At 55.8% G+C, this 56482-nt stretch carries 56 protein-coding genes, 2 tRNA genes, 1 rRNA gene and 1 pseudogene (1 of these 60 cut by a window edge); 40 read left to right on the forward strand and 20 right to left on the reverse strand.

Annotated elements, in window-relative coordinates; translation table 11 throughout:
• Positions 1–155: 155 nt before the first annotated feature.
• The 3 genes from rrf to dkgB all read left to right on the forward strand — a co-directional run bounded on the left by rrf (position 156) and on the right by dkgB (position 1423).
• A 5S ribosomal RNA gene (gene rrf, locus K5Y32_RS00005) occupies positions 156–271 on the forward strand.
• A 102-nt stretch (positions 272–373) separates the two neighbouring features.
• A tRNA-Asp gene (locus K5Y32_RS00010) sits at positions 374–450 on the forward strand.
• A 169-nt stretch (positions 451–619) separates the two neighbouring features.
• A complete protein-coding gene (gene dkgB, locus K5Y32_RS00015; RefSeq protein ID WP_222181468.1) occupies positions 620–1423 on the forward strand; it encodes a 2,5-didehydrogluconate reductase DkgB in 804 nt (267 codons plus the stop codon).
• Positions 1424–1438: 15 nt separating this feature from the next.
• Here dkgB and yafC read toward each other — a convergent pair whose 3' ends face one another.
• A complete protein-coding gene (gene yafC, locus K5Y32_RS00020) occupies positions 1439–2347 on the reverse strand; it encodes a DNA-binding transcriptional regulator YafC (RefSeq protein WP_222181469.1) in 909 nt (302 codons plus the stop codon).
• 100 nt (positions 2348–2447) lie between these two features.
• Between yafC and K5Y32_RS00025 the strand changes: the two genes are divergently transcribed.
• Positions 2448–3626 carry an MFS transporter gene (locus tag K5Y32_RS00025; protein WP_222181470.1) on the forward strand — a complete coding sequence of 393 codons (1179 nt, stop codon included), beginning with the start codon at positions 2448–2450 and terminating at the stop codon, positions 3624–3626.
• A 148-nt stretch (positions 3627–3774) separates the two neighbouring features.
• Entirely contained in the window at positions 3775–4578 is an 804-nt protein-coding gene (locus K5Y32_RS00030) for an endonuclease/exonuclease/phosphatase family protein (protein ID WP_008105211.1), read from the forward strand.
• A 152-nt stretch (positions 4579–4730) separates the two neighbouring features.
• On the opposite strand, the gene mltD is transcribed toward K5Y32_RS00030, so the two are convergent.
• Positions 4731–6104, reverse strand: coding sequence for a murein transglycosylase D (gene mltD / locus K5Y32_RS00035; RefSeq protein ID WP_036620368.1), 1374 nt, complete (start codon positions 6102–6104; stop codon positions 4731–4733).
• 71 nt (positions 6105–6175) lie between these two features.
• On the reverse strand, positions 6176–6931 hold the full coding sequence (gene gloB / locus K5Y32_RS00040; RefSeq protein ID WP_222181471.1) for a hydroxyacylglutathione hydrolase: 756 nt from the start codon (positions 6929–6931) through the stop codon (positions 6176–6178).
• A gap of 40 nt (positions 6932–6971) precedes the next feature.
• On the opposite strand from gloB, the gene K5Y32_RS00045 reads away from it, so the two are divergent.
• The gene (locus K5Y32_RS00045; protein ID WP_222181472.1) at positions 6972–7706 is read left to right on the forward strand and encodes a class I SAM-dependent methyltransferase; all 735 of its coding nucleotides are present in this window, start codon (positions 6972–6974) and stop codon (positions 7704–7706) included.
• Here K5Y32_RS00045 and rnhA read toward each other — a convergent pair.
• Positions 7691–8258 (reverse strand): annotated as a pseudogene (rnhA, locus tag K5Y32_RS00050) (ribonuclease HI). The gene K5Y32_RS00045 and the pseudogene rnhA sit on opposite strands and share 16 nt — an antisense overlap.
• Between rnhA and dnaQ the strand changes: the two are divergent.
• Both dnaQ and K5Y32_RS00060 read left to right on the forward strand, forming a co-directional pair.
• On the forward strand, positions 8212–8943 hold the full coding sequence (dnaQ, locus tag K5Y32_RS00055; RefSeq protein WP_222181473.1) for a DNA polymerase III subunit epsilon: 732 nt from the start codon (positions 8212–8214) through the stop codon (positions 8941–8943). The pseudogene rnhA and the gene dnaQ overlap by 47 nt on opposite strands.
• Positions 8944–9077: 134 nt before the next feature.
• Positions 9078–9154, forward strand: a tRNA-Asp gene (locus K5Y32_RS00060).
• Between the two features lie 101 nt (positions 9155–9255).
• Here K5Y32_RS00060 and K5Y32_RS00065 read toward each other — a convergent pair.
• The gene (locus tag K5Y32_RS00065; RefSeq protein ID WP_110867825.1) at positions 9256–10749 is read right to left on the reverse strand and encodes an NCS1 family nucleobase:cation symporter-1; all 1494 of its coding nucleotides are present in this window, start codon (positions 10747–10749) and stop codon (positions 9256–9258) included.
• Between the two features lie 145 nt (positions 10750–10894).
• On the opposite strand from K5Y32_RS00065, the gene K5Y32_RS00070 reads away from it, so the two are divergent.
• From K5Y32_RS00070 to puuE, 3 genes are read left to right on the forward strand one after another with little or no spacing between them, the layout of a single operon-like run.
• Positions 10895–11617 (forward strand): GntR family transcriptional regulator, encoded by a 723-nt coding sequence (locus K5Y32_RS00070; RefSeq protein ID WP_222181474.1) that lies wholly within the window; start codon positions 10895–10897, stop codon positions 11615–11617.
• Entirely contained in the window at positions 11614–12345 is a 732-nt protein-coding gene (gene hpxA, locus K5Y32_RS00075; RefSeq protein ID WP_222181475.1) for an allantoin racemase, read from the forward strand. Before K5Y32_RS00070 ends, hpxA begins: the two co-directional genes overlap by 4 nt.
• Before the next feature lie 29 nt (positions 12346–12374).
• The gene (gene puuE / locus K5Y32_RS00080) at positions 12375–13334 is read left to right on the forward strand and encodes an allantoinase PuuE (protein ID WP_222181476.1); all 960 of its coding nucleotides are present in this window, start codon (positions 12375–12377) and stop codon (positions 13332–13334) included.
• 47 nt (positions 13335–13381) lie between these two features.
• Here puuE and hpxZ read toward each other — a convergent pair whose 3' ends face one another.
• The 4 genes from hpxZ to K5Y32_RS00100 are packed head-to-tail and all read right to left on the reverse strand — an operon-like array spanning position 13382 to position 16943.
• Complete coding sequence (hpxZ, locus tag K5Y32_RS00085) at positions 13382–13765, reverse strand: oxalurate catabolism protein HpxZ (protein ID WP_222181477.1); 384 nt, start codon at positions 13763–13765, stop codon at positions 13382–13384.
• A 2-nt stretch (positions 13766–13767) separates the two neighbouring features.
• Positions 13768–15162 (reverse strand): AtzE family amidohydrolase, encoded by a 1395-nt coding sequence (locus K5Y32_RS00090; RefSeq protein WP_222181478.1) that lies wholly within the window; start codon positions 15160–15162, stop codon positions 13768–13770.
• The gene (gene hpxX / locus K5Y32_RS00095; protein ID WP_222181479.1) at positions 15159–15344 is read right to left on the reverse strand and encodes an oxalurate catabolism protein HpxX; all 186 of its coding nucleotides are present in this window, start codon (positions 15342–15344) and stop codon (positions 15159–15161) included. The genes K5Y32_RS00090 and hpxX overlap by 4 nt, the downstream gene beginning before the upstream one ends.
• 12 nt (positions 15345–15356) lie before the next feature.
• A complete protein-coding gene (locus K5Y32_RS00100; RefSeq protein ID WP_222181480.1) occupies positions 15357–16943 on the reverse strand; it encodes a gamma-glutamyltransferase family protein in 1587 nt (528 codons plus the stop codon).
• Positions 16944–17064: 121 nt separating this feature from the next.
• Here K5Y32_RS00100 and hpxU point away from each other — a divergent pair, with 121 nt between their 5' ends.
• The 10 genes from hpxU (at position 17065) to katG (ending at position 26608) form a co-directional block, all read left to right on the forward strand.
• On the forward strand, positions 17065–17904 hold the full coding sequence (gene hpxU, locus K5Y32_RS00105) for a MurR/RpiR family transcriptional regulator HpxU (protein ID WP_101762543.1): 840 nt from the start codon (positions 17065–17067) through the stop codon (positions 17902–17904).
• A 192-nt stretch (positions 17905–18096) separates the two neighbouring features.
• Complete coding sequence (locus tag K5Y32_RS00110) at positions 18097–18882, forward strand: transporter substrate-binding domain-containing protein (protein WP_097094836.1); 786 nt, start codon at positions 18097–18099, stop codon at positions 18880–18882.
• 3 nt (positions 18883–18885) lie between these two features.
• Entirely contained in the window at positions 18886–19551 is a 666-nt protein-coding gene (locus K5Y32_RS00115) for an amino acid ABC transporter permease (RefSeq protein ID WP_061717544.1), read from the forward strand.
• Entirely contained in the window at positions 19551–20207 is a 657-nt protein-coding gene (locus K5Y32_RS00120) for an amino acid ABC transporter permease (protein ID WP_097097590.1), read from the forward strand. The genes K5Y32_RS00115 and K5Y32_RS00120 overlap by 1 nt, the downstream gene beginning before the upstream one ends.
• Complete coding sequence (locus K5Y32_RS00125; RefSeq protein WP_101762541.1) at positions 20188–20919, forward strand: amino acid ABC transporter ATP-binding protein; 732 nt, start codon at positions 20188–20190, stop codon at positions 20917–20919. Before K5Y32_RS00120 ends, K5Y32_RS00125 begins: the two co-directional genes overlap by 20 nt.
• 21 nt (positions 20920–20940) lie before the next feature.
• Positions 20941–22176 (forward strand): alanine--glyoxylate aminotransferase family protein, encoded by a 1236-nt coding sequence (locus K5Y32_RS00130; RefSeq protein ID WP_222181481.1) that lies wholly within the window; start codon positions 20941–20943, stop codon positions 22174–22176.
• Positions 22173–23438, forward strand: coding sequence for an allantoate amidohydrolase (gene hpxK / locus K5Y32_RS00135; RefSeq protein ID WP_222181482.1), 1266 nt, complete (start codon positions 22173–22175; stop codon positions 23436–23438). The genes K5Y32_RS00130 and hpxK overlap by 4 nt, the downstream gene beginning before the upstream one ends.
• Positions 23439–23440: 2 nt before the next feature.
• A complete protein-coding gene (gene uraD / locus K5Y32_RS00140; protein WP_222181483.1) occupies positions 23441–23935 on the forward strand; it encodes a 2-oxo-4-hydroxy-4-carboxy-5-ureidoimidazoline decarboxylase in 495 nt (164 codons plus the stop codon).
• Positions 23932–24267 carry a hydroxyisourate hydrolase gene (uraH, locus tag K5Y32_RS00145; RefSeq protein ID WP_101762537.1) on the forward strand — a complete coding sequence of 112 codons (336 nt, stop codon included), beginning with the start codon at positions 23932–23934 and terminating at the stop codon, positions 24265–24267. Before uraD ends, uraH begins: the two co-directional genes overlap by 4 nt.
• Positions 24268–24409: 142 nt before the next feature.
• On the forward strand, positions 24410–26608 hold the full coding sequence (katG, locus tag K5Y32_RS00150) for a catalase/peroxidase HPI (protein ID WP_222181484.1): 2199 nt from the start codon (positions 24410–24412) through the stop codon (positions 26606–26608).
• A gap of 45 nt (positions 26609–26653) precedes the next feature.
• Here the strand turns inward: katG and K5Y32_RS00155 are convergent, their stop codons facing one another.
• Both K5Y32_RS00155 and K5Y32_RS00160 read right to left on the reverse strand, forming a co-directional pair.
• Entirely contained in the window at positions 26654–27424 is a 771-nt protein-coding gene (locus tag K5Y32_RS00155) for an amidohydrolase (protein ID WP_222181485.1), read from the reverse strand.
• Positions 27412–28572: a pyridoxal phosphate-dependent aminotransferase gene (locus K5Y32_RS00160; RefSeq protein ID WP_222181486.1), complete on the reverse strand. Its 1161-nt coding sequence runs from the start codon at positions 28570–28572 to the stop codon at positions 27412–27414. Before K5Y32_RS00160 ends, K5Y32_RS00155 begins: the two co-directional genes overlap by 13 nt.
• A gap of 131 nt (positions 28573–28703) precedes the next feature.
• Between K5Y32_RS00160 and K5Y32_RS00165 the strand changes: the two genes are divergently transcribed.
• Genes K5Y32_RS00165 through K5Y32_RS00175 form a run of 3 tightly spaced genes read left to right on the forward strand, consistent with a single transcriptional unit; the run spans position 28704 to position 30542 of the window.
• Entirely contained in the window at positions 28704–29318 is a 615-nt protein-coding gene (locus tag K5Y32_RS00165; protein WP_222181487.1) for a methylthioribulose 1-phosphate dehydratase, read from the forward strand.
• Positions 29315–29998: an acireductone synthase gene (gene mtnC, locus K5Y32_RS00170; RefSeq protein WP_222181488.1), complete on the forward strand. Its 684-nt coding sequence runs from the start codon at positions 29315–29317 to the stop codon at positions 29996–29998. Before K5Y32_RS00165 ends, mtnC begins: the two co-directional genes overlap by 4 nt.
• 1 nt (position 29999) lies before the next feature.
• Positions 30000–30542 carry an acireductone dioxygenase gene (locus K5Y32_RS00175; protein ID WP_222181489.1) on the forward strand — a complete coding sequence of 181 codons (543 nt, stop codon included), beginning with the start codon at positions 30000–30002 and terminating at the stop codon, positions 30540–30542.
• 54 nt (positions 30543–30596) lie between these two features.
• On the opposite strand, the gene mtnA is transcribed toward K5Y32_RS00175, so the two are convergent.
• Positions 30597–31616, reverse strand: a complete 1020-nt coding sequence (gene mtnA, locus K5Y32_RS00180) for an S-methyl-5-thioribose-1-phosphate isomerase (protein ID WP_222181490.1) — start codon at positions 31614–31616, stop codon at positions 30597–30599.
• A gap of 105 nt (positions 31617–31721) precedes the next feature.
• Here mtnA and mtnK point away from each other — a divergent pair, with 105 nt between their 5' ends.
• Positions 31722–32921: an S-methyl-5-thioribose kinase gene (mtnK, locus tag K5Y32_RS00185; protein WP_222181491.1), complete on the forward strand. Its 1200-nt coding sequence runs from the start codon at positions 31722–31724 to the stop codon at positions 32919–32921.
• Positions 32922–32970: 49 nt separating this feature from the next.
• Here the strand turns inward: mtnK and fadE are convergent, their stop codons facing one another.
• On the reverse strand, positions 32971–35415 hold the full coding sequence (fadE, locus tag K5Y32_RS00190) for an acyl-CoA dehydrogenase FadE (RefSeq protein WP_222181492.1): 2445 nt from the start codon (positions 35413–35415) through the stop codon (positions 32971–32973).
• Positions 35416–35658: 243 nt separating this feature from the next.
• Between fadE and lpcA the strand changes: the two genes are divergently transcribed.
• Complete coding sequence (gene lpcA, locus K5Y32_RS00195) at positions 35659–36240, forward strand: D-sedoheptulose 7-phosphate isomerase (RefSeq protein ID WP_064740353.1); 582 nt, start codon at positions 35659–35661, stop codon at positions 36238–36240.
• Positions 36241–36288: 48 nt separating this feature from the next.
• The gene (locus K5Y32_RS00200) at positions 36289–37056 is read left to right on the forward strand and encodes a class II glutamine amidotransferase (protein WP_008108933.1); all 768 of its coding nucleotides are present in this window, start codon (positions 36289–36291) and stop codon (positions 37054–37056) included.
• Here K5Y32_RS00200 and dpaA read toward each other — a convergent pair.
• On the reverse strand, positions 37027–37770 hold the full coding sequence (gene dpaA, locus K5Y32_RS00205) for a peptidoglycan meso-diaminopimelic acid protein amidase (RefSeq protein ID WP_222181493.1): 744 nt from the start codon (positions 37768–37770) through the stop codon (positions 37027–37029). The two genes, K5Y32_RS00200 and dpaA, sit on opposite strands and share 30 nt — an antisense overlap.
• Before the next feature lie 312 nt (positions 37771–38082).
• Here dpaA and K5Y32_RS00210 point away from each other — a divergent pair, with 312 nt between their 5' ends.
• Entirely contained in the window at positions 38083–38880 is a 798-nt protein-coding gene (locus K5Y32_RS00210) for an FkbM family methyltransferase (RefSeq protein ID WP_222181494.1), read from the forward strand.
• Between the two features lie 91 nt (positions 38881–38971).
• On the forward strand, positions 38972–40024 hold the full coding sequence (gene dinB / locus K5Y32_RS00215; RefSeq protein ID WP_370634181.1) for a DNA polymerase IV: 1053 nt from the start codon (positions 38972–38974) through the stop codon (positions 40022–40024).
• Between the two features lie 162 nt (positions 40025–40186).
• Here the strand turns inward: dinB and K5Y32_RS00220 are convergent, their stop codons facing one another.
• The 4 genes from K5Y32_RS00220 to pepD all read right to left on the reverse strand — a co-directional run bounded on the left by K5Y32_RS00220 (position 40187) and on the right by pepD (position 45599).
• Positions 40187–41251, reverse strand: coding sequence for a sugar ABC transporter substrate-binding protein (locus tag K5Y32_RS00220; protein WP_222181495.1), 1065 nt, complete (start codon positions 41249–41251; stop codon positions 40187–40189).
• 27 nt (positions 41252–41278) lie between these two features.
• The gene (locus K5Y32_RS00225; RefSeq protein WP_222181496.1) at positions 41279–42277 is read right to left on the reverse strand and encodes an ABC transporter permease; all 999 of its coding nucleotides are present in this window, start codon (positions 42275–42277) and stop codon (positions 41279–41281) included.
• Positions 42274–43779, reverse strand: coding sequence for a sugar ABC transporter ATP-binding protein (locus K5Y32_RS00230; RefSeq protein WP_222181497.1), 1506 nt, complete (start codon positions 43777–43779; stop codon positions 42274–42276). Before K5Y32_RS00230 ends, K5Y32_RS00225 begins: the two co-directional genes overlap by 4 nt.
• A gap of 359 nt (positions 43780–44138) precedes the next feature.
• Positions 44139–45599, reverse strand: a complete 1461-nt coding sequence (pepD, locus tag K5Y32_RS00235) for a beta-Ala-His dipeptidase (RefSeq protein WP_192415435.1) — start codon at positions 45597–45599, stop codon at positions 44139–44141.
• Between the two features lie 255 nt (positions 45600–45854).
• Between pepD and gpt the strand changes: the two genes are divergently transcribed.
• The 3 genes from gpt to crl all read left to right on the forward strand — a co-directional run bounded on the left by gpt (position 45855) and on the right by crl (position 48186).
• Positions 45855–46313, forward strand: a complete 459-nt coding sequence (gene gpt / locus K5Y32_RS00240; RefSeq protein WP_007887137.1) for a xanthine phosphoribosyltransferase — start codon at positions 45855–45857, stop codon at positions 46311–46313.
• Positions 46314–46434: 121 nt separating this feature from the next.
• Positions 46435–47682 carry an esterase FrsA gene (gene frsA, locus K5Y32_RS00245; RefSeq protein ID WP_222181498.1) on the forward strand — a complete coding sequence of 416 codons (1248 nt, stop codon included), beginning with the start codon at positions 46435–46437 and terminating at the stop codon, positions 47680–47682.
• Positions 47683–47784: 102 nt separating this feature from the next.
• Positions 47785–48186 (forward strand): sigma factor-binding protein Crl, encoded by a 402-nt coding sequence (gene crl, locus K5Y32_RS00250; protein WP_008108946.1) that lies wholly within the window; start codon positions 47785–47787, stop codon positions 48184–48186.
• An 81-nt stretch (positions 48187–48267) separates the two neighbouring features.
• Here crl and ompC read toward each other — a convergent pair whose 3' ends face one another.
• The gene (ompC, locus tag K5Y32_RS00255) at positions 48268–49359 is read right to left on the reverse strand and encodes a porin OmpC (protein ID WP_222181499.1); all 1092 of its coding nucleotides are present in this window, start codon (positions 49357–49359) and stop codon (positions 48268–48270) included.
• Between the two features lie 245 nt (positions 49360–49604).
• Here ompC and proB point away from each other — a divergent pair, with 245 nt between their 5' ends.
• The 7 genes from proB (at position 49605) to K5Y32_RS00290 (ending at position 55036) form a co-directional block, all read left to right on the forward strand.
• Positions 49605–50708 carry a glutamate 5-kinase gene (gene proB, locus K5Y32_RS00260; protein WP_101762515.1) on the forward strand — a complete coding sequence of 368 codons (1104 nt, stop codon included), beginning with the start codon at positions 49605–49607 and terminating at the stop codon, positions 50706–50708.
• A gap of 10 nt (positions 50709–50718) precedes the next feature.
• Positions 50719–51972, forward strand: a complete 1254-nt coding sequence (proA, locus tag K5Y32_RS00265; protein WP_222181500.1) for a glutamate-5-semialdehyde dehydrogenase — start codon at positions 50719–50721, stop codon at positions 51970–51972.
• A gap of 353 nt (positions 51973–52325) precedes the next feature.
• Positions 52326–53057: a S24 family peptidase gene (locus K5Y32_RS00270; RefSeq protein ID WP_101762513.1), complete on the forward strand. Its 732-nt coding sequence runs from the start codon at positions 52326–52328 to the stop codon at positions 53055–53057.
• 415 nt (positions 53058–53472) lie between these two features.
• On the forward strand, positions 53473–53748 hold the full coding sequence (locus K5Y32_RS00275) for a hypothetical protein (RefSeq protein ID WP_110867800.1): 276 nt from the start codon (positions 53473–53475) through the stop codon (positions 53746–53748).
• A gap of 183 nt (positions 53749–53931) precedes the next feature.
• Positions 53932–54399, forward strand: a complete 468-nt coding sequence (locus tag K5Y32_RS00280; protein WP_101762511.1) for a glycoside hydrolase family protein — start codon at positions 53932–53934, stop codon at positions 54397–54399.
• A complete protein-coding gene (locus tag K5Y32_RS00285) occupies positions 54396–54746 on the forward strand; it encodes a hypothetical protein (RefSeq protein ID WP_101762510.1) in 351 nt (116 codons plus the stop codon). Before K5Y32_RS00280 ends, K5Y32_RS00285 begins: the two co-directional genes overlap by 4 nt.
• Positions 54743–55036 carry a hypothetical protein gene (locus tag K5Y32_RS00290; protein WP_110867798.1) on the forward strand — a complete coding sequence of 98 codons (294 nt, stop codon included), beginning with the start codon at positions 54743–54745 and terminating at the stop codon, positions 55034–55036. The genes K5Y32_RS00285 and K5Y32_RS00290 overlap by 4 nt, the downstream gene beginning before the upstream one ends.
• Before the next feature lie 19 nt (positions 55037–55055).
• Here the strand turns inward: K5Y32_RS00290 and K5Y32_RS00295 are convergent, their stop codons facing one another.
• Positions 55056–55199 (reverse strand): hypothetical protein, encoded by a 144-nt coding sequence (locus tag K5Y32_RS00295; RefSeq protein ID WP_222181501.1) that lies wholly within the window; start codon positions 55197–55199, stop codon positions 55056–55058.
• 39 nt (positions 55200–55238) lie between these two features.
• On the opposite strand from K5Y32_RS00295, the gene K5Y32_RS00300 reads away from it, so the two are divergent.
• Positions 55239–56482, forward strand: partial view of a glycosyl hydrolase family 28-related protein gene (locus K5Y32_RS00300; protein WP_101762507.1) — the 5' portion only. Its footprint extends 502 nt past the window's final position; the window shows 1244 of its 1746 coding nt (coding positions 1–1244); it begins with the start codon at positions 55239–55241; its stop codon lies off the right edge, out of view.

Consider the following 56482-nt stretch of genomic DNA (forward strand, 5'->3'; position numbering starts at 1 on the left):
CAGCGATGCGTTGAGCTAACCGGTACTAATGACCCGTGAGGCTTAACCTTACAACGCCAGAGGCGTTTTGGTCTGAGAGACCGGATTTTCAGCTTGTTTTACGGATTAAAGATTTAGCGGAAGCGAAAGACATTCGTTTTTGCGCAAAGAATTTGCCTGGCGGCTTTAGCGCGGTGGTCCCACCTGACCCCATGCCGAACTCAGAAGTGAAACGCCGTAGCGCCGATGGTAGTGTGGGGCCTCCCCATGCGAGAGTAGGGAACTGCCAGGCATCAATTTAAGACCCGTTACCGGGTCGTGACCTTCCCCGTGACGCGGGAAGGGCGAAACACCTGAAATCAGAACGATTGTCTGATATCAGTACAGAATCGGTGGAGCGGTAGTTCAGTTGGTTAGAATACCTGCCTGTCACGCAGGGGGTCGCGGGTTCGAGCCCCGTCCGTTCCGCCACTTAATTGATAAGCCCTGACTGAAAAGTCAGGGCTTTTTCATGTCTGCAATTTAGTCATTATTGTTGATAAAAAATCAAAATTCTTCTGCTTATAAGCGGATTTTTCAGCAACAATAAACCTGCCAGAATAGTTCCCATCGAAACATAACGCTATACGATGAGGAAATCATGACAATCCCCGCCTTTGGTTTAGGTACTTTCCGTCTACATGACGACGTTGTAATCCATTCAGTTAAAACGGCTTTGGAACTTGGCTATCGCACAATTGATACTGCGCAAATCTATGAAAATGAAGCGGCTGTGGGTCAGGCGATCGTGGAGAGTGGCGTAGCACGTGGCGACTTGTTCGTTACCACTAAAATTTGGATCGAGAATCTTTCGGCTGAGAAGTTGATTCCCAGCTTGAAAGAGAGCCTGACAAAGCTGCGCACCGATTATGTCGATCTCACCTTGATCCACTGGCCTTCTCCGGGATCTGCAGTATCGGTGAAAGAGAGCATGTTGGCATTGATGACAGCCAAAGAAGCAGGCCTGACGCGTCAAATTGGTATCTCAAACTTTCCAATTGCCTTGATGCAAGAGGCGATTGACGCAGTTGGCGTGGAAAATATTGCGACTAACCAGATTGAGCTGCATCCTTTTCTGCAGAATCGTCAGGTGGTTGATTTCGCAGAGAAGAATGGTCTTCACATCACTTCTTACATGACGTTGGCTTATGGAGAAGCGCTGAAGGATGAGGTAATTAATACCATTGCACAGAAGCACAAAGCTACTCCGGCACAAGTTGTTCTGGCATGGGCGATGAAGTTAGGTTACGCGGTGATCCCGTCATCAACCAAACGTGAAAACCTGGCGAGCAACATGACAGCGGTTGAACTGCAGATAGACGATCAAGATATGGCAAATATTGCCGCGCTGGATCGTCAGCAGCGCTTAGTGAGTCCTGAAGGTCTGGCACCAGACTGGGATTAATCACTGCTTCCCTTTTCAGCCCTGCACTCGCCAGGGCTGATCTTTAACCCGTTCACTTAGAAAATCGATAAACGCCCTGACGCGTTGGCTAACTCCCAAGTCACTGTAATAAACTGCATTAAAAGGCATCTCAACTGGAACGCGCTGTTCAGCAAGCAGTTCAATAAAAGTGCCATCCGCTATCTCTTTATCCACCATAAAATCTGATAAACACGCGATACCTTGATCGCCTAGCACTAGCTGTTTGAGCGTTTCGCCGCTATTAGATGACATACCCGGCGTGATGTCATAAAGATCGCCACCTTCATCTGCAACAGGCCAGCGATTTAAGCGTGGCGTTTCAACGAAGCCAAGGCATTGATGCTGCGCTAAATCAGCTGCCGCTACTGGTACGCCATATTTCGCCAAATAAGCCGGTGTGGCGACTAATTTGCGATAGCTAATAAAGAGCAGACGAGCGCGCAACGTGGAATCCGTCAAATTGCCGGCGCGAATCGCCACATCGACTTTGCGTTCGATGAGGTTAATAAAGCTCTCCGACGAGATGAGCGATAGCGTGACATCTGGATAGCGCTCACGAAACGGTTTAATCATCGGCAGCAATAGATGCAGAATCACGGGTGTAGCAGCATCAATACGCAGTACGCCTTGAGGCGCCAGCTGACGCTCAATCAACTCGCTCTCGGCGGTTGACATCTCCTGCATCAACTTTTGCACGCGACGAAAGTAATGCTCGCCTTCATGAGTGAGCGCTAGCTGACGCGTAGTACGCGTTAAGAGCGCGACACCCAGCTTATTTTCCAGCTTTTTAACCGTGCGACTCACCGCTGAATTAGCCATCTGCAACTGTTCTGCAGCGCGACTAAAGCTGCCGCTCTCCACTACAGCGATAAACACCTTAAGTTCATCTGACGACGCCTTCATTATCCCTCCAAAAGCAAAAGTCTATTCTCACTTTACATCTTTTTGTCATTAAAGCATGCGGCAATACTAACGCCCATCAAAACCTTAATGGGAGTTAATCATGCCACTTGCACTTTGGGCGCTGACTATCAGCGCCTATGCCATCGGAACGACAGAATTTGTTATTGTCGGTCTGATCCCCACCATCGCTGAACAACTCAGTATTACGCTGCCTTCCGCTGGAATGCTGGTTTCTATTTATGCTCTGGGTGTTGCCGTTGGCGCACCGGTGTTAACTGCCTTGACCGGTAAGTTAGCGCGCAAGCAATTATTAATGGGATTGATGGTGCTCTTCACCGTTGGCAACCTGGTTGCCTGGCTGGCACCAAACTATGAAACGCTGGTCATTGCCCGGCTGCTTACCGGCCTGGCTCACGGTGTGTTCTTCTCTGTCGGCTCGACGATTGCGACCAGCCTGGTGAGTAAAGAGAAGGCGGCGAGTGCCATTGCCATTATGTTTGGTGGTTTAACCGTAGCATTGGTGACTGGCGTGCCGCTGGGCACGCTCATCGGGCAACACTTTGGCTGGCGTGAAAGTTTCCTGGCTGTGTCGTTGCTGGGTGTGATCGCTCTGGTAGCAAGCCAACTGCTTATTCCGCGTAACATTGCTCAACCACCGGCAACAACGCTGGCCCAGCAGGCACGGGTGATGATCAATCCACGTCTGCTGCTGATCTATGCGATTACTGCGCTGGGTTATGGAGGCGTATTTACTGCCTTCACCTTCCTTGCGCCAATGATGCAGTCGCTGGCTGGCTTTTCACCTACCGCAGTCAGCATGATTCTGCTGGGTTATGGTGCGTCGGTCGCCATCGGTAATATCTGGGGCGGCAAGCTGGCCGATCGCCGTGGCGCGGTCCCTGCTTTAACACTGATCTTTGTGGCGCTGGCCATTCTACTAATGGTGTTCCAGTTCACCGCCAGCATGCACTTTATGTCAGTGGCGACAGTATTAGTTATGGGCATCTTCGCCTTTGCCAACGTGCCGGGTTTGCAGGTTTACGTGGTGCAGAAAGCTGAACACTATGCGCCAGACGCAGTAGATGTTGCATCAGGCCTTAATATTGCGGCCTTCAATATCGGTATCGCACTGGGTTCAACGATAGGTGGTTATATTGTCGAGAATTATGGACTGGCGCAAACGCCGTGGGTCGGTGCGGTGATTGTGCTTGGCGCGCTGCTGCTGGTGCGATTGAGTGGTCAACTCGATAAACCTCAAACGGCGATAGCGATGGAATAACACGCCGAAAAGCCTGCCAACTGGCAGGCTTTTGCATTGGTATGCTGTGAGGCGAATTCCGACAATCAACAACACCAATTGAAACCCCGCGCTAAAATCCCTATAACAGTCAGGTGAAGTACGCGTCGTAAACCAGTCAGGCGGGAAAGTGCGGAAAAAAACTTATTCAATGCGTTATGTAGCAGGTCAGCCAGCAGAGCGGATATTTCCGCCGGGGGCAATGCTGCATCTTGGGCAGGCATTACCGCCTGGCGCACCTTTGCCAGCTGATCCCACACTGCGAGTTTTAGTTTGGAATATCTTCAAGCAACAGCGTGCAGACTGGATGTCGGTGCTCCAGGGTTTTGGCAAAGATGCCCACCTTGTTCTGCTGCAGGAGGCGCAGGCCACGCCTGAACTGGTCAAATTCGCCACCAGTAACTATCTCGCGGCCGATCAGGTGCCGGCCTTTGTCTTACCGCAACATCCTTCCGGCGTCATGACGTTGGCTTCTGCGCACCCTGTGTACTGTTGCCCACTACGGGAACGTGAGCCGCTGCTGCGTTTGGCCAAATCTGCGCTGGTCACGGCGTATCCATTACCCACGGGCGAAATGCTGATGGTGGTGAATATCCACGCGGTCAATTTCAGTCTCGGTGTCGATGTCTACAGCAAACAGTTGGGGCCGATTGGCGAACAGATTCAACATCATCGTGGGCCGGTGATCATGGCGGGGGATTTTAACGCCTGGAGCCGCCAGCGCATGAATGCGCTGTATCGCTTTGCGCGGGAGATGTCTTTGCGTGAGGTGAACTTCACCGATGACCATCGCCGAAAAGCCTTTGGGCGCCCTCTGGATTTCGTCTTCTACCGCGATATGAAGGTCAGTGAAGCTTCTGTGCTGGTGACGCGCGCATCAGACCACAATCCGCTGCTGGTTGAGTTCAACTCTCTTTACGGTATCGAGCGTTAAGCTAATACGCTCTAGCTCCCGCCTCGCAACCGTCACAACGTTCAGCTGAAAATAATAGTGCGAAGGGCAAGTCAGTGTCTGAACAGGCGATAGGCAGAATTTAATGCAAGCAGAAATGAAAAAGGCTGACAAAAGTCAGCCTTTTCGGGGCATTAGGTATCAGGTGTTGCGCTATTATTCACAAACAGCGTGAGCTTGTCGCCCGGCTGAATGTCTTTAGCGTCACTGTTCCAGCGCATAACGTCTTTGGTGTTCACACCGTGACGTTTAGCAATACTGGCAAAAGAATCACCCTTACGTACACGGTAGGTGATGCTGTTGCCGTTATCAGCCAATTGCGTGCTCGCTTTGCCGCTAACGGTCAGAGTCTGACCGGTACGAACTGAAGCGCTGCGCAGATTATTCTGCTGTTTCAGTGCACTGACACTTACGCCAAGCTTGCTGGCAATACCAGACAAGGTGTCGCCTTTGCGTACCGTGTAGCTGTTTCCTGCCGCACTGACTTTCGCCATCTCGGTAGGCTGCACGGAAGCGATATCACCGGAAGCCAGTGAATCGCGCAACTTAGCAACGTTGGACTTAGGCACCATAATGTAGTGCGGTCCATTTGGCGCAGTGGCGCCATTTTTATAACCGGCATTAAATGTCTTCAGCTTGCTGAGAGACATACCGGCCATATCGGCGGCCTGCGTCAGTTCAATCTGCTGTCCCACCTCTACGCGAGCTAAAGCACGGCTCTCGTTCGGGGTCGGCAGTTTGATACCGTAACGCTTGTTGTTCTTGAGAATCTCACTCAAGGCCAACATTTTAGGTACGTAAACCGTGGTCTCGCGGGGCAGCGATAAACTCCAGAAGTCAGTCGGCTTACCGCGTGCCTTATTCTGTTTCATCGCCTTCAGCACACGTCCTTCACCGCTATTATAGGCGGCGATTGTCAGTAACCAGTCACCGTCAAACATACCGTTCAGACGCTGCATCATGTCCAGCGCTACCTTGGTCGAGGCCACCACATCGCGGCGTCCGTCGTACCATTGGTTCTGTTTCAAACCATAGTTTTTGCCCGTTTGTGCAACAATCTGCCAGATGCCGGCGGCATTCGCAGAAGATGTTGCGTGTGGGTCAAAAGCGCTCTCCACTATGGGTAGCAGTACCAGTTCCATCGGCATTTTACGTTTCTGTATCTGCTCGACTATCCAGTACATGTACGGCTCTGCCCGTAATGTTACATCGTGGAGATAGCTCTTATTTTTTAAAAATTTTGTTTTTTGTTCGCGGATCCGGCTGTTTTCCGGAATCCCCATCTTCAACTCGTCACTAATGTGATTCCAGAGATCAGTATCTTCTGCGAGGCTTGTTCCATCATCCTGCCATCGCGGCGACAACAATCGATCTCCGTACTTTCCATTTTCACCTTGACCAGCTGAAGACAGACTCTGGGCATGCTGTACGGGGATATTGGCGTCATTCCTTGATGCCTGACATCCTACCAGCAAGACCGAGGCGAGTAAGATCGCTTTAGCCTTCATGTGTGTGTCAATAGTTCGCTTAAAAGACGAGCAACTATACGTGACGGTCCACCACAACACAACCTCAAAAATCAAAAGCGGTCTTTCTTCTCGCGTAGATCGGCGAAAGTTTGCCATAACGCTGACGATGACACATTAGTGCCTAAAGCCCGTTGTAAATCAGCATCTTGTGTGCGTAAAAATAAATTTATTTCACGCTCTAAGGCCAGTTTTGTAGGTAAAGTAATGCGGTTTTCTGCGCGTAAGTCCTTAATTTGCTGATACCTTGCCAAAATTTTAGGGTCATGGGGCAGAATAGCCGCAGCAAACTTCATATTGGATAAAGTGTACTCATGCGCGCAGCAAACGAGAGTCTCTTCAGGTAGCTGGTTAAGTTTTTGAAATGACTCGAACATTTGCTCTGCAGTGCCTTCAAATAAACGCCCGCAGCCGCCAGAAAACATCGTGTCACCACAGAAAAGATAAGGGGAGCTGAAATATGAGATATGTCCTAAAGTGTGACCGGGTGTTGCGATGACACGGAAATTTAGCCCAAGCAGAGTAAATTCATCACCTTCGGCCACAATACGCCTCGCCCCTTTATCTGCAGTTTCCTGTGGACCGAAAACCGCCAAATCGGGATAGTGCTGCAACAGTTCATCCACGCCGCCAACGTGGTCGTGATGATGATGCGTCAGCAAAATTGCCACGGGTTGCCAATGATTGGCCCTGATTTTATCCAGCACCGGCTGTGCTTCGCCGGGATCGACAATCAAACACCTATTGTCATCGTCCGTCAGTGTCCAGATGTAGTTATCCTGCAATGCGGGAATGCTGGTAAGATTCATAAACACCTCTCAGGTCGTAGAAAAAGGAAAATGGTAGAGCATGAAGCCGGCTAAAACACGCCAAATCCTGACTGCACCGCGCTCCTGGCGCGATATGCCAATGGGAGACTATTTTCGCGACGCACTCACTCAGCAACTGCAGCCTTATCTCGGCAAGCTGTATGGCTTTCATATGCTTAAAATTGGCAGCCTCAGCGCAGAAATCAGCACCAGCCAGTGTGCCATATCGCATCAGGTGAATGTGGGCATTGAGGGCGATGAGTTGCAGGTTATCGCCAATAACACACAATTACCCTTTGAATCTAAATCAGTTGATGCCTGTTTAATGGCGCACACGCTGGCGTGGAGTCAGGATCCGCACCGCGTGCTGCGCGAAGTGGATCGGGTATTGATCGATGATGGCTGGATGATCATCAGCGGCTTTAATCCTTTCAGTCTATTAGGGATTAGCAAAGGCATTCCGGGTTTGCACTCGCGCGCGCCGTGGAGTGGACGGATGTTCAGCCAGGTGCGGCTGCTCGACTGGCTGGGCCTGCTGAATTATGAAGTGGTTTACCGCACCCGTTTTCAGGTGGTGCCGTGGCATCGGCAGGGCGGCAGAGTGATCAGCGCGCATTTGCCGGCACTCGGTTGTTTGAACATTGTGGTGGCACGCAAACGTACGTTCCCGTTAACGCCCACCAAAATGAAGAAGAATCTGAGTCAAAGCCAGCTACGGCAAACGGTTAACGTTACGCGCCAGTTTCGTGAAGTGAAGGATCAGGATTCAACCTGATAACCGATATCATCCTGGGTAGGATTTCCCGCCGCGCTGCGCGCCAGTTCGTCGCAGCGTTCGTTCTCCGGATGCCCCGCGTGGCCTTTTACCCATTCCCACTTAATTTCATGGTTGCTGAGCGCCAGATCGAGGCGTTTCCACAGATCGACATTTTTCACCGGTTTTTTATCGGCGGTTTTCCAGCCGCGCTTCTTCCAGTTGTGGATCCAACTGGTGATGCCCTGACGCACATATTGGCTATCAGTACTGATCACCACGTCACACGGCTGTTTTAACGCTTCGAGCGCCACAATAGCCGCCATCATTTCCATGCGATTGTTGGTGGTAAGGCGATAACCTGTACTGAACTCTTTTTCATGCGCACCATAACGTAAAATGGCGCCATAACCGCCGGGACCGGGATTGCCCAGGCAAGATCCATCGGTGAATATTTCTACCTGTTTGCGCATCTCTGGTAGACTTCCTTCTGACAAAACGCCAAGTCTGACATAAAACGAGTCCTATGAGCACTGCAAATAACCGCCAGATCGTCCTCGATACTGAAACCACCGGCATGAACATGATCGGTGTGCATTATGAAGGACATCGCATCATTGAAATTGGTGCGGTTGAGGTGATCAACCGTCGCCTGACCGGCAACAACTTCCATATGTATCTTAAGCCCGATCGGCTGGTGGATCCGGAAGCGTTCGGCGTTCACGGTATCGCCGATGAATTCCTCGCCGATAAGCCGATGTTTGCGGATATCGCCGACGAATTCCTTGATTACATCCGAGGCGCAGAGCTGGTGATCCATAACGCATCGTTCGATATCGGCTTTATGGATTACGAGTTCGGCATGCTGAAGCGGGATATCGGCAAAACCGAAACCTTCTGCCAGATCACCGATAGCCTGGCGATGGCGCGTAAGATGTATCCCGGCAAGCGCAATAGCCTCGATGCGTTGTGCAACCGTTATGAAATAGACAACAGCAAGCGTACGCTGCACGGCGCACTGCTCGATGCCGAGATTCTGGCCGAAGTATTCCTGATGATGACCGGCGGTCAAACCTCGCTGGCATTTTCTCTGGACGGTGAGCAGAACAATCAGGGCGGCGGTGAGCATATTCAGCGCATTGTGCGTCCGAGTTCAGGCCTGCGCGTGGTCAGCGCCAGCGATGAAGAGATTGCTGCGCACGAAGGTCGTCTGGATTTGGTGCAGAAGAAGGGCGGCAGCTGCCTGTGGCGCGTGTAAAACGGCTGATTTCGCGTGCAAAATCGACGTTAAGCTGAAAAAAACGCCAAACGAAACATTTCCACAGAAAAAGCGTTGACGGGTGTGAAAGCTGCTATTAATATGCGCCTCGTTCTCGACGGGGAACAAAGCGCGGAGCGGTAGTTCAGTTGGTTAGAATACCTGCCTGTCACGCAGGGGGTCGCGGGTTCGAGCCCCGTCCGTTCCGCCAATCTATTTAAAGAAGCCGATGCAGAAATGCATCGGCTTTTTGCTTTTTCCAAATCCTACACATTTGCCGTAGGGTCGCCATTCATGGCGACCATTACCAGCTTAATCCTTCTGCACCGCCACCGTCGCGCGATACGCCGCCACCGACTCTTCGCGGTCAGCGCGCGCCAGCCAGCGATAGCAGCCCGCACCCAACGCCACGCCGATAAACCAGCTAAAGTTCGCCACCGCATGCAGTGAAGGAATAAAGCTGATCACCAGACAAATGCCCACCGACGGCAGCAGCGCGGCAATCGCTTTCGGGTTGAAGCCGCCGCGATACCAGTAACGCCCTTTCGGCGTGTCATCAAACAGGTCATCCACGTAGACTTTGCTGCGTTTGATCAGATAGAAATCGGCCACCAGGATGCCAAACAGCGGCCCAATAAACGAGCCCAGCACATCCAGCGTGTAGTGAATCAGTTCTGGCGACTGGAACAGGTTCCACGGCGTCAGTAACACTGAACCGACCGCAGCAATCATGCCACCGGTGCGGAAGCTGATTTTTTGCGGTGAGCAGTTAGAGAAGTCGAATGCCGGCGAGACAAAGTTCGCCACGATATTAATGCCGATGGTAGCGATAATCATGGTCAGCAGGCCAATCGCCACCGCCACGTCGTTACCCACCATGCTGACAGTTTCAATCGGATCGGTGATCATTCTGCCGAACAGCGATTGCGTACCGGAGACAATCACCACGGTGACAATCGAGAACAGCAGGAAGTTGAACGGTAAGCCCCAGCGGTTGCCGCGACGAATTTCGCCCATGCTTTTGCCGTAACGCGAGAAGTCACCAAAATTCAGCAGCGGACCGGAGAAGTAGGATACCACCAGCGCGGTGGCGGTAATCATCTGCCAGGTTTGCTCGCCGGTGCTCAACTGCTTGCTGGCCAGCGTGAAGGAGATGCCGTCGAAACCGGTTTTGTATACAATCCAGCCCGCCAGCGCCACCATCACCACGTACACCGCCGGACCGGCGACATCAATAAAGCGTTTAATCGCGCTCATCCCGTGCCAGAACACCATCGCCTGCAGTAACCACATCACACCGAAACAGCACCAGCCCAACTGAGATAAGCCGAGCCAGCTGCTTTGCGTCATGCTGCTCAGGGTTGGGAAGAACTTCAGCAGCACCAGCATTAGCGCGTTAGCCGCCAGATAAGTCTGGATGCCGTACCACGCAAAAGCGATCAGCCCGCGAATAATCGCCGGGATGTTAGCGCCGAACACGCCAAACGCCTGACGCGAAATCACCGCGTACGGTACGCCTGCCATCTGGCTCGGTTTGGCCACCAGATTGGCGCACAGCTGCACAATGCAGATGCCCACCAGCAAACACAGCAACACCTGCCAGCTCGCCAGCCCGAGGGTAAAGAAGCTGGCGGCCACCACGTAGCCGCCCATGCTGTGCACGTCCGACATCCAGAACGAAAAGATGTTGTACCACGACCAGTTCTGGTCGCGCGTCGGCGCCAGATCGTCATTACACAGACGTGGACTGTATTGTGCGTTGGCTTCAGAGGCCACCCGCGAGGTCACTTCAGAATGATTTGGCATGAAACCTGCTCCTCTCAACATCATGGAAAAATAATCACAGCGTGAAACGGTATTGCAGGATCCAGGCCAGAAATGATTTCTTGTATACAAAAAAATAATTTCACGTATACGATGTGCAGCACACAGTCACTTACCGGAGCAGGTAATGAAGAGTGAAACAGGCCAGAAAACGGCTGCCGATCTGAACGATCGCGATGAACCTATCTATCAGGCGCTGCTTACCGCCATCGTTGAGCATCAACTGCCGCCGGGCAGTAAATTGCCGGAAGAAGCCTTATCGGATGTCTTCGGCGTGAGCCGCACCGGCATTCGTAAGGTGCTGCAACGCCTCGCCGCGGTGCAAATGATCACTTTGTCGCCCAGGCGTGGTGCACAGGTGGCGACGCCGGGCGTGGATGAAGCCCGCGACATCTTTGCCACTCGCAGTTTATTAGAGTGCGCCAATCTACCGGCGGTGCTGAGCCACGTGCAGGCACCGCACTTAGTGGCACTCGGCGTGCTGATTGAAGAAGAGCAGCTGGCACATGACCAGCATGATGGTGCCGCCGCGATTCGTCTCTCCGCCGCCTTTCATATTCAGCTGCAGGCGATCTCCGGTAACGCAGTGCTCACCGATATGGTGACGCGCCTGACGCAGCGTTCGTCGCTGGTGATTGCCGCTTACGGTGCACCGTGGCAGCGCGGCTGCCGATGCGATCATCACGATCGGCTGGTGGAGCTGCTGCGGCAAAAAGATCTGCCGGGGTTAACGGCGGCGCTGCAGCATCACTTCGAACATATTGTTGCCAGCCTGCACTTTGAGCGCAGCGGCGAAACCTTGCCTGATTTCACCCGGTTATTTGCCGGTAACAAAGGAGCGGCATCATGAGCCTGATTCAGGTCATCAATCCCAACACCAGCTTAGCGATGACGGAAACCATGGGTACTGCCGCGCGAGCCGTCGCCGCGCCGGGCACCGAGATTCTGGCGGTGTGCCCGACTCACGGCGTCGAGTCGATTGAAGGTCATTTTGATGAAGCCATCGCGGCGATTGGCGTGCTGGAGCAGGTGAAACGCGGCAAAGCGCAAGGCGTGAGTGGCCATATCATTGCCTGCTTCGGCGATCCGGGCTTGCTGGCGGCGCGTGAACTGGCGAGCGGCCCGGTAATTGGCATTGCGGAAGCGGCCATGCACACCGCCACGCTGGTGGCGACGCGCTTTTCGATTGTCACTACCTTGCCGCGCACGCTGGTGATTGCGCGCCATCTGCTGCAGCAATATGGCTTCACACACCATTGTGCCGCGCTGCACGCCATCGATCTGCCGGTGCTGGCACTGGAAGACGGCAGCGGCGTGGCGCAGGAGAAAGTGCGTCAGCGCTGCATGCAGGCCAAACGCGAAGATGGCAGCGGCGCGATTGTGCTGGGCTGTGGCGGTATGGCTACGCTGGCGCAGGATCTCACCAAAGAACTGGGCATGCCGGTAATTGACGGGGTCAGCGCTGCGGTAAAAATGGTGGAGTCGCTGGTGGCGCTAGGCTTTGGTACCAGCAAGCACGGCGATCTCGATTATCCACTCGAAAAACCGCTCAGCGGAGCCTTTCAGCACCTAAACTAACCACTGGTTGAGCGACAGGAACTTACAGAATGAATGATGTATCTGGAAAGAAAGAGTACAGCTTCAACAAAAACTATCCCCGCGATCTAATCGGCTACGCTGGCAACCCGCCGCATGCGCAGTGGCCGGGCAAAGCGCGCGTCGCGGTGCAGTTTGTCCTTAATTACGAAGAGGGCGCCGAGAACAACGTGTTGCATGGCGACGCCGGTTCCGAGCAGTTTCTTTCCGATATCATCGGTGCGGCCAGCTACGCCGATCGCCATATGTCGATGGATTCGCTGTATGAATACGGATCGCGCGCCGGTTTCTGGCGCATCCACAATGAGTTTCAAAAGCGCGGTTTGCCGCTGACGGTGTTTGGCGTGGCGATGGCGCTGGCGCGTCATCCGGACATCGTTGAGGCGATCAAAGCGGCGGATTACGACGTGGTGAGCCACGGCTGGCGCTGGATTCACTACCAGGCGATGGATGCCAAGACCGAGCGCCAGCATATGCAGCAGGCGGTGGACGTGTTAACCGACCTGTTCGGCAAAGCGCCAACCGGCTGGTACACCGGCCGCGACAGCCCAAACACCCGACGCCTGGTGGTCGAGCAGGGCGGCTTTAGCTATGACAGCGACTATTACGGCGACGATTTACCGTTCTGGACGCAGGTCACCTGTCAGGACGGCACGGTTAAACCGCATCTGGTCATCCCTTACACGCTGGAGTGCAACGATATGCGCTTCGCCTCGCCGCAGGGCTTCAACACGGCGGAGCAGTTCTTTACCTATTTGCGCGACACCTTTGATGTGCTATACGAAGAGGGCGAAACGGCACCGAAGATGATGTCGATTGGCATGCACTGTCGTTTACTGGGACGTCCGGGGAAATTCCGTGGTTTGCAGCGCTTCCTTGATCACATTCAGCAGCATGAGGATGTGTGGGTGTGTACGCGGCAGCAAATCGCCGATCACTGGATCGCGACGCATCCGGCACCAACATCCTGAATTTGTAGGGTCGCCATTTATGGCGACCGATTTATCCCGGTAGCACCTTAACTCATCAAACTCACCTGCGCCGCGACAATCCGCCAGCCGCACGGCAATCGCACCCACGTCTGCTGCTGGCGTCCAGTCTTCTCCACGCCTTCACGCGTAAACTCCGTACTGCACACCGCATAGTCATCGCCAAAGGTGGTAATCACCGTATTACGTAACTCGCGGTCCAATCCTTTCGACGGCCGTGCAGCGCGAAAAGCGCGGATCTCATCAATGCCATACAAATTCTCACCCGCGCCCAAACGCACGGTGCGTATGTCGTGCCAGAACAGCTCATCCAGCACCTCCACATCATTGCTGATCAGCGCTTGCTCGTAGCGGTAAAAGGCGGCAGTGACTTCGGCGAGAATGGCCGGACGATCAATATGTTCAGGTGTCATCTTCAGGCATCCATTAAGGTAGTTTGTGGCAGCGTCAGCCCTTGCTGTTGCAGCGCCCAGGCGGCGCGCAGTGCCAGATGTTCTTTAAACGGTGCGGCGATCAGCTGCAAGCCTATCGGCAAGCCGCTGGCGGTTTGCAGCGGCACGGTGCAGACCGGCAAGCCGAGGAACGAAATCGGCTGGGTTAGCATGCCCATGCTGGCGCGCGTCGGCAAATCCTGGCCGTTGATGTGAATGGTTTCCTGGCCGATGGTGGTGGCGGTGCAGGGCGTGGCGGGCGCAATCAGCACGTCGAACTGCTCAAACAGCGGCAGCACCTGCTGCTGGAAGTGACGGCGGAAACGCTGGGCCTGCACGTACCACGCCGAGGGCAGCATCGCACCGGCCAGCAGGCGCTCACGCGAGTTGGGCTCAAACTGCTCCGGCTGCGTGCGCAGCACCGGCAAATAGTGATTGCCGCCTTCTGCGGCGGTCATGATAAAGGCCGCCGAGCGTGCGATCTCCGCATTCGGCAAAGTCACTTCGTCTAGCGCCTGCAGCGCTTTAGCTACCACCGCCACGGCGGCGCGCGCTTCATCGCTGCACCAGGTTGAGAAGAACCCGCCGAGTACCGCGCTGCGCACGCCTTCTGCGCCCTTGCTGAGCCCTGCGCTAGCTGGCGAGGCGGGCTGCGCGGCCTGGAAGGCATCGCTGGCATCGGCACCTTGCAAGGTGTCGTACACCAGGCTCAAATCTTCAACCGAACGGGCAAACGGGCCGATGTGATCGAGGCTGGCGACAAACGGATGGCTGCCGCTGCGCGACAGACGGCCAAAGGTCGGTTTCAGGCCAAAGATGCCGCACAGTGAAGCGGGCACGCGGATCGAGCCGTTAGTGTCGGTACCGAGCGAGAAGTGCACCAAACCCGCCGCCACCGCCGCCGCTGAACCGCCGGACGATCCGCCCGCCACGCGGGTTAAATCGCGCGGGTTGCGCGTTGCACCGTAATGGGTGTTTTCCGTGGTAAAACCATAAGCATAGGCATCCATATTCAGCATGCCGGAGAGCAGCGCGCCAGACTGGCGCAGTTTGCTCACCGCCCACGCATCCTCGCGTGCCGCCGCGCGTTCGCTGAACAGGCTGGCACCGGCTAAGGTGCTGTGTCCGGCGACATCAAACAGGTTTTTCACCGCGTAAGGAATGCCGGCTAACGGCGGCAAAGCTTCACCGCGCTGGCGCTGCAGATCGATCTGATCGGCTTCGCGCAGCATGCGCTGGCTGGTGACTTCGGTCCAGGCGTTGATCGCCTTATGCTGTTCAATCGCCGCCAGCGTGTTTTGCGCGATATCACGGGCGCTGATCTCGCCCTGACTCAGCGCCTGCTGCAGGGCATTAATCGATAATGACGACAGTTTCATGGATGAAACACTCCCGCCACTTCCAGACGATCGTCGAGCGGCAGCGCCATCAGCGGCTCGGCCATGACGGCGATGCGGTTGAACTGCGTCAGCAGCTCGGCGCGGCGCGCATCATCCAGCTCCAGCGCCAGAATCTGCTCCATTTGGGCGATATAGGTGGCCCAGTCCGGTTGTGAACTCATCAATAATCTCCGTTAGAAACCGGCGGCGCTGCCGTTGCTGCGCGGATCGAACGCGCCTTCCAGCATGCCGTTGTTGTGTCTGACGATCGCGCCTGCATGGCCGACCACTTCACTGAAATCGGGTAGCAGTTCAACCTCATGGCCGAGCGCACGCAGCTGCTGCACCGTTTCCGGCGCGATGCGCGCTTCGAGCTTGAGCGAATCCGATGATTGTCCCCACGTACGACCCAGCAGCCAGCGCGGCGCGCTCACCGCCTGTTGCAGCGGATGCCCCTGAATCACGTGACGGGTGAAAATCGCCGCCTGGGTTTGTGGTTGACCGTCGCCGCCCATCGAACCGTACACCATGGTGCGACCATCTTTGAGGCGCGCGGCGGCGGGATTAAGCGTGTGGAACGGCTGTTTGCCCGGCTGCAGCGTCAGCAAATGATCGGGTTGCAGGCTGAAGGCGGCACCTCGGTTTTGCCAGGTGATGCCGGTGCCAGGCAGTACCACACCGCTGCCGAATTCGTGATAGACGCTCTGGATAAATGAAACGGCCAGCCCGCTGCTGTCCATTACGCCCATCCACACGGTATCGCCCGGCCCGCGCCCGGAGCCCCACGCAGCGGCTTGTTGATCGTCCACCTGCGCTGCCAGCGTGCTGAGATGTTCATCATCCAGCAGACTCTGCACATTGATGTCGATGTGGCGCGGATCGGTGATGTGCTTGTCGCGCAGCGCAAAGGCTTTTTTAGTGGCTTCAACGATGCGGTGCACGGTTTGCGCTTCATTGGCGTCAGCCATATTCAGCCGATCGGTAATGCCGAGGATCGCCAGCGACACCAAACCCTGCGTCGGCGGCGTCATGTTCCAGATATCGCCTTCACTGTGCGCCAGATGCAGCGGCGTGCAGCGGCGGGCTTGGTGTGTCTGCAAATCCTCCAGCGTGATCGGCATCCCCAGCGCGGTCATTTCGCGCGCCAGATGGTGCGCCAGTTCACCGCGATAAAAACTATCGAGTCCGTGATCGCACAGCATGCTCAGCGTATTCGCCAGCGCCGGTTGGGTGAAGCGACTGCCGGCAACCGGCACGCTGCCGTCCGGTAAAAAGGTGGCGGCAAAACCGGGTTGATGCTGCAGCTCGTGCTGTTTGGCGGCGGTGGCGGCGGCTTGCGAGGCGGTGACCGGAATGCCGTCGGCGGCATAGCGAATCGCATCGCGCAGCAGGCGGGTTAACGGCAGCGGCGTCGCGCCAAGTTCCTGCGCCAGCGTTAACGCTTCCTGCCAGCCGCTGACGGTACCCGCCACGGTTAAGGCGGCTTTGGGGCCGCGATGCGGAATATGTGTTTCGCCGTGATAGAAATCGAGATGCGCCAGTGAACCGGCCGCGCCGCTGGCGTCAATGGCGATGGGATCGCCGTTTGGCGGTACCACCAGCCAGAAGCCGTCGCCGCCCAAACCGTTCATGTGCGGGTAAACCACGGCGATGGTAGCAGCGGCGGCCACCATCGCTTCCAGCGCATTGCCGCCTTCGCGCAGCACGGCTAAGGCGCTTTCGCTGGCGAGATGATGTGGCGTAACGGCCATGCCTAACGGCGCCATGTTGCTCTGTATCATAAGGAACTCTTTTTCTGGGTACGTGGTTAACAGGAAGCAAGAGCTGTTCCAGTTTTGAACGGACATCAATCTGGATCGATTTATGCTAGCTTGTGATGAAACGAAAGTTACAGGACCGATGATGAAACAACTTGATGAACGCCTCCGTAGTCACTATCCGCAACTGTCGCCGCAGGAGCAGCGTATTGCCGACTTCGTGTTTGACCATTTTGATGACCTGATCAGCTACAACAGCGCCGAGCTGGCGCGGCTGAGCGGTGTGTCGAAGGCCACGGTTAGCCGTTTGTTCAAGCGTCTCGGTTACGAGAAATACAAGGATATGCGCGATGAGCTGCGCATCCTGCGCCAGAGCGGTATGCCGCTCACCGACAACCGCGATGCGGTGCAGGGCAACACCTTGCTGTCGCGCCACTATAAGCAGGAGATGGCCAACCTGACGCAGTGGGTCAACAGCATCGATCCGCAGCAGTTTGGCGAGGTGATTAGCGCGCTGGGCGCGGCGAAACGGGTGTTTATCATCGGCATGCGTAACGCCTATCCGGTGGCGCTGCACCTGCGTCAGCAGCTGATGCAGGCGCGTCCGCAGGTGCATGTGCTGCCGCAGCCGGGTCAGACGCTGGGCGAAGAGCTGGTGGATATAACGCCTGACGATATCGTGGTGGTGATGGCGTTTCGCCGCCGTCCACGCATCATTCGTCCGCTGATGCAGCAGCTGCAGCAGAGCAACATTCCCGTGCTGGCGCTGTGTGAGCCGCAGGCGCAGGGCATTATCACACTGGCGCGCTGGCAGCTTTGTGCGCCGCTCGACAGCGTTTCCGCTTTTGATAGCTACGCCTCCGCCATGAGCCTGATTAACCTGCTGGCGAATGCGTTGCTGCATGAAATGTTGTCGCAGGGCCGTCAGCGCATCCATCAAATTGCCGATCTTTATCAGCATCTCGACGAGCTGGAACACCGTTAACGGGCGCCATTGTGGTGCATTGCACTGTTTTTGATCGTTAATTCCAACGGGCGCGATGCCCGTTTTTGCTGCCTTCAACGCGGTAAATCCCCGTTTTTTCCCCTTTCTTCTCCCAGCACTGCGGTTGGCACATTAGTTGCAGAATGATTCATCAAGAATCTTTTGTTTCACGTAAACTCACCGGGGTGCATAATGAAAAAAGTATTATTAGCGGTAGCGGGCGCGGCATTGCTGATGGCGCAGGTCGGGAGTGCGATGGCCGATCAGCTGCAGGATATCCAGAAGCGCGGCGTGATCCGCGTAGCGGTTCCGCAGGACTTCCCGCCGTTCGGTTCCGTGGGTACTGACCTGCAGCCGCAGGGCTACGATATCGACATGGCGAAGTATCTCGCTAAACAGATGAAACTGAAGTTGCAGCTGGTGCCCGTTTCCAGTGCCAACCGCGTGCCGTATCTGCAGACCGATAAAGTCGATCTGGTGATCTCCAGTATGGGTAAAAACGCCGAGCGTGAAAAAGTGATCGATTTCACCCGCGCTTACGCGCCGTTCTTCCTCGGCGTATTTGGTCCGAAAGGCGAAACGCTGAAAGATGCGGCAGCGCTGAGCGGCAAATCGATCGGCGTCACGCGCGGTGCAGTGGAAGATATGGTGTTAAGCGATATCGCCCCGAAAGAGGCGCAGGTGAAGCGTTATGAAGATAACAACACCACGCTGTCGGCCTACCTTTCCGGACAAGTGCAGTACGTGGCGACGGGCAACCTGGTAGTGGCGGCGATTGCGCGCCAGAACGCCGAAAAAGCGCCGGTTGCCCAGTTTATGCTGAAAGATTCACCGTGCTACATCGGCCTGAAAAAAGATGAGCCAGCGCTGAAAGAGAAAGTGAATGCGCTGATTGAGCAGGGAATCAAAGACGGCACGCTGAACAAGCTGTCGGAAGAGTGGCTGAAAGCGCCGCTGCCAGCGAACCTCGGCGCATAAAGTATGGCGCAACTTAACTTCGCCGATCTCTGGCCGCACTGGCCAGAGTTGCTGGCCGGACTGTGGGTCACGATTCAGATCACCGTGCTCGCCACCGTGGGCGGTGTCAGCCTCGGTATTCTCGGCGCGGCGCTGCGCAGCGGCAAACCGAGCTGGGCGAGCCGCATCTGGGGCCTGTACGTCGAGCTGATTCGTAATACGCCGTTTGTGGTCCAGCTGTTTTTCATCGTCTTTGGGTTGCCCAATCTGGGTCTGAAACTGACGGCGGGTGAAGCCGCACTGCTGGCGATGTTGATTAACCTTGGCGCGTACAGCACCGAAATTATTCGCGCCGGCATTCAGGTGACGCCGCGCGGCCAGTGGGAAGCGGGGCGCGTGCTGGGATTGACCCGCACGCAAACCTTTATTCGCGTGGTGTTGCCGCCGTCGCTGCAGCGTATTTATCCGGCGCTGGTCAGCCAATGCATCATCGTGATGCTCGGCTCGTCGGTGGTGTCGCAGGTGTCGTACGAAGAGTTGACCTTCGCCGCCAACCTGATTCAGTCGCGCACCTTTTTGAGTTTTGAAGTTTATTTCGTGACCACGCTGATCTATCTGGCGTTGTCGATTGCCATGCGCCAACTGCTGCTGGCGCTGGGACGTAAATGGTTGGGAGCGCAGCCGGCATGATGACGCAATTTACCGACTGGGACATCCTGCGCAACCTGCTGCTGGCAGCGCGCTGGACAATTTTACTTTCGCTGGTGGCGTTTTTTGGCGGCACGCTGGTGACCTTGCCGCTGCTGTTTATGCGCCTGCTGAAACGTAAATGGCCGATGCGCCTGGTGCGCGCTTACACCGAGCTGTTTCAGGGCACGCCGCTGCTGATGCAGCTGTTCCTCGCCTTCTTCGGCGTCGGCTTGTTCGGCATCGATGTCGCGCCCTGGACCGCCGCCTCGCTGGCTTTAACGCTCTACACCAGCGCGTTTCTGGTGGATATCTGGTACGGCAGTATTCGCGCCCTGCCAAAAGGGCAGTGGGAAGCGTCGCGCTGTCTCGGCCTGACCTTTGGTCAAACGCTGTTTCGCGTGGTCGCGCCGCAGGCGATTCGTATCGCCATCGCGCCTACGGTTGGGTTTGCCGTGCAGGTGATTAAAGGCACCGCGCTGGCCTCGATTATCGGTTTCGTCGAGCTGACCAAAGCCGGCACCATTTTGAATAACGTGACGTATGAGCCGTTCAAGGTGTTTGGCCTGGTGGCGCTCGGTTACTTCCTGATGTGTTATCCGCTGTCGCGTTACAGCCAGTACCTGGAGAAAAAATTCAATGCCGCTCATCACCATTAATCAGGTACAGAAGTACTACGGCGACAACCACGTCTTGAAAGGTGTCGATCTCGATGTCGATCACGGCGAAGTGATCTCGATTATCGGCCGCAGCGGATCGGGTAAAAGTACCCTGCTGCGCTGCATGAACGGGCTGGAAGGTTATCAGGAAGGCAGCATCAAACTCGGCGGTATGACAATTACCGACCGCGAATCGCAGGCGCGTGAAATCAGCCGTTCGGTCGGCATGGTGTTCCAGAACTTCAACCTTTTCCCGCACATGACGGCGCTGGAAAACGTGATGCTGGCGCCGCGCCGTGTGCTGAAGAAAAGTGAAGCCGAATGCCGTGCGCTGGCAACGCAGATGCTGGAGAAAGTCGGCCTCGGTGAGCGCATCAATTACTATCCGGCCAATTTGTCGGGCGGTCAGCAGCAGCGCGTGGCGATTGCCCGTGCGCTGGCGATGCAGCCCAAAGTTTTACTCTGTGATGAGATCACCTCCGCGCTCGATCCCGAGCTGGTGGGCGAAGTGCTGAAAGTGCTGGAGCAGCTGGCCGCCGAAGGCATGACGTTGATTCTCGTCACCCATGAAATGAACTTCGCCCGCGACGTGGGCGATCGCGTGGTCTTTATGCATCAGGGGCGCGTCTGGGAGCAGGGCGACAGCAAAACGCTGTTCGCCAATCCGCAAACCGCGGAGCTGAAGCAGTTTATCTCTACCGTGCGCCTCTAAGCTTTCTTTAAGGAATACAACATGGATATCAGCCAATTTTCGCAAATCAATCCGCCACAGCGTCTGTTGATGGGACCGGGCCCGATCAATGCCGATCCGCGCGTGCTGCGCGCCATGTCGAGCCAGCTGATCGGCCAGTACGATCCGGCGATGACGCACTACATGAACGAAGTGATGGCGCTGTACCGTGGCGTATTCCGCACTGAAAACCGCTGGACGATGCTGATCGACGGTACTTCACGCGCCGGTATCGAAGCGATCCTGCTGTCGGCGATCCGTCCGGGCGACAAAGTGCTGGTGCCGGTGTTTGGCCGTTTCGGTCATCTGCTGTGTGAAATTGCCCGCCGTTGCCGCGCGGAAGTGCACACCATTGAAGTGCCGTGGGGCGAAGTGTTCACGCCGGATCAGATCGAAGACGCGATCAAAAAAGTGCAGCCGCGCCTGCTGCTGACGGTGCAGGGCGATACGTCCACCACCATGCTGCAGCCGCTGGAAGCGTTGGGCGCGATTTGCCAGAAATATGGCGTGCTGTTCTACACCGATGCCACCGCGTCGCTCGGCGGTAACGCGCTGGAAACCGATGCGTGGGGGCTGGATGCAGTATCGGCTGGCATGCAGAAGTGCCTTGGAGGACCGTCCGGTACGTCGCCAATCACGCTGAGCTCGCAGATGGAAGCGGTGATCCGCAAGCGCAAATGCGTGGAAGAGGGCATCCGCACCGCCGATCATCAGGATGGCGACGACGAGATGATTTACTCCAACTATTTCGATCTCGGCATGATCATGGATTACTGGGGCCCGGAACGTCTCAATCACCATACCGAAGCCACCACCGCGCTGTTTGGCGCGCGTGAATGTGCGCGTCTGATAATGGAAGAGGGATTAGATAACGGCATCGCGCGCCACAAGCTACACGGCGATGCGCTGCTGAAAGGCATTCAGGGCATGGGCCTCGAAACCTTTGGCGATTTAAAAAACAAAATGAATAACGTGCTCGGCGTGGTGATCCCGCAGGGCGTGAATGGCGATCAGGTACGCAAGCTGGTGCTGGAAGATTTCGGTATCGAAATCGGCACTTCGTTTGGTCCACTGCATGGCAAAGTGTGGCGCATCGGCACCATGGGCTACAACGCGCGTAAAGATTGCGTGATGCAAACCCTGAGCGCGCTGGAAGCGGTGCTGAATCATGTTGGCTTCCGCACCACGCAAGGCGCGGGGATGCAGGCGGCGTGGGATCTTTACGGGAGCCGCGCATGAATAAAAGCCTGATGACCGCCAGCGAGGCGCAGATCGCCGCCGCTCGCGTCATGGCGCGCTGTGATGCGCTGGCTGAGATCAGCGAAAGCGAAGGTGGCCTGACGCGTGTTTATCTGTCGCCGGAACAGCTGCGTGCCAACGCGCGCGTCGGCGAATGGATGCAGGCCGCGGGCATGACGACGTGGCAGGACGCGGTGGGCAACATTTGCGGTCGCTACGAAGCGGCGCAGGCGGGCGCGCGGGCGCTGCTGCTCGGTTCGCACCTGGATACGGTGCGCAATGCCGGTCGCTACGACGGCATGCTCGGCGTGTTAAGCGCCATTGAAACCGTGCAGTGGCTGCACGATCGGCAGCAGCGTTTGCCGCTGGCGATTGAGATTGTCGGCTTCGGCGACGAAGAGGGCACGCGCTTCGGCATTACGCTGCTCGGCAGCCGTGGCATAACCGGCAGCTGGCCGGAAAGCTGGGTGACGCACCCGGATGGCAACGGCATCACCGTGGCGGAAGCGATGCAGGATGTCGGTTTCGATGCGGCGAAGATTCACGACGCGGCGCGTCAGGTCAATGAGATCGCCGCCTATCTGGAACTGCATATCGAGCAAGGTCCGTGTCTTGAGCAGGAAGATTTGGCGCTTGGCGTGGTCACGGCGATCAACGGCGCGCGTCGTCTAAACTGCAGTTTTATCGGTGAAGCGGGTCACGCGGGCACCGTGCCGATGACGCATCGCAAAGATGCGCTGGCCGCTGCAGCCGAATGGATGGTGTTTATTGAGCACACCACGCAAGAGCACGATCCGCAGCTGGTGGCGACTGTCGGCACGCTGAGCTGCTTGCCGGGCGCGGTCAACGTGATCCCCGGTGAAGTGCAGCTGTCGCTCGATGTGCGCGGTCCGCAGGATGAGCCGCTGGAGCGTTTACTCTCCACGCTGCTGACGCAGGCGCAGGCGATTGCGCTGCGTCGCGGCTTAACCTTCAGCGCCAACGAGTATTACCACATTGCCGCCACCGCTTGTGATGCGCGGTTGCAGCAGGCGCTGAGCCACGCGGTAGAAACCGTGCAAGGGCGCAGCCTGTCGCTGCCGAGCGGCGCGGGACATGATGCAATTGCTATCGCCGAGCGCTGGCCGGTGGGCATGCTGTTTGTGCGCAACCATCGCGGCATCAGCCATCATCCGGCGGAATCGGTACAAACCGCTGATGTGGCGCTGGGCGTGCAGGCTTATCTGCAAGCGGTTTGCGATATTGCGCGCGCTAAGGAATAAAGATGGATTTGGTCAACTTTAATCAGCTTTCACCTCAAGCTGCGCAGGCGGCGATTGCGCACTGCGTGGCGATTCCCGCCTGGCAGCAGGCGCTGGTGGCGGCGCGACCTTTTGCCGACGTTGCGGCTTTACAGGCCGAAGCCGATCGTTTGGCGCAGTTGTGGCAAGCCGCTGATCTTGAGCAGGCGCTGAGTGCCCATCCACGCATTGGCGACAACGTGGCGGGCGCGGACAAAGAGGCCACGCTGTCGCGCAGTGAGCAGTCGGCGATGCAGCAGGCGGACGGCGCGCTGCAGCTGGCGATGCTGGCGGGCAATCAAACCTATGAGCAGCGCTTTGGTCGGGTATTTCTGATTCGCGCCAAAGGGCGCACCGGCGAAGAGATGCTGGCGGAATTGCAGCGTCGGCTTAACAATGATGCAGCGAGTGAACAGCGTGAAGCGCTGGCGCAGCTGCGTGAAATTACCCTGTTGCGGCTAAAGGAGAGCATCACATGAGCACCATTACGACGCATATTCTCGATACCGCGCTGGGCAAACCGGCGATTGGCGTGGCGGTTTCGCTCGAGCAAAATAGCCCGGAAGGCTGGCTGCCGCTGGTGGAAGGCAACACCGACAGCGACGGACGCATTAAAGACCTGACGCCCGAACCGCTGGCGCCAGGTCATTACCGTTTGACGGCGGAAATTGGCGACTACTTTGCTGCCGAAGGGCGCGATGCGCTCTACGTGAGTGCGCAGATTGATTTCGTGATTGGCGCCACAGGCAGCCATTATCATCTGCCGTTTCTCATCTCGCCGTGGTCGTGGTCGACTTATCGCGGCAGCTGATAATGTGCGCCACTTCACGCGCTGCGCTTGAAAGCCAGTAACTATCAAAACCTTCGGTTCATCCAAATATATTCCTGGCGAAAGTGCGGCTAATCTTAGTCGCATATTAGAAAGCAATATGAAGCCAATGGAGCCGATAAACATGAGCACGCACGACAATAACGATAATGCAGCAGCCGCAGGCAAGTGCCCCTTTCATCACGGGGCGTCTGAAGAGAAGAGTGTTCTGGCGCGCGGCGCCGGTGGCGGTACATCCAACCGCGACTGGTGGCCCAATATGTTACGCGTCGATCTGTTAAACCAGCACTCCAACCGTTCCAACCCGCTTAGTGACACCTTCAACTACCGCGACGAATTCAGCAAACTGGATTACTCCGCGTTAAAAGCCGATATCCGCGCACTTCTCACCGATTCGCAATCCTGGTGGCCAGCCGACTGGGGCAGCTATATTGGGCTGTTCATTCGCATGGCGTGGCACAGCGCGGGTACTTATCGCACCATTGATGGTCGTGGCGGTTCAGGTCGCGGTCAGCAACGTTTTGCGCCGCTGAACTCATGGCCGGATAACGTCAGCCTCGATAAAGCGCGTCGCCTGTTGTGGCCGGTAAAACAGAAATATGGTCAAAAAATTTCCTGGGCCGATCTCTACATCCTGGCGGGTAACGTCTCGCTGGAAAACGCCGGCTTCCGCACCTTCGGCTTTGGTGCCGGTCGCGAAGACGTGTGGGAACCGGATATGGATGTGGATTGGGGCCACGAAACCGAATGGCTGGCGCATCGCCATCCAGAAGCGCTGGCCAATGCACCGCTGGGCGCTACCGAAATGGGCCTGATCTACGTCAACCCGGAAGGCCCGGAAGCCAGCGGCGATCCAAAATCAGCGGCGCCGGCGATTCGTGCCACCTTCGGCAACATGGGCATGAACGATGAAGAGATCGTGGCGCTGATTGCTGGCGGTCATACTTTGGGTAAAACCCACGGCGCGGCAGAAGCCAGCCACGTGGGCGTTGATCCTGAAGAGTCACCGATTGAAGCGCAGGGCCTTGGCTGGACCAGCAGCTATGGCAGCGGCGTGGGTAAAGATGCCATTACTTCAGGTCTGGAAGTGGTGTGGACGCAAACTCCCACGCAGTGGAGCAACTACTTCTTCGAGAACCTGTTCAAATACGAATGGGTACAGACACGCAGCCCAGCAGGCGCCATCCAGTTCGAAGCGGTTGATGCCGAAGCGATTATCCCGGATCCGTTTGATCCGGAGAAAAAACGTAAACCGACCATGCTGGTGACCGATCTGACGCTGCGTTTCGATGAAGAGTTCGGCAAGATTTCGCGCCGCTTCCTCAACGATCCACAGGCGTTCAACGAAGCCTTTGCCCGCGCCTGGTTCAAACTGACGCACCGCGATATGGGGCCAAAAGCGCGTTACATCGGTCCGGAAGTGCCGAAGGAAGATCTGCTGTGGCAGGATCCGTTACCGCAGGCGATTCATCAGCCAACGCCGGATGATATCAGCGAGATTAAAGCGCGCATTGCCGCTTCAGGCTTGAGCGTTAGCCAGCTGGTTTCTGTGGCCTGGGCTTCGGCATCGACCTTCCGCGGTGGCGACAAACGTGGCGGTGCCAACGGTGCGCGTCTGGCGTTAGCGCCGCAGAGAGATTGGGCGGTGAATGCCAGCGTAATCAATGATGTGCTGCCAATCCTGCAGAAGATTCAGCAGGAATCAGGCAAAGCCTCGCTGGCCGATGTGATTGTGCTGGCAGGTAGCGTGGGTATCGAGCTGGCCGCTTCAGCCGCTGGCGTGGCAACGCAAGTGCCGTTTACGCCGGGCCGTGTTGATGCGCGTCAGGATCAAACCGACGTTGAGTCGTTCAACTTCCTGCAGCCGCTGGCCGATGGTTTCCGTAACTATCGCCGCAGCGCCAAAGGTTCTTCAACCGAAACGCTGCTGCTGGATAAAGCCCAACAGCTGACGCTGAGCGCGCCAGAATTGACGGTGTTGCTCGGTGGCCTGCGCGTATTGGGCACCAACTTCGACGGCGGCCAGCACGGCGTATTCACCGATCGCGTTGGTGTGCTGAGCAATGATTTCTTTGTTAATCTGCTCGACATGCGTACCGCGTGGAAAGCCACCGATGAGAGCGAAGAGCTGTTTGAAGGTCGCGATCGTCTGAGCGGCGAAGTGAAGTTCACTGCGACACGTGCCGACTTAGTGTTTGGATCGAACGCTATCTTGCGCGCGCTGGCCGAGGTTTACGCCAGCAGCGATGCGAAGCAGAAGTTCGTGACCGACTTCGTTGCCGCATGGACCAAAGTGATGAATCTGGATCGCTTCGAGCTGTAATCTACAGCAAAGAAAGTAAAAACCCCGGCTTGCCGGGGTTTTTTGTTATTTCAGCATATACGCATCGGCATCACGCCATGCCGGGAACCGCTCGCGGTAGGCTTGCAGCTCCTCCAGCGATAGCTCCGCATCAAGACGTGCGCGCGCAAAAGGCTCTCCGCTCGCCAGAATTTCGCCCAGCGGCGAAATAATCCGGCTGTCTCCACTGTACTGATGCTGATTGCCATCGCTGCCGACGCGGTTACAACCGGCGATATAAGCCTGGTTTTCAATTGCACGGGCTAACAGCAGCGATTGCCAGTGCAGCGCACGCGGTGCCGGCCAGTTGGCGACATACAGCGCCAAATCGTAATCGTTGTGGTTACGCGAAAAAACCGGGAAGCGCAGGTCGTAGCAAATTTGCGGCAGAATCCGCCAGCCGCGCCACTCAAATACTTCACGTGTTTCACCCGCCACATAGTGCTGATGTTCATTGGCCATGCGGAACAAGTGACGTTTGTCATACTGATGCAGCGTGCCGTCTGGCTCGACCAGCAAGAAGCGGTTCACCGCGCCTTTTTCTGTTTGGATTGCCGCGCTGCCGCCGACTAACGCATCGCTGGTTTGCGCGTGTGCGTGCAGCCACGCCACGACGTCATCCTGCGGCAGCGAACTTTCGGCAGCTTCCATAGCAAAACCGGTAGTGAACATTTCCGGCAGCAGAATGATGTCGCGGCCTGCAATGCCTTTCAGCACACCGTCGAAATGGCGCAGGTTAGCCGCGCCATCCATCCAGCTCAGGGTTTCCTGCAGAACGGTAATTTTCAAAGCTGACATAAGCGCTCCGCAGCGGCGTCAAGCGTTGCTTCCTGTTTGGCAAAGCACAGGCGAATCAGCTTGTGTGGAAAAGGTTCGGCGCAGAACACCGACAGCGGAATCGCCGCCACGCCGACTTCCTTGGTCAGCAGCTGGCAGAAGCTCACGTCATCCAGATCGGAAATGGCGCTGTAATCGACCAGCAGGAAGTAAGTGCCTTCACACGGCAGCAGCTTGAAACGGCTGGCGGAGAGCGCCTGGATAAAGCGATCGCGGCGCGCGCGGTAGAACTCTGGCAGTTCGCGATAGTGCTCAGGCGCCTGACGCAGCATGTCGGCAATCGCCAGTTGTGCCGGCGTATTCACCGAGAAGGTCAGATATTGATGTACCTTGCGGATTTCAGCGCTGATCGCAGCCGGGGCAATGCAGTAACCCACTTTCCAGCCGGTCATGTGGAAGGTTTTACCAAAAGATGACACCGCGATGGATCGCTGACGCAGTTCAGCATGCGCTAACACGCTGGCGTGGCCCTCTTCGGTGAAACAGATGTGCTCATACACTTCGTCGCTCAGCACATAGATTTCCTGCTCAGCAATCGCCTGCCAAAGCTGGGCATAATCGCTTTTGCGCCACACGGTGGCGGACGGATTATGCGGCGTGTTCAGGATCACTAAGCGGGTTTTGCTGCTCAGCAGGCCGCGGAATTCGCGCCAGTCAACGCGGAAACCCGGCGGCTGCAGGGCGATGCGTTTTAACACGCCGCCCGCCAGTTGCACCGCAGGCGCGTAGCTGTCGTAGCTTGGGTCAAAGCAGATCACTTCATCACCCTGACGCACCAGCGCGGTGATCGCTGCGTACAACGCTTCTGTCGCGCCCGTCGTCACGGTGATATCGCTGTTGACGTCAGGCGTGTGGCCGTAAAGCGCGGCGGTTTTCTCAACAATCGCCTCACGCAGTGGCAGTACGCCGATCATCGGTGCATATTGGTTGGCGCCCTGACTCACGTGATGCGCCAGGCGCTCCTGCAAATAGCGCGGACCGTCAAAATCGGGGAAGCCTTGCGACAGGTTGATGGCGTTGTGCTGCTGAGCTAACGCACTCATTTGCGTAAAGATGGTAGTGCCGAGCGCCGGTAATTTGCTCTCGGGGATCAGGTTGTGCTGCGTCATTGTTTTGTGGCCTTAAGCGCGAATGTCGTTGCGGAGAAACCCTGTGTTGCTGCCACTATAAACAGGATGTTAACATTTGGCAATCGAGACGCTTAGACGTCTAAACTAACCTGCGGAGCCTGTATATCGCTATGACGGATTTTCTTCCACTGGAACATTTAGTGGCCGCCTGCCACTGGATTGGTGGCAAAGGCTGGGCACCCGCAACCGGCGGTAATATGTCGGTGCGGCAGGACGCGGAGTATTGTCTGCTGAGTGCGTCCGGCAAAGATAAAGGCAGCCTGACGCGTGATGATTTTATCCAGGTTGAGATCGCTAGCAACGCGGTGCCATCGGGCCGCACGCCCTCAGCGGAAACCGGCCTGCATACCTTGATTTATCGTCTGTTTCCGCAGGCGGGCGCGGTGCTGCATACGCACACGGTCAACTCGACGGTGCTGTCGCGGGTGGAGAAGGGCGACGCGCTGGTGCTCAGTGGTTATGAGATGCAGAAAACGCTGGCCGGGCAGCAGACGCATCTGAACACCGTCGCCATCCCATTATTCGATAACGATCAGGACATTACGGCGCTGGCGCAGCGTATTGAAGCTTTTGCCGCCGCTACGCCGCTGCAATATGGTTTTCTGCTGCGCGGCCACGGTTTGACCTGCTGGGGCAAGGACGTCAACGAAGCGCGTCGCCATCTCGAAGGTTTGGAATTCCTGTTTGAATGTGAACTGCAACGTCGCCTGCTGGAGGCCAAATGATCCGCGCCATTGTTACCGATATTGAAGGCACCACCAGCGATATCCAGTTTGTGCATCAGGTGTTGTTCCCTTATGCGCGTCAGCATTTAGCGGCGTACGTGCGGGAAAATCACATGGATGAAAACGTCGCCGCCGCACTCAACGCGGTGCGTGCAGAGTCCGCTGCGCCTCAGGCCTCGCTGGAGGAGCTGATTACCACACTCACGAATTATATCGATGAGGATCGCAAGTCGCCGGGCCTCAAAGCCTTGCAGGGCATGATTTGGCGCGCCGGCTACGTTGAAGGCCAGTTCACCGGCCACCTTTACTCCGACGTGCTGCCGGCTTTTGAGCGCTGGCAGCAGCAGGGGATTGGCCTGTATGTTTATTCCTCGGGATCGGTCGCCGCGCAAAAACTGTTATTTGGCTACAGCGATGAAGGTGATTTAACCTCGCTGTTCAGCGGCTATTTTGATACCGGCGTCGGCGCGAAACGTGAAGCGCAATCGTATCGCAATATCGCTGAAAAAATCGGCCTTGCGCCTGCGTCCTTGCTGTTCCTGTCGGATATTTATCAGGAGCTGGATGCGGCAGCGGATGCGGGCTGGCATACCGTGCAGTTAATTCGTGGCGAGGCGGATAACGCCAGTCGCCATCACCAGGTCAACGATTTTTCCCAGATTAAACCGGAGTCGATTTAACATGAGTGCATTGACCATTTTTACCGATACTGAAGCCCAGCAACCGGTGTGGCACAGCACCGATGCCGAGGCGATTCGCGATCGTCTCAACGCGAAAAACGTGCGCTTTGAACGCTGGGAAGCCGATCGCGATCTGGGGGCGGATCCTAATGCAGAGACGGTGATCAACGCCTATCAACATGCAATTGATCGTCTGGTGGCCGAGAAGGGCTATCAGAGCTGGGATGTGCTGAGCATGCGTGCGGATAATCCGCAGAAAGAGGTGCTGCGCACCAAGTTCCTTAACGAACATACGCATAGCGAAGATGAAGTACGCTTCTTTGTTGAAGGTTCAGGGCTGTTCTGTCTGCATCTGGAGGGCGAGGTGTATCAGATTTTGTGTGAGAAGAATGATCTGATCTCGGTGCCCGCTGGCACGGCGCACTGGTTTGATATGGGTTCTGAGCCGCACTTTACCGCGATCCGCATTTTCGATAATCAGGAAGGTTGGGTAGCGAATTTCACCGGCGACAAGATCGCTGATGCGTATCCGCGTTTAGCATGATTGTAGGGTCGTCATTCATGACGACCTTTTTATCACCGCACATTACCCATTACCCTACGGCTGAAAAATCCCTTCCTGAACCTGCGCAGGCGTCACCACGCCGGTATCCAGCACCCAACCGCTAATCAACGCCGCGGGCGTGACATCAAAAGCCGGGTTATAGACCGCCGCACTCTCTGGCGCCCACTGCACGCTCCCAAAACTGCCTGCAACGCCGGTCACTTCGCTGGCGGCGCGCTGCTCGATGGGAATGGCGTCGCCGTGCGGACATTGACGATCCAGCGTGGTGTGCGGTGCGGCGACGTAGAACGGAATACCGTGATAGTGCGCCAGCACGGCCAGGCTATAGGTGCCAATCTTGTTCGCGACATCACCATTCGCTGCGATACGATCCGCGCCGACCCAAATAGCATCGACCACGCCGCGCGCCATTAGACTGGCGGCCATTGAGTCGGTAATCAGCTGATAAGGAATGTTTAGCTCACCCAGCTCCCACGCGGTTAAACGGCCACCTTGCAGCAGCGGCCGCGTCTCATCCACCCAGACATTTTTCACCAAACCTTGCTGGTGGGCATAAGCGATAACGCCGAGCGCCGTGCCGACGCCCGCAGTCGCTAGCCCGCCGGTATTGCAGTGCGTCAGCAGCTGGCTGCCCGGTTTTACCAGCGTGCTGCCGGCGCGGGCGATGTTGTCACACAGATGCTTATCTTCGGCCACCAGACGCAGCGCTTTGCGGCTCAGCGCTGTGACGAAATCACTCTCGGCCAACGCATTTTTCATGCGATCAAGGTTATTCATCAGGTTCACCGCCGTTGGGCGCGCCGCGCGCAGCACCTCAAGCGCCGTCGCTAATTCCGTGCGCGCTGCGCCTTGCTCAGCCAGCAGCGCCAGCAGCAAACTGGCTGAGAGGCCAATCAGCGGCGCACCGCGCACGCGCAAAGCGTGAATGTGTTCGACCAACTGCGCGACGCTGTGCGCAGGCAGCCAGTTTTGTTGTTGTGGCAACGCCTGCTGGTCAAGGATCCACAGTTGATTATCGCGGACCTCAAGGCTGGTGGTACGAAGTGTTTGCATGATGTGAAATCCCTGTTGCGTTAATGCTGGCTATTGTGCCAACATGCGTAACGGATGTATAGACGTCTGAACGGCTTATTACTATCGATAATCGAGGAACAGGCAATGTCGCAATACCGTACGTTCAATGCTGCCGATGCTGTGGAATATGCTAAACAATTTGGCGGCGTGGACGATCCGTCAGCGCTGGTGAGCGCCGAGGAGATCGGGGATGGCAATCTCAACCTGGTGTTTAAAATTTTCGATAATCAAGGCCGCAGCCGCGTGGTGGTAAAACAGGCGCTGCCCTATGTGCGTTGTGTCGGTGAATCCTGGCCGCTCACGCTGGATCGCGCGCGTCTCGAAGCGCAGACGTTGATTGAGCACTACAAACATTGCCCGCAGCACACCGTTAATATCACCCATTACGACGCCGAATTGGCGGTGATGGTGATGGAAGATCTCTCCAGCCATCGTATCTGGCGCAGCGAACTGGTGAAGGGCGCGTATTATCCGCAGGCCGGTCGTCAGGTTGGCGAGTATCTGGCGCAGACGCTGTTCCATACCTCCGATTTCTTCTTGCATCCGCATAAGAAAAAAGCCGAAGTGGCGCGTTTCATTAATCCGGAAATGTGCGAAATCACCGAAGACTTATTCTTCAACGATCCGTTTATTGACCATGAGCGCAACAAATATCCTGCGGCGCTGGAAGCGCTGGTGGTCAGCCTGCGCAGCGACGATGCGCTAAAAATCGCCGTGGCCGGTCTCAAGCACCGCTTTTTCGCCGATGCGGAAGCATTGCTGCATGGCGATGTGCATAGCGGTTCCATCTTTGTCGCCGATGGCAGCCTGAAAGTGATTGATGCGGAGTTCGGTTACTTTGGGCCGATAGGTTTTGATGTCGGCAGCGCGATTGGCAACTTGCTGATCAACTACTGCTGCCTGCCGGGCTTGCTGGCACCGCGTGAGGCGGCTGAAGGGCGTGAACGTCGTCTGAGCGACGTGCAGGAGGTTTGTAATCAGTTCGCCAGCCGCTTCCTGGAATTGGCGAAAGAGAAAACCCGCGATGTGGCGCTGGCCTATCCCGGTTACGCCGAATCCTTCCTGCGCAAAGTGTGGCGCGATACCTTGGGTTATTGCGGTACCGAGTTGATCCGCCGCACGGTGGGAATGTCTCACGTTGCGGATTTCAAACAGATTGAAGATGAGACCATGCGCACCGAGTGCATTCGCAGCTGCATCACGCTGGGACGCACGCTGATTCTGGCTGCCGATCATATTGCTGATGTGGATGCGCTGATTGCGCGGATTCGTCAGGCGGGTTGATGCGGGTGTGAATGAAATAAAAAAGCCTCCATGCGGAGGCTTTTATGTTTTATGCGGCTTCACTGGCTCGCGGGTTGGATTTCGTCTGCGGCTTTGGCACCGCCAGCGCTTCCGGCGCGAAATCATCGACGTTAATCGCTTTCAGGCGGCTGGCTTCAGCACGAATCAGCACCTGCGCTTCGCTCTCATCAATCCAGCCCTCTTTCAGACCACGTTGCGCCAGCGCATCAAGTCGGGTGAACGACAGGTGTTTTTTCTGCTGCTGGCATAGACGATCGTGAATCACTTCGGCGGCCATCACATCCTGCAGCGCCTGCTCCAGTTGACCGGCCGGATTGTGCGCGCTCGGTGCCAGATATTGGCCGCGGCCCAAACGGGTACGCGTCGCAGAAGGCAGCTGCAGCAGTTTCGCCAGCTTATGATCCAGTTTATCGGACGGCGCCGGGCAGTGATGACCACCGGCGAAAATCACCAGTCGCAGCGCACCGGCTACCATGCGGTTCGGGAAGTTACGCAGCAAATCATCCATCGCCACTTCAGCCTGATGCAGCGCATCCTGCACACCCCAATGCACCAGCGGCAAATCGGCTTCGTTGCGGCCTTCATCGTCATAACGTTTCAGGGTGGCCGACGCCAGATACATCTGACTCAATACATCGCCAAGACGTGCCGAAATACGTTCGCGACGTTTCAGGCTGCCGCCCAGCACCGCCATTGATACATCTGACAGCAGCGCGAGGTTGGCGCTTAAACGGTTGAGGTGCTGATAGTAGCGGCGCGTGGCGTCGCGGGTTGGCGTGGCGCTGGTGCGGCCGCCGGTTAAGCCCAGCCACAGGCTGCGCACTTTATTACTGCCCACGTGGCCAATATGGCTGAACAGCGCGCGGTCAAAGGTCACCAAATCGTTTTTCGCTGCGGCGTTCATCTCTTCCAGCACCCACGGATGGCAGCGGATCGCGCCTTGGCCGAAGATAATCATGCTGCGCGTCAGGATGTTAGCGCCTTCCACTGTGATGGCGATCGGTGCGCCCTGATAAGCTCGCGCCAGGAAGTTGTTTTCGCCCAGCATAATGCCTTTACCGCCAGCGATATCCATCGCGTCGATAATCGCGCGCTGACCGCGATGGGTGCAGTGATACTTCACAATCGCCGACAGCACCGCCGGTTTTTCACCGAGCATAATGCCGCTGGTGATTAGCGTCGCGGCGGCGTCCATCACGTAGGCGTTACCGGCAATGCGCGCCAGCGGCTCTTCGATCCCTTCCATTTTGCCGATGGAAACTTTGAACTGGCGACGGATGTGCGCATACGCGCCGGTCGCCAGCGCAATGCTTTTCAGGCTGCCGGTAGAGTTCGAAGGCAGCGTGATGCCGCGACCAACGGACAAACACTCCACCAGCATGCGCCAGCCCTGGCCGGCCATTGAAGGGCCGCCGATGATGTAGTCGATGGGTACGAAAATGTCGTTACCGCGCGTCGGACCGTTCTGGAACGGCACATTCAGCGGGAAGTGGCGCTGGCCAATCTCTACGCCAGGCGTGTGCGTTGGGATCAGTGCGCAAGTGATGCCGAGCTCTTCGGTATCGCCCAGCAGATGATCCGGATCGGAGAGTTTGAACGCCAGGCCCAACACGGTGGCAATCGGTGCCAGCGTGATATAGCGCTTGTTCCAGGTTAGACGCATGCCCAACACTTGCTGACCTTGCCACTCGCCCATGCACACCACGCCGGTATCGGGAATCGCACCGGCATCAGAACCCGCTTCCGGGCTGGTCAATGCAAAGCACGGGATCTCATCACCGCGCGCCAGACGTGGCAGGTAATGATCTTTCTGCTCATCGGTACCGTAATGTTGCAGCAGCTCGCCGGGGCCGAGTGAGTTCGGTACGCCAACGGTGATCGCCAGAATGCCGGAGACGCCCGCCAGTTTCTGCAGCACACGCGCCTGCGCATAGGCGGAGAATTCCAGGCCGCCATACTCTTTCTTGATGATCATGGCGAAGAAGCGATGCTGCTTCAGATACGCCCACAACTCCGGCGGCAGATCGGCCATTTCATGGGTGATTTCGAAGTCGTTCGCCATACGGCATGCTTCTTCTACCGGACCATCGATAAAGGCTTGCTCCTCTTCGGTCAGGCGCGGCTGCGGATAGTTGTGCAGCTTCTGCCAGTCCGGTTTGCCGCGGAACAGATCGCCTTCCCACCATGTGGTGCCGGCGTCGATCGCCTCTTTTTCAGTACGCGACATCGGCGGCATCACTTTCTGGAAGCTGTGCAGCGCCGGTTTCGAGAACAGGCTGCGACGCATCACCGGCAGGTTAAATGGCAGCAGAATAATCGCCAGCGGCAGCAGCATCCATAGCGTCCATATGTCAGCGGCCGCCAGCGCGCCGGTCCACAGCAGCAGAATTACGCTGCTCAGCTGAAGCGAAATTTGGTGGTAGAACAACACGCTAAGCAGGATTAGCGTCGCAACGATTGAGGCAACCAACATAATGAACCACTCCATAAGTAGTAAGAGGTCTGACCTGTTATGGGTGTAGGTTTAGAATATGGGGCAAAATTTATCAATCTGTTTACATCGCAATTACAACACATCTCACAAATTCGTTGCACGATGCGCAACAACTGCCAAACTTCCTCGAGACGTCGCGCTTTTCCTTATGGCAGGCGCTTTGCGGCTTAGCGCCATTCCGTTAAACTTGCCGGGTCAATCTTTCCTCTAAAGGACATCTCTATGTATCAGGACATTATTCGCTCAGAACTCAATGAAGCAGCCGATACGCTCAACACGTTCCTGAGTGACGAAGCCAACATTCACGCCATTCAGCGCGCCGCAGTTCTGCTGGCCGATAGCTTTAAAGCGGGCGGCAAGGTGCTCTCCTGCGGTAACGGCGGCTCGCACTGCGATGCGATGCATTTTGCTGAAGAGCTGACTGGACGCTACCGTGAAAACCGTCCTGGCTACCCGGCGATTGCCATTTCTGATGTCAGCCATCTCTCGTGCGTCAGTAATGATTTTGGTTATGACTATGTGTTCTCGCGCTATATCGAAGCGGTAGGCCGTGAAGGCGATGTGCTGCTGGGTCTTTCTACGTCCGGTAACTCTGCCAACATCATCAAAGCCGTGGAAGCTGCGCGCGCGAAAGGCATGAAAGTAATTACTCTGACCGGCAAAGATGGCGGCAAGATGGCAGGTTCAGCGGATATCGAAATTCGTGTGCCGCACTTTGGCTATGCCGACCGCATTCAGGAGATCCACATCAAAGTGATCCATATTCTGATGCTGTTGATTGAAAAAGAGATGGTTAAGTCATGATGCGTTCTTCTCGCCGCGCGCGAGAGGATCTAACTTAAGGCGGTTGCTATGTGCGAATTGCTCGGGATGAGCGCCAATGTCCCCACGGACATCTGTTTCAGTTTTACCGGTCTGGTGCAGCGTGGCGGTGGAACCGGGCCGCACAAAGATGGTTGGGGCATCACGTTCTACGAAGGAAAAGGGTGCCGCACCTTCAAAGATCCGCAGCCGAGCTTTAACTCGCCGATAGCCCGTTTGGTGCAGGAATACCCGATCAAATCGCATTCGGTGGTGGCGCATATCCGCCAGGCGAATCGCGGTGAAGTGTCGCTGGAAAATACCCATCCGTTCACGCGTGAGCTGTGGGGCCGCAATTGGACCTACGCACACAATGGTCAGCTCAAAGGTTATCGTCAGCTGGATACCGGGCCATTTCGTCCGATTGGTGAAACCGACAGCGAGAAAGCATTTTGCTGGATGCTGCACAAACTGACCGAGCGTTATCCGCGCACGCCGGGCAACTGGCCAGCGGTGTTCCGCTACATTGCCGAGCTGGCAGCAGAAATGCGTGAGAAGGGTGTCTTCAACATGCTGTTATCGGATGGGCGCTATCTGATGGCGTTCTGTTCGACTAATCTCTACTGGATTACGCGCCGGGCGCCGTTTGGCAAAGCGACGTTGCTCGATCAGGATGTGGAAATTGATTTTCAGCAGCAGACGACGCCGCAAGATGTGGTGACGGTGATTGCTACGCAACCGCTGACGGGGAACGAAACCTGGCACCGGATAGTGCCAGGCGAGTGGGCATTATTTTGCCTGGGTGAGCGCCAGGAATGATTTCGAGGCAGCATCCGGTGTAGCGATCACCGGCGTGCTGTTCACCGCATATTGGCCGGTGGCCGTCACGTTCACGGTTGGCGGCACACGATACTTAGCGAAGTATGCATAGCCAGGTTGCAGTTCACGCCAGAAGTTAATGTAGGTCGAGTATTTATGCCGCTGCATGTTGCTGTCTGTCATGCGGAACGGATAGATATTGACCTGAATCTCCTGCTGACCATTACGCAGCGCGGCGTTGGTGTAGGCGAAGATCTCGTCCATTGATGCATCCGTCATTGCGTAGCAGCCAACTGACACGCAATCACCGTGAATCATTAAATAGTTACCGTTATAGCCTTTAGCGCGATCATATTGGTTAGGAAAACCGGTATTAATGGCGCGATAAAAACGGCTATCCGGTTTTAACTGATTCAGCTTAACGTTATAAAAGCCTTCCGGACTTTTGAAATCGCCCTGACGACGTTTAGGTCCTAAACCGCCAGAGAAATTACAGATGCGATAGCTGTCCAGCAGACGATATTCATTCCCGATTTTGCCGTACAGTTCCAGCGTACGCTCTTCCTTGAAAATCTGAATAAAAACGGGGGTGCCAATTAGTTGTTTCTTTAACTCTTTGCTCACCGGAGCCAGCGGTTGCGTAGGCTCGGGGTTAATTGCCCAGCTAAGGACCGGCATAAGAATCATCGCAAGCGTTAATGCGATTCTGCCCATTTTGTAGATACCTTGATGTGAAGAGAGACGATGACGCTAAGCGTCCGGGTATTGCATTATCGGAAATATCCGCTATCGCAGCGCAACATTAACATTGTCTGGCTTTTAATCAAGCCAGTGTCCGAGAAAATGGCGCGTTCCTAAAAGGAATACGACCACTAATTTGTAAACTTTAATTAGATAGATAAAAATTCGGTTTTTTGCGCTGCGCTTGAAAACGGTTTAATCCTGACGATGAATAAGACATGTCTTGGGGGTTGAGAAAAATCACTTACCTATACTGCGCCGGTCATTTTCAACAGGTAAACATTAATGGAAACCCCAGCGCGCCCGTCCCTTTATCAGGTGGATAACCTGCACTATATGTTGTCGTCTGGTCCCGACATGATCAATTCACACTTACGCAGCGGCAAAGCGTGGGAGCCAACCACGCTGCAAATTGCTCAGTTGCTTATTGAAGGTATCGAGCATCCGGTGTTGGTCGATGTGGGCGCCAATTTAGGCGCCTGGTCGGTGCCGATGGGCGATCACATTCGCGCCAAAGGTGGCACCTTGTATGCCTTCGAGCCGCAACGCCAGGTGTTCTATCAACTATGCGCCAATCTGTTCAGCAATCAGCTGTTTCACTGCCATGCTATGCAGATGGCGATTGGTGATGTAAACGGTGAAATTGACGTTCCGGTATTGGATATGCAAACCGAAGTGAATGTCGGGGCGCTGTCACTGGATGCTGATATTCGAGCGCAGCAGAAGATGCTCAGCACCGACTTCACCATCAGTGAATCTGTGCGCATCGCTACCTTAGATAGCCTGAAATTACCGGCGGCGCACTTGGTTAAAATCGATGTCGAAGGGCTCGAATTAGAAGTGCTTAAAGGCGCGCGGCACTGGCTGGAAAGCTCGGGTTATCCCGCCATTTTATTTGAAGTGTGGGGCGATTATCTGCCTGCATTAATCCCTAAACGTAACCGCCTGCTCAATTTGCTGAAGCGTGCTTTAGGCTACGAAATCGATATGTTTGGCGAACTCGGCATCGCTCAGCATCCGCAGAATAAACGTCTTGAGATCAAAAAAGATGACAAGGGTATGGTGATTCGTCGCCTGTTCTAAAGCTGCACTTTAGCATTGCCAACACTTTTGCATCTGTACAAATATCCAGTATTATAATGGTGTCTCAATTGATTCTGGATTAGTGGCAAACGTGAAAATCATTCATGTCGATATGGACTGCTTTTACGCAGCGGTGGAAATGCGCGATGACCCGTCATTGCGCGATATCCCCATTGCGATTGGCGGCAGCCGTGAACGGCGTGGCGTGATTAGCACCGCGAACTATCCGGCACGTAAGTATGGTGTGCGCAGCGCGATGCCGACCGGCATGGCGCTGAAACTCTGCCCGCATCTGCGGCTGCTGCCAGGCCGCTTTGATGCCTATAAAGAAGCCTCCCGCCAGATCCGCGACATCTTCTCGCGTTACACCTCGCTGATTGAACCGCTGTCGCTGGATGAAGCCTATCTGGATGTGACCGACAGCCTGCATTGTCATGGCTCGGCGACATTAATGGCGCAGGCGATTCGCGCCGATATCCTGCGTGAAACCGGGCTAACCGCTTCCGCCGGGATCGCGCCGATCAAGTTCCTCGCCAAGATCGCCTCCGATCTAAACAAACCCAACGGGCAATATGTGATTACGCCTGACACGATGTCCGATTTTTTACTAACGCTGCCGCTCAGTAAAATTCCTGGCGTGGGTAAAGTGGCGACCAAAAAGCTGGAAGAGATGGGCTTGCGCACCTGCGCCGATGTGCAGCGCGCCGACCTGGCGCTGCTGCTTAAACGCTTTGGCAAGTTTGGCCGCATCTTGTGGGAACGCAGCAATGGCGTGGATGAGCGCAATGTGGTGGTTGAGCGCGAGCGCAAATCGCTCGGCGTTGAACGTACGCTGATGGAAGACATTCATAGCTGGGAGCAGTGTCTGGAGATTATTGATTTTCTCTATGCGGAGTTGGATCGCCGCTTAACCGCCATCAAGCCGGATAAGCAGATCGCCAGACAAGGTGTGAAACTCAAGTTCAATGATTTCCAGCAAACCACGCAAGAGCATGTCTGGCCGGTGCTGAATAAAGACGACATGATCGCGGTGGCGCGTCAGGCGTGGGATGAACGCAGAGCAGGGCGCGGCGTGCGGCTGGTGGGATTGCATGTCACGATGGTGGATCCGCAGCTGGAGCGGCAGTTGGTGTTGGGGTTGTGAGATTGTGCGCGCTGCCCCTCATCCCGGCCTTCTCCCGCAAGCGGGAGAAGGAGTAAAGCAAACCGCGCCGATCGGTTCCCTCTCCCGCCAGCATGAAAGCGAGAAGACAACGCCGATCGGTTCCCTCTCCCACTTGTGGGAGAGGGTTAGGGTGAGGGAAAACTACTTCTTACCGTACTTCGCTTCCAGCGTTGCAAACCACGGCGCGATGAAATCGTTATTCTCGCCCCAGCCTGGAATGATCTTATTCAGCGACGCCACGTTGACCGCGCCTTGCTGGCTGTTCAGCTGCTGCTGAGAAATCGATGACGCTTTAAACTCGTAAGTCGCCGGTGTAGTTCCGCCAGCAATCTTGTTCGCCACCAGACGCATATTCACCGCACCAATGGTTTTCGGATCCACCGCCACGGTTTGTACCCACGGGCTGTTTTTCTCGTGCATCAACTGCAAATCCTGATTGGATACGTCGATGCTATACAGTTTGATCTCGGTACGACCATTCTCCTGCAGGGCTTTATACGCGCCCTGGCTGAAGGCATCCCACGAACCCCAGATCGCATCGATCTTGCCTTTCGGGTATTTCGCCAGAATCGCGCCAATCTTGTTGGCGGTATCGCCCTGTACGTCGGAAGAAACCGCGCCAATCGACTCCAGCTGATGAATACCCGGATTCTCTTTCAGCAGCTTCTCATACACTACCTGACGACGATCCATCGCCGGGAAACCGGCCACCCACAGCTTGACGATATTCGCCTTGCCGTTGAAGTCTTTGATTAAACTGCCGAGCGATTCCTGTGCCAGCGAAGCATCGTTCTGCGCCGTCACGGTGACGCCCTCTACCGGCGTATTAACCGGCGTATCAAACACCGACAGCTTGATACCCGCTGCGGCAATACGCTGCACCAGCGCCGTCGAGTAGGGATCTTTACCGTGCGACAGGATAATGCCGTCATATTTCTGGCTAATCGCCTGGTTCACGAAATCCTGGAAGCGCGCATCGTCGCCATTGCTGAGGAAAGTGCTGACCTTAAAGCCCAGCTGGCGGCCTTGCTGAATCGCACCGGCGACAAACTGCGTGGTGTTATCGTCCGAACCCAGGTTGCGGATGATGGCGATGCGTACCGGGCCTTCATGGTTAGCGATAACCTCAGGCACTGCGGCATCGGCGAAGGCGGCGCTGGCGTTGAGCAGGCTAACCGCCAGCAGCGAAAGGGTAATTTTTTTCATTATGATCTCTTTCTGATTAAACGCGCCTTAACGGCGCTGGATGTAAGTCATCGCCAGCGCCAGCGCCAGTACCAGACCTTTAATAATGTCCATCGCGTAATAGGGCACCGACAACATCACCAGCCCGTTCTGCAACACACCAAGAATGATGGCGCCCACCAAGGTACCCAGCGCATTCGGTTTGCCCGAACCGGCCAGCGAGAAGCCGATCCACGCTGCGGCAACGGCATCCATCAGATAACCGCCGCCGGCATTCACCTGCGAAGAGCCGATGCGTGATGCCAGCAAAATGCCGCCCAAGCCAGCCAGCAGCGAGGCCAGCACATACGCCAGCACGCGATAGCGCGTGGTACGAATGCCGGAGAGACGCGCCGCTTCAGGATTGCCGCCCAGCGCATACATACGACGGCCATGCTTGGTCAGCGACAGCGCCAGCTGCGCCACAATGGTGACCACCAGCATGATAATCACGATAGTCGGCACCTGGCCGAGCAGACCAAAGGCGGCAGGAATGGTGCCTTCGGCCATGTCGCCGCTCGGCAGCACCATATTCTCGGTAATGGAACCACCAAAGCTGTAGGTCATCGCCACGCCCTGAATCACAAACAGCGTGGCGAGGGTGGCGAGCATGTCGGGAATACGTAGCACCACAATCAGGAAGCTGTTGAACAAGCCAACCAGCGTACACAGCAGCAGCGTAATAATGATGGCTTCGGTGGTGCCAAAGCCGTGCCAGACGAATAGCGAAATCACCAGCGCATTGGCCAGCGAAGCGGTGGATCCCACCGACAGGTCAAAGCCGCCAATGGTCAGCGAAATCGACACGCCAATCGCAATCACCGTGACGATGGCAATCGAGCGCAGGATGTTAATGATGTTGGTCGGTTCGAGGAAGCTGTCCGAAGCGAGACCAAATGCGGCAATCAAAATCACCACGGTCAGCAACATGCCCCACTTATAGAGGAAATCAAACAGCTGATGGCGCAGAGAAGGCTGCGAGTTTAGGGATATTTCTTTGCTGCTCACGCAGGTGTTCCTCCGGTAGAATAAAGCAAAAGTGCCTCTTCTGTGGCGGTGTTGCCCTCCATCTCTGCCACAATGCGCCCATCCCAGAGCACACAAATGCGGTCGCACAGACCGACCAATTCAGAAAACTCGCCCGAGGCATAAATGATGCCTTTGCCCTCACGCGCTAAGCCATCGATCAGCGTGAACAGATCGGTTTTGGCTTTGATATCGACGCCTTTCGTCGGCTCATCAAAAATCAGCACATCGGCGTTGTTGCGTAGCCACTTGCCAATCGCCACTTTCTGCTGGTTGCCGCCCGACAAACGACGCAGGATTTGCCCCGGTCCGGTGGTGCGCACATTCAGGCGCTGAATCACCGCTTCCGCCCAACGCCACGCCTGGCGATGACCAAACAGGCTCCAGCGCGAGAAGCTGTTATCGGCGCTGATGCTCAGATTCATGCTCACCGGTTCATCGATGAAAATGCCCTCTTTGCGGCGCTCTTCCGGCACCAGCGCCATGCGGTTTTCTACTGAATCATGCGGTGAACGCGGTCGCCACGGTTTGCCGTGCAGTTCGCCCTTTGTCACACGGCTTTTGCTGGCACCAAAAAGCGCTTTGCACAGCTCGGTTTTACCGGCTCCCGCCAGACCGGCAATGCCCAGAATTTCCCCTTTATGCAGACGCAGCGAAATATCCTGCAGTAGCCGATCGTCGTGTAAGCCTTCCACCGACAGCAGCAGCGGCTGAGTCACAAGGGCGCGACGCGGCGGAAAAACATCATCCAGCCGATGTCCCAGCATTTTTTCCACGATCTGCTCGCCACTCAGCGCCGCCATCGGGCTGCTTTCAATCAGACGACCATCGCGCAGCACCGTTAAGCGGTCGCAAATTGCTTTCAGTTCGTGAATGCGGTGCGAGATAAACACCACGCCAATGCCGCTGGACTGCAAGCGGCGCACCACGGTAAACAGGCGCTCGCTCTCATGCTGATCGAGCGGGGCGGTGGGTTCATCCAGGATCAGAAAGCGGCAGTGATGGGACAGGGCGCGCGCCAGCAGGATTTGCTGCTTCTCTGCCAGCGAGCAGCGCTCCACCAAACGGTTGACGTCGATGTTCACTTCCAGCTGCGCCAGTAACGTACGCGCCTGGCGGCGAATCTCGCGCCAGCTGTAGACATGACCCGGTTCGGCTAAACGATCGAGCAGAATGTTTTCGGCCACGCTGAGCTGTGGCACCAGCGCCACATCCACTTCCTGTTGGACCAGATGAATGCCGAGCTTTTTGGCATCGCGCGGTGAGCGAATAGTGACCGGCGCATCATCCAGCAGAATCTCACCGCTGTAATGATCGTGTGCGCCAGCCAGCACCGCCATCAGCGTAGATTTTCCGGCGCCGTTAGCGCCCGTCAACGCATGCACCGAGCCGCCTTCAGTCAGAAAATCCACCTGCGCGAGCGCGGCGAAACCGCCAAAGGCAATGGAGATATTACGCATCTCCAGGCGGTTGATCGCACTCATTGAACCGGGCCTTTAATTAGTTGAGTTGGGGGCATTTTTTCCTGAACCATCACTCTCGGCAACGAACGAAAGGGCATAAGCTAGCACGAAATCTTATTAGCCATCCAGACATCTGGACGTTATGGCGGCTAAATCTGGTTTGATGGAAAGATTTGGGTTAACCGAGAGGTGTAATCGTATTTATTCAGCGGGATGTGCTGTTTGTAGATTTGCGCAATAAATTGCGCCGCTACGGTATTTACAGCGTTTTATTTCCACACCTTTCACACGTCACTTTTGTAGCGGCGCAATTTATTGCGCAATAATTCGCAGGCATAAAAAAACCCGACCGAAGTCGGGTTCATCGCGAAAGCGCAATCTTACGCTTTTTCTGGCACCACGCTGAGCAGCGCGGTCAGCAGTTTCCAGTACAGACCCACGCTTTCGATGTGAACCTGCTCATCCGGCGAATGCGGGCCGGTGATGGTTGGGCCAATCGATACCATATCCATGTTTGGATACGGCTTCTTGAACAGACCACACTCCAGACCGGCGTGAATCACCTGAATGTTCGGCGTTTTACCAAACAGCGCTTCATAGGTTTTGCGCGTTAGCGCCATCACCGGTGAATCGGCATCAGGCTGCCAGCCCGGATAGCCGCCTTTAGGTGCGCTTTTCGCCCCGGCCAGATCGGCCAGCGAGGTCAGCACTTCAACCACCCAATCTTTACCGGTATCGATCAGTGAACGAATCAGGCAGATGATTTCGGCATTGTCCTGATCCATGGTCACCACGCCGACGTTCAGCGAGGTTTCCACCACGCCTTTCGCCACGTCAGAGTTACGAATCACGCCGTTTGGCGTAGCGTTTAGCAAATTAAGGAAACGATCGCGGCTGTCAGCGTTCAGCGCCTGGCCTTGATGCGCCAGCGCTTCGGTGACCACGGCGATGTTCTTCTCTTTAATGCCCAACTCGTTCAGCAGCGTCGCCTGGAAATGTGCCGCAGCAGATTTCAGTGCATCAACCTTATGACTGTCGATCGCCAACGTAGCAAAAGCTTCACGCGGGATAGCGTTACGCAGCGTACCGCCGGTGAATTCGATCAGACGAACATCGAGTTCACGCGCGTGCAGCGCCAGAAAGCGTGCCAGCAATTTGTTGGCGTTGCCGAGACCATGATGAATGTCGGCACCAGAGTGACCGCCTTTCAGGCCTTTCAGCGTGAGCTTCAGGGTTTCATAGCCCGCAGGAATCGCTTCACGCGTCAGCGGCAGGGTGGTGATGAAGTCGATACCACCGGCGCAACCCATGTAGATCTCACCTTCCTCTTCCGAGTCGGTGTTGATCAGAATGTCGGCCTGCAGCCAGTTCGGCTGTAAACCAAAGGCGCCGTCCATACCGGACTCTTCGGTCATGGTCAGCAGCACTTCCAGCGGACCGTGGATCAGGCTGTTGTCAGCCAGCACCGCCAGCGCAGACGCCATACCAATGCCGTTATCCGCGCCCAGCGTGGTGCCGCGCGCTTTCACCCATTCGCCATCAACATACGGCTGAATCGGATCTTTGGTGAAGTCGTGCACCGTGTCATTGTTCTTCTGCGGCACCATATCGAGGTGCGCCTGCAGCGCCACCGGCGTGCGTTTTTCCATACCGGCGGTAGCGGGTTTACGAATCAGGATGTTGCCAACCTGATCGCGCTCAACCCACAAACCTTGCTCTTTTGCCCAGCCGACAACGTGTTCGGCCAGTGCTTCTTCGTGGTAAGAAGGGTGCGGAATGGAACAGATTTTGGCAAAAATATCCCACAGCGGTTGGGGTGAAAGTTGCGACAATTCAGACACCATGCATCTCCTGTGTCAGCGTGGCGGACATACCGCACGCACGCGGGTTTCCAGTAAAAATCGTCGTCAGAACATCTGACGTGATGGGCCTGAGAATATCACTGTTTCTCGCCGGGTGCGTAATCAGCCGCGCTAAAAACCTGCAACCAGTAAGACATATGCTGGTTTTTAAGGCGTCAGATCCTTATAATCTCGCGCAACCTTTTCCCCCTTGCATATTTTTTAAGCCAAGTTTCTTGGCCGGGATTCCTTTATATGAGCGAAAAATACGTCGTAACCTGGGACATGTTGCAAATCCATGCCCGTAAACTGGCCCAGCGCCTGCTTCCTGTGGAACAGTGGAAAGGTATCATCGCGGTGAGCCGTGGTGGTCTGGTTCCGGCATCGCTGCTGGCGCGTGAACTCGGTATTCGCTACGTCGATACCGTGTGCATCTCCAGCTACGATCACGATCATCAGCGCGAAATGAAAGTGCTGAAGCGTGCCGAAGGCGACGGTGAAGGCTTCATCGTGATTGATGACCTGGTGGATACCGGCGGCACCGCGCAGGCGATCCGCGACATGTATCCTAAAGCGCGTTTCTGCACCATCTTCGCTAAGCCAGCTGGCCGTGCGCTGGTGGACGACTACATTGTCGATATCCCGCAGAACACCTGGATCGAGCAGCCTTGGGACATGGGCGTGGTCTACATCCCGCCAATCGTCAAAAGCTAATTGATGCATCGCAAACAACGCCCGGTTATGCCGGGCGTTGTGCTTTCTGCGCCTCGCGCGCGTATGACGGGTGCAGTACACTCTTAGCCATCGCCACGTTGTTGGCAGGAGAATAGCTGAGATGTCTGATAAAAACCTGAGCGAAGAACTGTTCAAACCGCGTTTTAAACACCCGGAAACCTCCTCATTAGTGCACCGCCAGCATCACGCCGCCGTGCAGGTGCATAACGCCCTCGAAGGGGATACGCAGCGCGGCTGGTATCGCATGCTGAACAAGCTGCTGTGGACGTGGCGCGGTCTGTCGCCGCAGGAGATCAGCGAAGTGCTGGCGCGTATCGCGGTGAGCGAGTTCGAACGCACCAATGAAGCCTTGCTCGATACCGTGATTGGCTATCGCGGCGGCAACTGGAATTACGAGTGGTCGAAGCAGGCGGCGATCTGGCAGCAGCGCGCGTTAGAGAGCGAAAACCATGATGATGCAGGTCAGCATTGGCTGCACGCCGCCAATCTGTTCAGCCTCGCGGCTTACCCTTACATCAAAGGCGACGAGCTGGCCGATCAGGCGCAGGTGCTGGCCAATCGCGCCTACGAAGAGGCCACGCAGCGTCTGCCGGGCGAACTAAAATCCCTGACTTTTCCGATGAGCGGCGGCAGTCCGGTGACGGGGTTCCTGCATATGCCCGCGCAAGCCGAAGCGCCGTATCCCACCGTGCTGCTGTGCGGCGGCCTTGATTCGCTGCAGAGCGATCACTATCGCCTGTTCCACGACTATCTCGCGCCGCGCGGCATCGCCATGCTGACGCTGGATATGCCATCGGTAGGATTTAGCAGCAAATGGATGCTGAATCAGGACACCAGCCAGGTGCATCAGCAGGTGCTGCGTGAACTGAGCAATGTGCCGTGGATCGATCACACCCGCGTGGCGCTGCTGGGCTACCGCTTCGGAGCCAACGTGGCGACACGTCTGGCCTATCTGGAAGTGCCGCGAGTACGCGCGGTAGCGACGCTGGGAGCCATGGTGCACAGCGTGTTTGTGGATGCGCAACAGCAGCAACAGCTGCCGGATATGTACATGGATATGCTGGCGAGCCGTCTCGGTATGTCCTCAACCTCCGACAGCAATCTGCGCACTGAACTCAATCGCTACTCGCTGAAGGTGCAAGGCTTACTCGGCCGTCGCACGCCAACACCGATGTTGGCGGCTTACTGGCCGGATGATATTTTCGGTCCGGAAGCGGACGCGCAGCTGATCGCCAACTCCTCGTCGCAGGGCAAGGCGCTGGCGATTCCCGCCAAGCCGGTATTTGCCAGTTTCGACAAAGCGTTGAATCAAATTTGTGACTGGCTGGAAAAACAGTTGAAAGGCTAACTGGCGAAATCTCTGAACTCTGCTACTACTTATATCCGGGATTTTCCATTTTTATGTTAATGGAAAGCTGGAAGTGCAATTTAAAGGGTTAAGGGAAAAGAGATGACATTACCGAGTGGTCACCCCCGTAGTCGCCTGCTTAAGCGCTTCACCGAATTGGGGCCGTATATCCGTGAAGGCAAATGTGAAGAGACACGCTTCTTCTTCGATTGCCTCGCAGCCTGTGTCAACGTCAAGCCTGCACCAGAACTGCGTGAGTTTTGGGGCTGGTGGATGACGCTGGAAGCTTATGAAGATCACTTCACATACGAATATCATTTTGGCCTGTTTGATAAAGCGGGTGATTGGGGCGCTGCGACTATTAAAGGCAAAGAGAACAATGCCAAAGTGGAAAGCACGCTGCGTAATTTCCATGAGCGTCTGAAAGCGATGCTGCTGGAACAGAAACTCGATCTGCGCCCGGCGGAAGGCTTTAAAGAAGAGCCGGTGAAATTGAGCGCCTGACAGGCATTTAAGGGTTTAAAAAGGAAAGAGCCGGTGATGAGCCGGCTCTTTTTTTATAGACACAATGAGGGTAAAGATAAATTAGAATTGATAAGTCAGGCCAACCGCCACAACGTCATCGTTGTTCAGGTTCAGCTTGTTGTTGTCATCCAGCTGGTTGATTTTGTAATCCACGAAGGTCGACATGTTTTTGTTGAAGTAGTAAGTCATGCCCACGTCGATGTATTTAACCAGATCCTCGTCACCGATCCCTTCGATGTCTTTGCCTTTGGTCTGGATATAGCCGAGGGACGGACGCAGGCCGAAGTCGAACTGATACTGCGCCACCACTTCGAAGTTCTGCGCTTTGTTAGCAAAACCGCGGGTGCCGATTGGCGTCATGTTGCGGGTTTCGGTGTAGATAGAAGCCAGGTAGATGCTGTTAGCATCATACTTGATACCGGCGCCCCATGATTCCGCTTTATCACCGCTACCCAGCGCTTGCAGCTGCTGCTGGTTAGTACGGTCAGAAGAGGTGATCGCCGACATCAGGCTGATGCCGGTGTCAGCGATGGTGTAACCCAGTGACGCACCGTAACCGTCGCCGTTTTGACGCGACGTATCGGTGATGCTGCCACGAGCGTTGGCGCTGGTTGAATCGTTTTTGCCCTGATATTGCAGCGCGAAGCGCAGGCCATCAACCAGACCAAAGAAGTTGCTGTTACGGTAAGTGGCTACGCCAGTTGCACGCGCAGTCATGAAGTTATCGGTACGCGCGGTACCGTCACCGCCGAACTCTGGGAATACGTCAGTCCAGGCCTCGACGTCATACAGCACGCCGTAGTTACGACCGTAGTCGAATGAACCGTATTGGCCGAATTTCAGACCAGCAAAGCCCAGACGGGTTTTGTTGCCTGCGTTGGCATCAGAACCTTCAGAATTATTCGCGTTGTACTGATATTCCCACTGACCGTAACCGGTCATCAGGTCATTAATCTGCGTCTGGCCTTTGAAACCGATACGCACGTAAGATTTGTCACCGTCGCTTGACGCGTTATCGCTGAAGTAGTGTTCAGCTTTAACACGGCCGTAGAAGTCCAGTCTATTACCGTCTTTGTTATACACTTCTGCGGCGTTTGCGGTGGAAGCCAGTGCCAGCGCTGATACAACTAATGCCAGTGTGCTCTTCTTCATTTTGCTATCAATCCCAATGAGTAAAATTTGTTGTACCCGTGAAAGGTTTTGTAAAACACCGACTTTTTACCGGTTGGTGATGAACGTTTTATGACAGTTTTTCGGCTTTCTTGTTAATCGCGAACTTTTGGTCTACCGCATTGTCAGGGGATTTTTGTGCTTTTCCCCTTGCTGTTGTTGGCTTCCTTGCTCACTCCTGATAAAACGTCCCTTCGCAGATTTTTTTCTTACATGGCAGGAAAAACATGAGTGGCAGTCAGACCCTTGTGGTCAAGTTGGGTACTAGCGTCCTCACCGGCGGTTCACGCCGGTTGAATCGGGCGCACATGGTGGAGTTGGTTCGTCAGTGTGCGCAGTTGCACGCCGCGGGCCATCGCATTGTTATCGTTACCTCTGGCGCCATTGCCGCCGGACGCGAACACCTTGGTTACCCCGAACTGCCGCCTACCATCGCCTCAAAGCAGCTGTTGGCTGCGGTGGGGCAGAGCCGTTTGATCCAGCTGTGGGAACAACTGTTCTCAATTTACGGCATTCACATCGGGCAGATGCTGTTGACGCGCGCTGATATGGAAGACCGTGAACGTTTCCTTTATGCGCGAGACATGCTGCGCGCGCTGCTCGACAACCACATCGTGCCGGTGATTAACGAGAACGATGCGGTGGCCACTGCTGAAATTAAAGTGGGCGACAACGACAATCTGTCGGCGCTGGCGGCGATGCTGGGCGGCGCGGATAAACTGCTGCTGCTGACCGATCAGCAAGGGTTGTTCACCGCCGATCCGCGTACCAATCCGGAAGCGGAGCTGATCAGCGACGTGCACCAGATCGATGATGCGTTACGCACCCTCGCGGGCGGCAGCGTGTCGGGCCTGGGAACCGGCGGCATGGCGACCAAGCTGCAGGCGGCGGACGTCGCTTGTCGCGCGGGGATCGATGTGATCATCGCCGCCGGCAGTCGTCCGGATGTGATCAGCGATGTGCTGTATGGCAAACCGGTCGGTACGCGTTTCCACGCGCAGCAATCGCCACTGGAAAACCGTAAGCGCTGGATCTTCGGCGCACCGCCGGCGGGCGAAATCACCATCGATGATGGTGCGCTGGCCGCGATGCTGGAGCGCGGCAGTTCGCTGCTGCCAAAAGGCATTCGTGACGTGCAGGGCAACTTCTCGCGCGGTGAAGTGATCCGCATTCGCAACCTGCAAGGGCGCGATATCGCCCACGGCGTCACGCGCTATAACAGCGATGCCATGCGCATGATTGCCGGTCATCACAGCCAGGAAATCGGCGAGATCCTCGGTTACGAATATGGCCCGGTAGCGGTGCACCGCGACGATATGATCGTCAGTTAAGGAGCAGATAATGTTAGAAGAGATGGGTAAAGCGGCGCGCGCTGCGTCGTACAAACTGGCAGAACTCTCCACCGAACAAAAAAATCAGGTGCTGCTCACCATCGCCGATCGTCTGGAAGCGGAAAGCGCGGACATCCTGGCGGCGAACGAGCAGGATTTGGCGGATGCACGCCAAAATGGCATGAGCGAAGCGCTGCTCGATCGCCTGACACTCAACCCGCAGCGTCTGAAAGGCATTGCCGATGATGTGCGTCAGGTGTGTCGCCTGGCCGATCCGGTGGGGCAATTGATGGATGGCGGCCAGCTTGATAGCGGCCTGCGCATTGAACGTCGTCGCGTGCCGCTGGGTGTGGTTGGCGTGATTTATGAAGCGCGTCCTAATGTCACTGTTGATGTGGCATCGCTGTGCCTGAAAACCGGCAACGCGGCGATTCTGCGCGGTGGCAAAGAGACTTATCGCACCAACGCCGCCACCGTGCGCGTGATCCAAAATGCGCTGACCCAGCACGGTTTACCGGCGGGCGCGGTGCAGGCGATTGAAAACCCGGATCGTGAACTGGTGAATCAGCTGCTGAAGCTCGATCGCTACGTCGATATGCTGATCCCGCGCGGCGGTGCAGGTTTGCACAAGCTGTGCCGTGAAAACTCCACCATTCCGGTGATCACCGGCGGCATCGGCGTGTGCCATCTCTATCTCGATGAAACCATGGAGACCGAGGCCGCGCTGGAGGTGATCGTCAATGCCAAGAAGCAGCGGCCAAGCGCCTGCAACTCGCTAGAAACGCTGCTGATCCATCGCGATCAGGCGGACACCTTCATTCCGGTATTTCTGCAACGTATGGCGCAAGAGAAGATTGCGCTGCACGCCGACGAAAATGTGCTGGCGCTGCTGCAAAACGGTGCTGCCGAGGTGGTGGCGGTGCAAGCGGAAAATTATGATGACGAATGGTTGTCCAACGATCTGAACGTCAAGCTGGTGGCGGATATTGATGAAGCCATCGCGCATATCCGTGAGCACGGCACGCAGCACTCTGATGGCATTCTGACGCGCAGCATTGGCAACGCCAATCGCTTCGTCAACCAGGTTGACTCATCGGCGGTATACGTTAACGCCAGCACACGCTTCACTGACGGCGGCCAGTTTGGTCTCGGCGCCGAAGTGGCGGTCAGTACGCAGAAGCTGCATGCGCGTGGTCCAATGGGACTTGAAGCGCTGACCACCTACAAATGGATAGGGTGGGGCGACGATACGCTACGTCGCTAATGTTCGCTCCTGCATGATAATGGGCACCGAAAACGGTGCCCATTTTTTTCGCTTTCGATCCAGTTATTCCAAGAGCTTTTTGATTTATTTCTGTCATCTATGGCGGGCTCGCGGCTTTTCACCCATTTTTTCCTTTAGATGCTGGTCTTATTGCTACAGAACAATCCTGAAAACCCCTGTCAGAACAAGCGATATGGCACTGAACACTGGTTTCGCCCTAACCGAAGGGGATAATGATTGTCCAGCTTCATTGATAAAAGCGGTTGGGTAGTAAACTGCCGGTAATATAAAATGAACTGGTAGCAAAAATGAAAATAACATTCAGTCTTTTACTGAAGGCAGATTATTAACTGATGGTTAAAAAAGAAAGTACGAGACAAGCATTCACTGCCAGGCTGATTGCCGCATGCGAAAGCGCGGGAATTGTCGGACATGGACGGAATAAACAGGTTGCGCTGGCTCTGCAAGAGAGGGGATGCAAGATCTCAACGCCGGGGGTGTGGAAATGGTTTAACGGGCAATCGATCCCCGATGATAATAATTTACTGGCTCTCAGCCAGTTACTCGACGTGCGCGTGGAGTGGCTGCAATTTGGCATGGAAAAACCAGCCGCCTTGCTGACGCAGCGCAGTCTGGTGAACCCAAAACATCTGTTTCGCGTGGAGAGTCTGGATATCGGCCAGCACGGTGTGCGCAGCGGCTCTTCGCGCGATGAACTGGTGGAAACCATTCAAGCCATTGAATATGGGCTGGAAGAGGCGCGGGTGCTGTTTAATGGCCGCCCGGCGGAAAATATTCGCCTCATCGCGCTGAACAGCGATTCGATGGCCGGCACCTTTGCGCCGCGCGATCAGCTGTTTGTTGATATCAGCGTGCATCGCTTCGATGGCGATGGCATTTACCTGTTCACGCTTGACGATCAGCTCTATCTCAAACGCCTGCAACTTCAGCACAAAAAGGTCGCGGTGATCTCCGATAACAAGCGCTATGAAACCTGGTATCTCACGCTGGAAGAAGCCAGGACACTGCAAGTGGTGGCACGGGTGATCATGAGCCAGGCGCGGGATTATCAAATCCTGGGCTGATCACAAAACGTCAGATTGCGGCAAAAAAATATTTTGGCTGAAATCATTAATTTAACTGACGGTAAATAAAAAATTAACCATTGGTGTTTGCCAATGCATTAGAACCTGTTAATAATTTGAGCATGGATGGACAACATACCTGCTCACGGATGAGCCCGCTCTTAAACAATTGAGGCGCTGCACAAGCGCGATACATACCATCCAAAGTTAGTGAACTTTGGGATGGGGTGGATACGCACTTTGCAGCGTTGTCAGTTGCCCTCTGATTTTCACTCTCCTCTACTTCACCCTGGCCGCGAAAGCAGCCGGGTAAGTTGACGTCGGGTATTTTCCAGAGGAACAGCGAACGCGTCGGCATCAGCCGAATTGCCGTGCCTGCCACCCCATCGCCAAAGACTCATTAACAGGAGGAGTTATGGCGATCATCCAGTACGGAAAGTCAGTATTTTCAGGCAATGCACGCACGCGCCGCCATCGGCGACGCCAGTCCCTCAGCCTTAAGCGCAGCATCGACAGCGCACTCGGCATCGAATACGAAAACGTCACCTTGCGCACCGCTGAACGCATCTGCCAGCGCCAGACGCTGTCGCGTGTTGACAGCGCCGTGCTAGCGCCCGTTCGTGTTCAGCAGGCACAACCCAGCTTTGATAACTGCTGTCTGCCCCACGTCTATTTGTATGCCGTGCGTTAATCCTGCATCACTTTCCCCAGTTTTAAACGGAACGTTCCATTGTTGCTCACTGTTTAACCATTCTTGAGCGTTTCGCTTATATGAAAACGCGCTCAATGTCGTAAACGATCAGCAGGATTTATGTTTTTTGCCGTTTTGCGCAGCCATTTTCAGGCTGTTGCGCCCCGTCAAAGAGGAATTTCTATGAGCCAGATTATTGCCATCCTGAATTTTGAAGAGGGTTATCGCGAAGCGCCTTACCTCGACTCTCTGGGTTTTCCCACGGTCGCTGGCGGCATTCGCATCGGCCCCAAAGGGGCATCGCTTAGCAACTACATCTTCCAGGTGCCGCGTCCCGTCGGCGATGTGTGGAAGCAGTGCATTGTCGAGGGCAAGGTGCAGCAGATGCATCAGCGTGCGCTGGTGCAGCAGGCGCTGGCCAAATGCAATGAGGCGCGCAGCGATGTGCTGATCAGCATGGGATATCAGCTGGGGGTGGATGGGCTGGCGATGTTTCGCGGCATGCTCACCGCCATCACGCAGGGCGATTTCAACAGCGCGGCCAACGCCATGCTCGACAGCCTGTGGGCAAGACAAACGTCGGGTCGCGCACGGCGCCATGCCGAAGTGATGCGCAGCGGCACCTACGACATCTATCGGGGGCTGCTATGAATCTGAAACTGCTGATTTTTGTCACCGCGGTGCTGGCAGTGATTGTGGTGGTGTTGGTGATGCAGCGCTTCACCACGCTAGAGTTCGTGAAACATGCGCGGCTGTTATTCAAAACCTGGTCGGTATGGCTGGCGTCGCTCGGTTCGATGCTCAGCGCGTGGGTGCAATCATTTCCCACCGCTGCGCTTGATGCCTGGAACAGCATGCCGCCCGACGTGAAAGCGATTCTGCCGCACAACTATCTGGGGCTGATTGGCGCCTTTATGGTGGCGATGGGCGTGATTGCCCAATTCATCCGCCAGAAAGGCCTCAACCAGCAGAAAAATGCGATGGAGGAAAAAGTATGACATTGCTCATGACATTGTTCGGCGGTAGCTGGCACTGGGTTGCCGCGCTGGCGGGCGTCATCGCCGCGCTGGTTGCCAGCTACTTCGGTGGCAAGAAAATCGGCAAGGTGCAGCAAGCATCCCAGGCCGCCGTCGAGCGCGCCGATAAAGCCGCGGCGCAAGCGGTAGCGGTTAACCAACAGCAGCAACTGCTGCGCGAGGAGGCCAAACGTGTGGAAGCCAGCAACCTTAATCTTGATGACGCTGCTGCTCGTGACAAGTTGCAGCAATCGAAGTACCACCAGCCCTGAATCTCCCGTCGTCATCGACTCAGCCTGCACCCTGTTTTCCCCGATTTACACCCACGGCAATGACGCCGAGCGAATGGACGTTCGCACCGTGCGCGCCATCAACAACCACAACGATCTTTGGGATCAGCACTGCGGCCAGCCGGCTCAGTAACGCTGCTCTCATGCATTTGCATTACCTACCCGAAAAGCCGAGGAGGCTATGATGATCGAAGTTAACTCTTATGCAGAACTGCGCACCACTGTACCGGCCAAAAACGGCGATTTGGCATTCTTACGTCGTTACAACGCGGACTCCACCTTCCACGGTGGCGGTGATTTTACCGGTTTTATCGGCACCACCACGGCGGTAGAAGATGGCGGTACGCTGGTGATCGGTAACGGTTTTTACTGGAAACGCGTGATTAACGATCCCACCGAAATCAACGTTTATCACTTCGGTGCCAAAGGCGACGGTTACGCCAACGATACCGAGGCGTTTAACCGTATGCTGGCGTGGACGCAAAGCTACTCAGGCAACATCACCGCATTACCGGTACGTTTCCCTGGCGGTCGATTCCTGATTAGCCCCATCGACATCAGCGGTACCGAGCGCGCTTTCTTCGGTTTGCAGGGGGATGATGTCGAGCTGGGTTCGCTGCCGCGCACCACCATCATTTCCGACAAAAGCGCCAACACGGTGTTCAAGGTGAAGGCGCGTCGTACCTCAATCCGCGGTATTGCGTGGAACGGCCAGGCATCTGCCGACATCACCACCAACAAAAGCACCATCACTGCCGATATGTGCAGCAACGTGCAGCCGTTCTTCGAAAACACCTGTATCGAAGGCACCACCGTCAATATTTACTGTTTCCGCGCGCAGAATAACGGCGGTACGGTAATCAAAGTGCTGGATACCCTCGACAGTAAATTCGACCAGATTTACACCCTGTATACCTACGGACGCGTGTTTGATGTCGGCTGGTCAAACTCGCCAAAAGGCGCGTGGGATCACTCCACGGCGATTGAGCTGTGTAACTGTAACTTCCAGACCGGTTATGGCGACGCCACGCTCTACATGCCGCGCGTGACGCAGGGGATTATTCGCAACGTGTGGATTGAGCACACACGTAATCCGGGCGATCTCTCCGACGGCGGCTGGACGGTGGATACGCTGAACATTGAGGATTGCGGCACGCCGTTGAATCTCAACAATGCGCGCGTGGTGATCCGTCAGCTCAATCTGCAATCCGGCGCAAAACTCAGCCTGGATGCGGCGGCTGGACGTTGGTTATCCACCTTTGAATACGGTTATCGTCGCGACGAGAACTACGGCACCTTTATGACCGGATCGCTGCGCGCGGGCTACTTCAGCGGCTACAAAATTACTAATAACACCGATACCGATAACTGGTATCGCGTCGGGCAGCTGTTCTTCCCGAACGCTAACCAGCAGTGGGTAATGGAGTT

Source organism: Pantoea sp. DY-15 (genome assembly GCF_019795935.1).
Taxonomy (GTDB): Bacteria; Pseudomonadota; Gammaproteobacteria; order Enterobacterales; family Enterobacteriaceae; genus Pantoea; species Pantoea leporis.

Coding starts and splice junctions, on each gene's coding strand:
- gloB (WP_222181471.1), bottom strand. CDS start 6,931: ATGAATCTTACCAGCATTCCCGCATTGCAGGATAACTACATCTGGACA.
- K5Y32_RS00230 (WP_222181497.1), bottom strand. CDS start 43,779: ATGAGTGCGATCAACCGCCTGGAGATGCGTAATATCTCCATTGCCTTT.
- K5Y32_RS00210 (WP_222181494.1), top strand. CDS start 38,083: ATGGAAACCCCAGCGCGCCCGTCCCTTTATCAGGTGGATAACCTGCAC.
- proB (WP_101762515.1), top strand. CDS start 49,605: ATGAGTGGCAGTCAGACCCTTGTGGTCAAGTTGGGTACTAGCGTCCTC.
- katG (WP_222181484.1), top strand. CDS start 24,410: ATGAGCACGCACGACAATAACGATAATGCAGCAGCCGCAGGCAAGTGC.
- K5Y32_RS00070 (WP_222181474.1), top strand. CDS start 10,895: ATGAAGAGTGAAACAGGCCAGAAAACGGCTGCCGATCTGAACGATCGC.
- puuE (WP_222181476.1), top strand. CDS start 12,375: ATGAATGATGTATCTGGAAAGAAAGAGTACAGCTTCAACAAAAACTAT.
- mtnK (WP_222181491.1), top strand. CDS start 31,722: ATGTCGCAATACCGTACGTTCAATGCTGCCGATGCTGTGGAATATGCT.
- dkgB (WP_222181468.1), top strand. CDS start 620: ATGACAATCCCCGCCTTTGGTTTAGGTACTTTCCGTCTACATGACGAC.
- hpxU (WP_101762543.1), top strand. CDS start 17,065: ATGAAACAACTTGATGAACGCCTCCGTAGTCACTATCCGCAACTGTCG.
- hpxA (WP_222181475.1), top strand. CDS start 11,614: ATGAGCCTGATTCAGGTCATCAATCCCAACACCAGCTTAGCGATGACG.
- K5Y32_RS00270 (WP_101762513.1), top strand. CDS start 52,326: ATGGTTAAAAAAGAAAGTACGAGACAAGCATTCACTGCCAGGCTGATT.
- K5Y32_RS00100 (WP_222181480.1), bottom strand. CDS start 16,943: ATGATACAGAGCAACATGGCGCCGTTAGGCATGGCCGTTACGCCACAT.
- K5Y32_RS00025 (WP_222181470.1), top strand. CDS start 2,448: ATGCCACTTGCACTTTGGGCGCTGACTATCAGCGCCTATGCCATCGGA.
- K5Y32_RS00165 (WP_222181487.1), top strand. CDS start 28,704: ATGACGGATTTTCTTCCACTGGAACATTTAGTGGCCGCCTGCCACTGG.
- K5Y32_RS00175 (WP_222181489.1), top strand. CDS start 30,000: ATGAGTGCATTGACCATTTTTACCGATACTGAAGCCCAGCAACCGGTG.
- ompC (WP_222181499.1), bottom strand. CDS start 49,359: ATGAAGAAGAGCACACTGGCATTAGTTGTATCAGCGCTGGCACTGGCT.
- hpxX (WP_222181479.1), bottom strand. CDS start 15,344: ATGAGTTCACAACCGGACTGGGCCACCTATATCGCCCAAATGGAGCAG.
- K5Y32_RS00045 (WP_222181472.1), top strand. CDS start 6,972: ATGAAGCCGGCTAAAACACGCCAAATCCTGACTGCACCGCGCTCCTGG.
- K5Y32_RS00275 (WP_110867800.1), top strand. CDS start 53,473: ATGGCGATCATCCAGTACGGAAAGTCAGTATTTTCAGGCAATGCACGC.
- K5Y32_RS00155 (WP_222181485.1), bottom strand. CDS start 27,424: ATGTCAGCTTTGAAAATTACCGTTCTGCAGGAAACCCTGAGCTGGATG.
- uraD (WP_222181483.1), top strand. CDS start 23,441: ATGGATTTGGTCAACTTTAATCAGCTTTCACCTCAAGCTGCGCAGGCG.
- frsA (WP_222181498.1), top strand. CDS start 46,435: ATGTCTGATAAAAACCTGAGCGAAGAACTGTTCAAACCGCGTTTTAAA.
- K5Y32_RS00110 (WP_097094836.1), top strand. CDS start 18,097: ATGAAAAAAGTATTATTAGCGGTAGCGGGCGCGGCATTGCTGATGGCG.
- K5Y32_RS00065 (WP_110867825.1), bottom strand. CDS start 10,749: ATGCCAAATCATTCTGAAGTGACCTCGCGGGTGGCCTCTGAAGCCAAC.
- K5Y32_RS00200 (WP_008108933.1), top strand. CDS start 36,289: ATGTGCGAATTGCTCGGGATGAGCGCCAATGTCCCCACGGACATCTGT.
- hpxK (WP_222181482.1), top strand. CDS start 22,173: ATGAATAAAAGCCTGATGACCGCCAGCGAGGCGCAGATCGCCGCCGCT.
- K5Y32_RS00125 (WP_101762541.1), top strand. CDS start 20,188: ATGCCGCTCATCACCATTAATCAGGTACAGAAGTACTACGGCGACAAC.
- mltD (WP_036620368.1), bottom strand. CDS start 6,104: ATGAAGGCTAAAGCGATCTTACTCGCCTCGGTCTTGCTGGTAGGATGT.
- fadE (WP_222181492.1), bottom strand. CDS start 35,415: ATGTTGGTTGCCTCAATCGTTGCGACGCTAATCCTGCTTAGCGTGTTG.
- gpt (WP_007887137.1), top strand. CDS start 45,855: ATGAGCGAAAAATACGTCGTAACCTGGGACATGTTGCAAATCCATGCC.
- K5Y32_RS00220 (WP_222181495.1), bottom strand. CDS start 41,251: ATGAAAAAAATTACCCTTTCGCTGCTGGCGGTTAGCCTGCTCAACGCC.
- K5Y32_RS00115 (WP_061717544.1), top strand. CDS start 18,886: ATGGCGCAACTTAACTTCGCCGATCTCTGGCCGCACTGGCCAGAGTTG.
- K5Y32_RS00285 (WP_101762510.1), top strand. CDS start 54,396: ATGAATCTGAAACTGCTGATTTTTGTCACCGCGGTGCTGGCAGTGATT.
- mtnC (WP_222181488.1), top strand. CDS start 29,315: ATGATCCGCGCCATTGTTACCGATATTGAAGGCACCACCAGCGATATC.
- hpxZ (WP_222181477.1), bottom strand. CDS start 13,765: ATGACACCTGAACATATTGATCGTCCGGCCATTCTCGCCGAAGTCACT.
- mtnA (WP_222181490.1), bottom strand. CDS start 31,616: ATGCAAACACTTCGTACCACCAGCCTTGAGGTCCGCGATAATCAACTG.
- K5Y32_RS00290 (WP_110867798.1), top strand. CDS start 54,743: ATGACATTGCTCATGACATTGTTCGGCGGTAGCTGGCACTGGGTTGCC.
- crl (WP_008108946.1), top strand. CDS start 47,785: ATGACATTACCGAGTGGTCACCCCCGTAGTCGCCTGCTTAAGCGCTTC.
- uraH (WP_101762537.1), top strand. CDS start 23,932: ATGAGCACCATTACGACGCATATTCTCGATACCGCGCTGGGCAAACCG.
- K5Y32_RS00130 (WP_222181481.1), top strand. CDS start 20,941: ATGGATATCAGCCAATTTTCGCAAATCAATCCGCCACAGCGTCTGTTG.
- K5Y32_RS00120 (WP_097097590.1), top strand. CDS start 19,551: ATGACGCAATTTACCGACTGGGACATCCTGCGCAACCTGCTGCTGGCA.
- proA (WP_222181500.1), top strand. CDS start 50,719: ATGTTAGAAGAGATGGGTAAAGCGGCGCGCGCTGCGTCGTACAAACTG.
- K5Y32_RS00295 (WP_222181501.1), bottom strand. CDS start 55,199: ATGAGAGCAGCGTTACTGAGCCGGCTGGCCGCAGTGCTGATCCCAAAG.
- K5Y32_RS00090 (WP_222181478.1), bottom strand. CDS start 15,162: ATGAAACTGTCGTCATTATCGATTAATGCCCTGCAGCAGGCGCTGAGT.
- K5Y32_RS00160 (WP_222181486.1), bottom strand. CDS start 28,572: ATGACGCAGCACAACCTGATCCCCGAGAGCAAATTACCGGCGCTCGGC.
- yafC (WP_222181469.1), bottom strand. CDS start 2,347: ATGAAGGCGTCGTCAGATGAACTTAAGGTGTTTATCGCTGTAGTGGAG.
- lpcA (WP_064740353.1), top strand. CDS start 35,659: ATGTATCAGGACATTATTCGCTCAGAACTCAATGAAGCAGCCGATACG.
- K5Y32_RS00280 (WP_101762511.1), top strand. CDS start 53,932: ATGAGCCAGATTATTGCCATCCTGAATTTTGAAGAGGGTTATCGCGAA.
- dpaA (WP_222181493.1), bottom strand. CDS start 37,770: ATGGGCAGAATCGCATTAACGCTTGCGATGATTCTTATGCCGGTCCTT.
- dnaQ (WP_222181473.1), top strand. CDS start 8,212: ATGAGCACTGCAAATAACCGCCAGATCGTCCTCGATACTGAAACCACC.